Origin of the sequence: uncultured Paracoccus sp., from assembly GCF_937873615.1 — a bacterium.
Classification (GTDB): Bacteria; Pseudomonadota; Alphaproteobacteria; order Rhodobacterales; family Rhodobacteraceae; genus Paracoccus.
Genome location: NZ_CALMYP010000024.1, coordinates 1 through 55,499, shown reverse-complemented (window position 1 = coordinate 55,499; position 55,499 = coordinate 1). Strand labels below are relative to the sequence as shown.

Genomic DNA, 55,499 nt, shown 5'->3' with positions numbered 1-55,499 from the left:
CGATGGAGGCGGTCTATGCCCGCCTGATCGCCGCCCATCGCGCCGGCGGGGTCAGCTTCGCCCGGGCACGCTCGTTCAATCTCGACGAATATGTCGAGCTGTCGCCGGACCACCCCCGCTCCTACTGGCGCTACATGCGCGAGCAACTGTTCGACCATGTCGATTTCGCCCCCGGTGCGACCCACCTGCCGCGCGGCGACGCCGCCGACCCCGAGGCCGAGGCCGAGGCTTACGAACAGGCGATCCGCGAGGCCGGCGATATCGGTCTGCAACTGCTGGGCCTGGGCGCGAACGGGCATATCGGCTTCAACGAACCGACCTCCAGCCTTGCCTCGCTGACGCGGATCAAGACGCTCACCCGCTCGACCCGAGAGGCCAATGCCCGCTATTTCGACGACCCGGCCGAGGTTCCCCGGCTGGCCATCACCATGGGCATCGGCACCATCCTGCGCGCCGATCAGATCGTGCTGCTGGCCTATGGCTCCGCCAAGGCCGAGGCCGCTGCGGCGATGATCGAGGGGCCGCTTTCGGCCTCTTGCCCGGCATCCGCCCTGCAGATGCACCGCAAGGCGGTGATCGTGCTCGATCAGGCGGCGGCCTCTGGCTTGAAGCTCCGCGATTATTATGACGAGGTGCATCCCGAGGGGCGCGAGGCGGCGATCTGAGCGCGTTCAGGTGACAAGTGAAGGGTGCCGGATGATCCTGTGTTTCGATATCGGCGGCAGCGCCATCAAGATCGGCCATGCCTATGCCGTGGACGATCTGCGCCCGCAGGGCCGCGTGCCGACGCCCGGCCATGATTTTGCGGCCTTTACCGAGGCCCTGCGCGCCGCCATCGCGTCCGCGCCCGAGCCGCCGGCGCGGCTGGCCTTTTCCATCGCCGGCGCCGTCGATCCGGCAACCGGGCACGCCACCGTCGCCAATATTCCCTGCCTCGGCGGGCGGCCCTTGGCCCACGATCTCAGCGCGGCACTTGGTCTGCCGGTCGATCTCGGCAACGATGCCGATTGCTTCGCCTTGGCCGAGGCCGCCATCGGCGCGGGCCGGGGGCACGAGGTAGTGCTGGGCGTGATCCTCGGCACCGGGATCGGCGGCGGGCTGGTGGTGCGCGGACGGCTGATCAACGCGGCGGGCGGCGTGGCCGGCGAATGGGGTCACGGCGCCGTCGCGCAGCGCGTCGTCGGCGACCCGCCCGTGGTGCTGCCGGCCTTTCCCTGCGGCTGCGGCAGTTCCGGCTGCCTCGACGCGGTCTGCGGCGCGCGCGGGTTGGAACGGCTGCACAGCTATCTTCACCCCGGCGCGGTGCTGGACTGCCCGGCCATCGTCGCCGGATGGGAGGCGGACAGGGCCGAGGAAAGCCGCAGCATCGCCCTCTGGCTGGAGATACTGACCGGCCCGCTGACCATGGTCCAGAACATGATCGGCGCCGGGATCATCGCCGTGGGTGGCGGTTTGGCCAATTCGCGCCCGCTGGTCGCGGCGCTCGATCTTGCGGTTCGCGACAAGGTGCTGTGGAAGCGCGATCAGCCGTTGATCGTGCCCGCCGAATGCCGGATCGAGCCGGGTCTGGTCGGTGCCGCCATCCTCGGGCTGAACAGCCTGCGCGACGGGGGCTGATCGCCCGCGCCGGGAAAATTCCCGCCCCCTGTTGACCGACGTCAAAGCCCGCCGTGCCGAGTTCGGGCAGGAAGATGCGCAGGTAATCCAGCAAGATGGGGCTGCCAGACGGCATGTCGACCCGCGCAAGATATTTCCGCAACCGCTTGAATACCGGCGCGACCTTTCGCACCGGGCTGCGGCGCGCAGGCCTTGCCGGCGCGGCCCTGGCTCTGGCGGCGCTTTCCGCGCTTGTCGCCCCGCTTGCCGCGCAGGCCATCACCGATTCCCGCGCCGATGAGCTGCGCCACCTGGTCCGTCAGGATTGCGGATCGTGCCACGGGCTCAGGCTGACCGGCGGCCTCGGCGCGCCGATCACCGCCGAGGCGCTGGAAGGCCGCGATCCCGACGATCTCGCGCTGCTGATCCTCGACGGGATGCCGGGCACCGCCATGCCCGGCTGGCGCCCGCTGCTTGAGGAAAACGAGGCGCGCTGGATCGCCGAATATCTTCTGAAAGGGGACCAGCCATGATCCTTCGCGCCCTCGCCGCAGCCCTTCTTCTTGCCATGGCCCTGCCATCCGGGGCCGAGGAGTTGCGCGGCACCGGCGATCTCGGGCTGGTGGTCGAACGCGAGGCCGGCTCGCTTCTGGTCGTCGACCGTTCCGAACGCGCCGCCCTTGGCCGGATCGAGGGGCTGGGCGATCTGTCCCATGCCAGCCTCGTCTATGCCCCGGACGAGCGTTTCGCCTATGTCTTCGGTCGCGACGGCGGGCTGACCAAGGTCGATATCCTGACCCGAAGCGTGGTCAAGCGCGTGGTGCAGGGCGGCAATTCCATCGGCGGCGCGATTTCCGACGATGGCAGGCTGGTTGCGGTGTCGAATTACGAACCCGGCGGGGTCAAGGTCTTCGATGCCGAGACGCTGGATCTGGTTGCCGATATCCCGATGAACTCCAAGACCGTGGGCATCGCCGATGTGCCGGGCCGCCGTTTCGCCGTCGCCACCTGGGACACGGGCGAGGTCTGGTTGCTGGACTTCTCAGCCGGCGACACTGACCCGGCCATCACCCGGCTGGAAGGGATCGGGGCCAATCCCTATGACGCGCTGCTGACCGGCGACGGGCGCACCTATATCGTCGGGCTTTTCGGCGAGAAGGGGCTGACCGCCATCGACCTGTGGAAGGACCCGCCCGAGGTCACGCATTTCCTGCCGGATTACGGCAAGGACCAGCCCGACCTGCCGGTCTACAAGATGCCGCATCTGCAGGGCTGGACGCTGGCCGACGGGGTTTTCGCGCTGCCGGCGGTGGGTCTGCACCAGCTGCTCTGGGTCGATGCCGGAAACCTGCACGAGATCGGGCGCACCGATCTTCTGGGCCAGCCGGTCTTTGCCGTGGCACGCCCCGACAAGCGCGAGATCTGGGTGAATTTCGCCCCGCCCGACAATGGCTCGGTCCAGGTGGTCGATGCGCTGACCCATGAGGTCACCGATACCCTGACCCCCGGCAAGGGCGTGCTGCACATGGAATTCGCCCCGCGCGGCACCGAGGTCTGGCTGTCGGTGCGTGACGAGAACCGCATCGAGATCCGCGATGCCCATACGCGCGAGGTGCTGGGCGAAATCCCGGCGCAGGCACCTTCGGGCATCTTCTTCACCGACCGCGCACATCGGACAGGGCTGTAATCATGATGGATATTGACCTGCATCTGCTCGACGATTTCCAGCGCGACCTGCCGCTGGTGCCGCAACCCTTCGCCGCCATGGGCGCGCGGCTGGGCGTGACCGAGGCCGAGGTGATCGCCCGGCTGCGCCACCTGCATCAGGCCGGCCGCATCGCCCGCGTCGGCGCCACCTGCCGGCCGAATACGGCCGGGGCCTCGACGCTGGCGGCGCTCAGCGCCCCCGAGGGCCGGATCGAGGAGGTGGCCGCCATCGTCGGCGCCGAGCCGGGCGTGAACCATTCCTATCTGCGCGAGAATGCCTGGAATATCTGGTTCGTGGCCACCGCGCCGGATCAGGCCGCGCTGGCCGAAAGCCTGTCGCGGATCGAGGCGGCCTCGGGGCTGAACGTGCTGTCCCTGCCGCTGGTGCGCGCCTTCAATATCGACCTCGGCTTCCCGCTGGAGGGGCCGCGGCGCAGCATGGGCCTCGACCGGCCCGCCGATGAAGGCGCGATCCGCCCCGGGGACCGCGAGATCATGCAGGCGCTGTCCTCGGGTCTGGCGCTGGTGCCGCATCCCTTCGCCGCGCTGGCCCGCGATCTGGGTCGGGACGAGGCCGCGATCATCGCCCGCATCGAAGCCCTGTCGCAAGCCCGCATCCTGACCCGCGTCGGCGTGATCGTGCGCCACCGCGCCCTTGGCTGGCGCGAGAATGCCATGGTCACCTGGCGCCTGCCCGAAGCTGAAATCGAAGACGCGGGCCGCGCCCTTGCCGGCCTGCCCGGCGTGACCCTGTGCTATCAGCGCCGCACCGTGCCGGGCCTCTGGGACTGGCCGCTTTTCTGCATGATCCACGCCCGCAGCCGCGAGGAGGCGCTGGCCACCCTCGATTGCGCAAGGGCCTTGCCGCAATTGCACGAGGTGCCGCATCAGGTCCTGTTCTCGACCCGCTGCTTCCGCCAACGCGGCGCGTTGATCGCCGATGCCCCGCCCCCCCGCAAGGGGAGGGCCGCGTGATGCGCCGTCAGGTTCTTCCCGAAGACGCGCTCGACGCCACCGACCGCGCCATCCTGAACGCGTTGCAGGACGGCTTTCCGCTGGTCCCCGAACCGTTCGAGGAGGCCGGGCGCGCGCTTGGCATCCCGGGCGAGGACCTGGTCTCGCGCCTGACCCATCTGCGCCATATCGGTGCCATCACCCGTTTCGGCCCCTTCTATGACGCGGCGGCCATGGGCGGGGCCTTCTGCCTGTGCGCGCTCTCGGCGCCCGAGGCGCTGTTCGACGGTGTCGCCGCCCTGGTGAACGCCCATCCCGAGGTCGCGCATAATTACCGCCGCGATCACGAGTTGAACATGTGGTTCGTGCTGGCCACCGACCGGCCCGAGGCCATCGGCGAGACCTGCGAGAGGATCGAGGCTGAGACCGGGCTGAAGGTCTGGCAATTCCCCAAACTCGAAGAATTCTTCATCGGCTTCCGGGTGCCCGCATGAGCATGATCGACAGCATCGACCGCCGCGTCATCGCCGCCACCCAGGCCGGGTTGCCGCTGACCGACCGCCCCTATGCGCAGGTCGCCGAAACCCTGGGGCTGAGCGAGCAGGAGGTGATCGACCGCCTCGCCGCGATGCAGGAACGCGGTATCATACGGCGCATCGCACTGGCCCCGAACCACTACGCACTTGGCATGGTCGCCAACGGGATGAGCGTCTGGGACGTGGATGATGCCCGCGCCTCGGATTTCGGTCGCCGCATCGGGGCGCTCGATTTCGTGACCCATTGCTACCTGCGCCCGCGCGCGCCGGTCTGGCGCTATAACCTGTTCGCGATGCTGCACGGCACCTCGCGGCAGGAGGTCGAGGAGAAGCGCGCCATCATCCGCAAGATGCTTGGCGATGCCTGCACCGCCTGCGATATCCTCTATTCCACCCGGATCCTGAAAAAGACCGGCCTGCGCCTGCAGAACGGCTGAAAGGAAGCTCCATGTTCCGCCTGACCCAATACATGCACCAGCTTGTCACGCCGACGCCGGCCCGCCGCCGCTCGGGGCCGGTCAAGCCGGTGGTGATCTGGAACCTGACGCGCAGCTGCAACCTGAAATGCCGCCATTGCTATACCGTTTCCGCCGACCGCCCCTTTCCGGGCGAGCTGACGCATGAACAGGCGATGGGTGTGCTGCACGACCTGTCGGATTTCCGGATCCCGGCGCTGATCCTCTCGGGCGGAGAGCCGATGTCGCGCTTCGATTTCTGGGAGCTGGCCGAGGAAGCCCGGCGGCTGAATTTCCGCCACCTGTCGCTGTCCACGAATGGCACCAAGATCAATGCCGGCAATATCGACCGGCTGGCCGATCTGGGCTTCGACTATGTGGGCATCTCGCTCGATGGCATCGGTGAGGTCAATGACTGGTTCCGCGGCGTCGAAGGTGCCTTCGATCAGGCGCTGGAAGGGGTGCGGGCCTGCAAGGCGCGTGGCGTCAAGGTCGGGCTGCGCTTCACCATCACCGATGGCAATGCCCATCACCTGCCGGCGATGCTGGACCTGTGCCAGAACGAGGGCGTGGACAAGTTCTATCTCTCGCACCTCGTCTATGCCGGGCGCGGCGACAAGCACCGGGGCGAGGATGCAGAGCACGACCATACCCGCCGCGCCATGGACCTGCTGATCGAGCGTGCCTGGGCCGCCGTTCAGGCCGGCGCGCCTTTCGAGGTCGTGACCGGCAATAACGATGCCGACGCGGTCTATTTCCTGAACTGGGCGGCGCGGAACTTCCCCGCCGATGCGGTCGCCAACCTGCGCGAACATCTGGAGGCCTGGGGCGGCAATTCCTCGGGGCTCGGCGTCGGCAATATCGACCCGCAGGGCAAGGTCCATCCCGATACCTACTGGTCCGATTACACCGTCGGTTCGGTGAAGGAGCAGCCCTTCTCTGCGATCTGGACCGGGGATGACCCGATCCTGAAAACGCTGCGCACCCGCCCGCGCCCGCTGACCGGGCGTTGCGGGGCCTGCGCCCATCAGGCGGTCTGCGGCGGCAATACCCGCATCCGCGCCCTGCAACTGACCGGCGACCCCTGGGCCGAAGATCCCGCCTGCTATCTGTCCGCGCGCGAAATCGGGATCGGCGATGCCGATGCCGCCCGCCTCTCTGTCACGCCTTTCCGGGGAAAAAGCCATGATCCGGCGCATCGTTTCGTCTAGTCTTCTCGCGTTGCTGCCGCTGGCCGCCGGGGCCGATCCCGCCACCGATTTCGCCGATCACTGCGCCGCCTGCCATGGCGAGGATCGCCTTGGCGGCACCGGCCCGGCGCTGATTCCCGAAACGCTGGGGCGGGTGAAGGGCCTCGATGCGGTGATTTCGCAGGGCCGTCCCTCGACCCAGATGGCCGGGTTCGCGGACCAGTTGAGCGAGGATCAGATTGCCGGGCTGGTCGAATATGTGACCGCGCCGCTCGGCTTCCATCCCGAATGGACGCCCGAACAGATGGCCGAAAGCCGGCAGATGAACCCGGATTACCAGCCCGCCGAGGCGCCGGTCTTCAGCGCGGATCCGCTGAACATCACCCTTGTCGTGGAAACCGGCGATCACCATGTCAGCGTGCTCGACGGCGACACGTTCGAGGTGCTGGACCGCTTCGCCACCCCCTTCGCCGTCCATGGCGGGCCGAAATTCAGCCCCGACGGGCGCTATGTCTTCATCATGTCCCGCGACGGCTGGGTGCAGAAATACGACATCTGGTCGCTGCAGGAAGTGGGCCGCATCCGCGCCGCGCTGAACAGCCGCAATATCGCCATGAGCCATGACGGCAAATGGCTCGCGGTGGCGAATTACCTGCCGGCGAGCCTGACCATCCTGTCGACCGACGACCTCTCGCCCGAGAAGATCATTCCGGTCGTGGCCCGCGACGGCAGCGAAAGCCGGGTCTCGGCGGTCTATCAGGCACCGGATCGCAAGTCCTTCGTGCTGGCGCTCAAGGACGCCCCCGAGATCTGGGAGATCGCCACCGACCCCGAGGCCGGCCCCTTCCATGACGGTTTCGTGCACAGCTATGAAAAGGACATGGAAGAAGCGCTCGGCGCCGAGGAAGGGCTTTTCGCCCGCCGCCGCATCCTGACCGATGAACCGCTGGACGATTTCTTCTTCACCCCCGATTACCGCAACCTGATCGGCACCAATCGAGAGGGCGACAAGGGCGTGGTCGTCAACCTCGATGTCGGTCGCGAGATCGCCGAACTGCCGCTGCCGGGGATGCCGCATCTGGGCTCGGGCATCACCTGGGAACGCGACGGCCACCGGGTCATGGCCACCCCGCATCTGAACGAGGGCGTGATCTCGGTCATCGACATGGACGACTGGTCGCTGGTCAAGCAGATCCAGACCGACGGGCCGGGCTTCTTCCTGCGCAGCCATTCGGCCAGCCCCTACCTCTGGGCCGATGTCTTCTTCGGGCCGCACAAGGACGAGATGCTGGTGATCGACAAGCAATCGCTTGAGATCGTCAAGGTGCTGACACCTTTCCCCGGCAAGACCTTCGCCCATACCGAATTCACCCGCGACGGCAGCCATGTGCTGGCCTCGCTGTGGGAGGATGACGGTGCCGTTGTGATCTATGACGCGAAGACGCTGGAGGAGGTGAAGCGCCTGCCGATGCGCAAGCCCTCGGGCAAGTATAACGTCTGGAACAAGATCAGTTTCGAGGACGGCACCAGCCATTAAGGCGCATCTGACAGATGCTGCTCCATTGGCACTAAGCGGTAAGCGCCTGCCCGGGTGGGCGCGAACGCGCCCGCCTTGGGGCGGGCAGGCGCGTGGCTGTCACTGGCGTGACAGCCGGGCTTGGCGGAAGCGAAACGCCAACCACCCGAAGAAGACAGTGGAAAGCCGCCCCGGCTTGCTCTAGCGGTTCGGCAAGGACAGAACGGGCAGGGCGCGATGGCGAAACGGGTGGCGGTGATCGGGGCGGGCGTGATCGGGGCGACGGTGGCCGCGCGCCTGCTTCAGGACGGCCATCAGGTCACGCTGATCGAACCCGAAAGCCCCGGCGGCCCCCATGCCGCCAGCCACGGCAATGGCGGTTTCCTCAGCCCGGCCTCGATCATTCCGATGTCGGCGCCGGGGCTCTGGCGCAAGGTGCCCGGCATGTTGCGCGACCCCGAAGGCGCGCTGACCATCCGCTGGCGTCACCTGCCGCGCCTGTCGCCCTGGCTGTGGCGCTTCCTGATGGCCGGTGCCACCCCGGCCCGGGTCGAGGCCACGGCCAAGGCCCTGCAACCGCTTCTGGCCGATACCGCCGCCCGCCACATGGCCCTTGCCGCCCGCATCGGCCGGCCCGAGTTGATCCGGCAGGACGGGCTGGTCTATGCCTTCCGCGACCGTGCCGCCTATGAGGGCGAGGCGTTTTCCTGGGACCTCCGCCACCGCCTCGGCCTGAGGACCGCAACGCTGGAGGCCGCGCGCCTGCGCCAGATCCTGCCCGGCCTCTCGCCGGATTACCGCTTCGGGGTCATGGTGCTCGACGGCGGGCATTGCACCGATCCGGGCGGCTATGTCGCGGCGATCTGCGATTGGGCGAAGGGGCAGGGGGTCCGGCTGCACCGCGCCCGCGCCACCGGCTTCGAGATCGAAGCCGACCGGCTGCGCGCCGTGCGGACCGATCAGGGGCCCGTCGCCTGCGATGCCGCCGTGATCGCCTGCGGCATCCGCGCCGCAGCATTGGCCCGTGCCGCCGGCGACCGGGTGCCGCTGGAAAGCGAGCGCGGCTATTTCGTCCAGATCGCCGATGCCGAAGGCGGGCCGGCGATCCCGGTCATGCCGCAGGACGGGCGCATGGCCAACCTGCCGACCCTGACCGAGCTGCGCGCCTCGGGCCAGGTCGAACTGGCCTCGCTCGACGCGTCCGCCGACTGGCGCCGCGCCGATATCCTGCTGGGGCATCTGCAACGGACATGGCCGGGGCTGAACCCCGCGCCCGACAGGATCACCCGCTGGCTCGGTCATCGCCCCTCGACCCCGGACGGGCGGCCGGTGATCGGGCGCGCCTCGGCCTCTGCCGATATCCTTCATGCCTTCGGGCACGGCCATATCGGTCTGGCCTCGGCCCCGGCCACGGCCGGGCTGGTCGCGGATCTGCTGGCCGGGCGTATCGAGGCCCCGCCCGCCTTCGCCGCGACCCGGTTCCGGCGCGCGCGCTAAAGACTGGAACCGGCGCCGGAAAGGGTGCTAGAAATTCCGCTAACCCCTTTCGGGGTCAAAGAAGAAAACCAACCAACAGGAAGCTCACCGATGAACATCTCGATTCCCGCCCTCGTTGCCGCTGCCGTCGCGGCTGGCGCCGCCAGTGCCGAAAACTGGGATATGCCCGTGGCCTATCCTTCGGACAATTACCACACCGAGAACGCCGTGGCCTTCGCCGAGGATGTGAAGGCCTGCTCGAACGGTGCATTGGAAATCACCGTCCATCCCGGCGGCTCGCTGTTCAAGGGCGACGAGATCAAGCGCGCCGTCCAGACCGGCGACGCCCAGATCGGCGAACGCCTGCTGTCCGCCCATGCCAATGAAAACGCCATCTTCGGCTATGATTCGGTGCCCTTCCTTGCCAGTTCCTTCGAGGCATCCGAAAAGCTGCGCGCGGCGGCAGAGCCGGTTCTGGCCAAGGTCCTGGCCGATCAGGGGGCGACGCTGCTTTATTCCGTGCCGTGGCCGGCGCAGGGGATGTATTTCGACAAGGAAGTGAACGGCGTGGCCGACATGGCCGGGATCAAGTTCCGCGCCTATAACTCCTCGACCGCCCGCGTGGCCGAACTGGCCGGCATGGTCCCGACCCAGGTCGAGGCGGCCGAGCTGAAACAGGCGCTGGCAACCGGCGTCGTGGCTTCGATGATCTCCTCGGGCTCGACCGGCGTCGATGAAAAGGCCTGGGAAGACATGAGCCATTTCTACGACGTGAAGGCCTGGCTGCCGCGCAATACCGTCTTCGCCAATACCGCCGCACTGGAGGCCCTTCCGGCCGAGGTGCAGGATTGCGTCAAGACTGCTGCCGCCACCGCCCAGACCCGCGGCTCGGAACGGGCTGCCGCCCTCAGCGACGGTTTCCTGAAGACGTTGGCCGATAACGGCATGAGCGTGGCCGAACCGTCCGAGCAACTGGCCGCCGATCTTGCCGTGATCGGCGAGCAGATGACCAATGAATGGCTGGAAGCCACCGGCGATGACGGCAAGGCCATCATCGACGCCTTCAAGGCCGAATGATCCCGGTCCCCCGGCATTTTCGCTGACAACGCCTTCCGGCCGGCGCGCATCGAGTTGCGCGCCGGCCCTTCTGCTGAACGGGGATACCGATGCGACGCGCGCTTGACGCCCTTTATTCCGCCACCGGCATTCTGGCCGCGACCTCGCTTCTGGCGATCCTCGGGCTGGTGATCGCGCAGATGGTGGCCAGGTGGTCGGGCGGGCTTCTGCCTGGCGGGGCCACCTATGCCGGCTATGCCATGGCCTCGGCCTCGTTCTTCGGGCTTGCCTATACCTTCGTGCATAACGAGCATATCCGCGTCGGCCTGCTCATCGACCGTGCCGGCAATTCGCGCCGTGCGGTCGAGATCTGGTGCTATGGCATCGGCAGCCTGGTGATGCTGTTCTTCGCCTGGAACGCCATCCAGACCCCGATCACCAGTTACCGCTTCGGCGATGTCTCGCAGGGGCAGGACGCCACGCCCTTGTGGATCCCGCAGCTTTCCATGGCCATCGGCACCAGCGTCATGGCGCTGGCGATGCTGGACAACCTGATAAGGGTGCTGCTGACCGACAGCCTCGGCGTCGATCCGCCGCGCGTGCCGGTGGAAACCGACCGGCTGGGCGCGCGCAAATGGCGCTTCGTCTTTCTTGGCGCCTGCCTGCTGGTCGTCTACGGCGCGTTGCAGATGATGACCGGCTTCGACCGCGACGCCACCGGGCTGAAGATCGGCATCTTCCTGTTCGTGATGTTCTTCCTGCTCGGCACCGGGCTCTGGGTCGGGCTGGCGCTGATGGGCGTGGCCTATATGGGCATGATCGGCTTCACCTCGCGCAATCCGGGCAGTTCCATGGCGATCACCGTCTGGACCAGTTCGTCAAGCTGGACCCTGACCTCGCTGCCGCTGTTCATCTGGATGGGAGAGATCCTGTTCCGCACCCGCCTGTCCGAGGACATGTTCAAGGGCCTCGCCCCCTGGTTGCGCGGGTTGCCGGGCGGGCTTCTGCACACCAATGTCGTCGGCTGCACGGTCTTCGCCGCCGTGTCGGGATCGTCGGCGGCGACGCTGACCACGGTCGGCAAGATGTCCATCCCGGAACTGCGCAAGCGCGGCTATCCCGAATTCATGATCATCGGCACGCTGGCCGGGGCGGCCACGCTCGGCCTGATGATCCCGCCCTCGCTGACGCTGATCGTCTATGGCGTGACGGTGAAGGAAAGCATCACCAGCCTGTTCATGGCCGGCGTGTTGCCGGGCCTCGTGCTGGCGGGGATGTTCATGCTCTATATCGTCGGCTGGTCCTTCGCCCGCCCCGATCAGCGCCCGGAGCGAGAGCCGCGCCTCGGCTTCATCGGCGCGCTGAAGAATTCGGTCCTGCTGATCCCGGTGATCCTGCAGATCGTGACCGTCATCGGTTCCATGTATGTCGGCCTCGCCACCGCGACCGAGGCCGCCGCCTTCGGCGTCGTCGGCGCATTGGTGCTGGCGCTGGCGCAGCGCTCGCTGACCTGGGAAAGTTTCAGCCAGAGCCTTCTGGGCGCCGCCCGCACCTCGGCCATGATCGCGCTGATCCTCATGGGCGCGAGCTTCCTGACCCTGTCGATGGGCTTTACCGGCGTGCCCCGCACGCTCGCCGCCTGGATCGGCGGGATGGAGCTGTCGCCGGTCGCGCTGATCGTGGCGCTGACGGTGTTCTATATCGTCATCGGCATGTTCCTCGACGGGATTTCCGCCGTGGTGCTGACCATGGCGATCATCGACCCGATGGTGCGCGGTGCCGGCATCGACATGATCTGGTTCGGCATCTTCGTCGTCGTCGTGGTCGAGATGGCGCAGATCACCCCGCCGGTGGGCTTCAACCTGTTCGTGCTGCAGGGCATGACCAAACATGACATGGGCTATATCGCCCGCACGGCGCTGCCCATGTTCCTGATCATGGTGCTGATGGTGGCGGTGCTGGTGGCCTTCCCGCAACTGGCAACCTGGCTGCCCGAGGCGATGAAGCAGGCCCCGAATTGACACCGATCCGGGCGCTCGAATGGGCGGGGCGACATGCGCGGCTGATCCTGCTGGCGGGGCTTCTGATCGTGCCGTTCCTGCCGATCCGTCACGCCTTCTTCCTGCCGGTGCTGCCGGTCCTGATCGCGCTGCTGATCGGGCTGGCGCTCTGCCGGCTGGATCTGGCCTCGATCCTCTCCGATCTGGCCGATCCGCGCTTCCTGCCGGCGCTGCTGGCGGGCATCGCGCTTTTCCAGGTCGGGGCGGCGGTGCTGCTGACCGGGCTTGGCACCTTGTGCGGGGCAAGGGCGGCGATGCTGCTGATCCTTGCCGCCTTCGCCGCCGCCCCGGTGCTGAACTCGGCCCCGAATATCGCCCTGATGCTGGGCTATGACGCAAGGCTGGCGCTCTACTGGATGCTGCTCAGCAACATGATTGCGCCGCTGACGGTGCCACTGGCGCTGGCGGCCTCGGGCATCGACCTGCCGGTCGAGCCGGCCCGCATCGCGCTGAAGGTCTTCGCCATCCTCGCCGGGGGTATCGCCATCGGCGTGATCCTGCGCCGCACCCTCGGCCCGGCCCGGATTGCGGCCGAGGGCAAGGCCCTCGACGGGGTCGCGGCGCTGGTGATGATGGCCTTCCTGTTTCCGCTCATGGACGGGGTGCGCGCGCGCGCGGCCAGCCAGCCCGGCCTGACGCTTGGCCTCGCGGTGCTGGCGCTGGCGCTGAACCTTGGTGCCAACCTGGCCCTGCGGGCGCTGGCGGCGCGCGCCTTTGCCCGACCGAAGGCGCGCACCATGGGCCTCGTCTTCGGCAATCGCAATATCTCGCTGATGCTCGCGGCCCTGCCGCCCGAGCCGAGCTTCAGCCTGTTCGTGGCCATGGCGCAGATCCCGATCTATGCCTCGCCCCTGATCCTGCGCGCCCTTGACGGAAACGAGCCATGACCGGCTTTATCGGCATCCTGTCGCTCGACAGCCGCTTCCCCCGCATCCGGGGCGATGCCGGCAATCCTGACAGCTATGATCTGCCGGCGCGGGTCCGCGTGATCGAAGGCGCCGACAGCCCGAAGATCGTGCAGGATGGCCGCCCCGCCCCCGAACTTGCCGCCCGCTTCATCGCAGCCGCCCGCGAACTGGAAGCCGAGGGCGCGATCTTCATCACCTCGACCTGCGGCTTTCTGGTGTCGATGCAGCACGAGATCGCCCGCGCCGTCCGGGTGCCGGTCATGCTCTCGGCGCTCAGCCTGCTGCCGCTGCTGCGCCTTGCCGACCGCAAGGCCGTCTTCGGCATCCTCACCGCTTCGGCGGCGAGCCTTGGGCCGGGGGCGCTGAAGGCGGCGGGGGTGAAGCCCGAAGATGTCCGCATCCGCGGCCTCGACCATGTCCCGATCTTCGGTGGAACCTTCCTTGCCGCCAAGGAAGCCCAGCCCGACCGCTTCGACCGCGCCGCCATGGAAGCCGCCGTCATCGAAGCCGCCCGAGGCCTGATCGAAGCCCATCCCGAGGTCACGCTGATCCTGCTGGAATGCGGCAACCTGCCGCCCTATGCGGCGGCAATCGCGCAGGCGACGGGCCGGCCGGTGCAATCCATCCTCGACGGGGTGCGGCTGTTCACCTGATCCTCCGGCGTGATCGCGCTTGACCCGGCGGCGGATCGGGGGTCGACTGGTCGGGGACGTCAATGGGATTCAAGGAGATGGGACGATGAGTTTGTTGGATAATATCCGCCGCAGCGGCACGCTCGCGCTGGCACTCGCCACGGTTTCGGCATTTCCCTCGACCGCGCAGGAGGCCGCGATCTATTCCGGCATGGACCGCGTGCACCCGGTCTGGGCCGAAAACGGCATGGTCTCGGCGCAGGAACGTGTCGCCGCCGAAGTCGGGCGCGACATCCTCGCCGCCGGTGGCAATGCCGTCGATGCGGGCGTTGCCGTCGCCTTCGCCCTCGCCGTGACCCTGCCGCGCGCCGGCAATCTCGGCGGTGGCGGCTTCATGCTGGTCCATGACGCCGAAACCGGCGAAACCCACGCCATCGACTATCGCGAGATGGCCCCCGCCGGGGCGACCCGCGACATGTTCCTGGGCGCCGATGGCAATGCCGACAGCGAGCTGTCGCGCTATTCCGGCGCGGCCTCGGGCGTGCCCGGCACCGTCGCCGGCATGAAAATGGTGCTGGACGAATACGGCTCCATGCCCTGGGCCGAAGTCATCGCCCCCGCCATCAAGCTGGCCGAGGAAGGCATCACCGTCACCCCCGATCTTTCCGACAGTCTGGAGGCGATGAAGGACCGGCTGACGAAATACCCGTCCGCCGCCGCGATCTTCTACAAGGAAGGCGGCGAATTTTACCGCCCCGGCGACACGCTGGTGCAGGCCGATCTGGCCGCCACGCTGAAAGCCGTGGCCGAACAGGGCCCGGACGGCTTCTACAAGGGCCCGGTGGCCGAAGCCATCGCGTCCTCAGTCACCGCCGCCGGTGGCAATATGACGGTCGAGGATATGGCCAATTACAAGGCCGTCTCGCGCGAACCGATCAAGGGCACCTATCGCGGTTACGAGATCGTCTCGATGCCACCGCCCTCCTCGGGCGGGGTGCACCTGATCCAGATCCTGAACGCGCTGGAAGGCTATCCCATCGGTGCATTGGGCGAAAACTCGGCTGAGACCATCCACCTCATGGCCGAGGCGATGAAGCTGGCCTATGCCGACCGTTCGGAATATCTGGGCGATCCCGATTTTGTAGATGTTCCAATCAAGGCACTGACCAGCAAGGAATATGCCGCCGATATGCGCGCCAAGATCAGCCAGGCCTTTGCGACCCCGTCCGAGCAGATCAAGCCTGCCGATCTTGCCCCCTACGAATCCGATCAGACCACGCATTTCTCGATCATCGACAAGGAAGGCAACGCAGTTTCAAACACCTACACGATCAACTTCAGCTATGGCTCGGGGCTGGTCGCGGATGGGACCGGCGTGTTGATGAATAACGAGATGGACGATTTTTCCGCCAAGCCCGGCGTCCCCAACGCTTACGGGTTGATCGGCGGCGACGCCAACGCGGTCGAGGCCGGCAAGCGCCCGCTCTCCTCGATGACGCCGACCATCGTCAACAAGGACGGGCAGGTCTGGCTGGTCACCGGCTCTCCGGGCGGGGCGCGCATCATCACCACGGTGTTGCAGGTCATCATGAACATGGTCGACCATCAGATGAACGTGGCCGAGGCCTCGACCTCGCCGCGCATCCACCACCAATGGCTGCCCGACGAGTTGCGCATCGAGGAGGGCATCAGCCTCGACACCCAACGCGCTTTGCAGGCCAAGGGTCATGTGATCTCGCTGCAAGAGGTCATGGGTTCGACCCAATCGGTGATGAAGGACCCCGAGACGGGCTACCTGCTGGGCGCTTCCGATCCGCGCCGCGCCGGGGCGGCGACCGTCGGATATTGATCCGGCGCGACCTCGCGGAAATGCAAAGGGCCGGGATCTTCCCGGCCCTTTTTATGTATGCACGCGATATGTACGGCTTGTGTACGCCCTGTGTACGGGTTGCCGCCGCCTATCGAGAGCGGATCATGCCCATGATCTCGCGCGCCTTGCCGACGACCGGGGCAGAGATCGCCTCGGCCCGGACCGCCCCCGCGCCCAGGATCCGATCAATCTCGGCAGGGTCGGCCAGGTATTCCGTCATCCGCGTCGAGATCGGCGCAAGCACCGAAACCGCGACATCTGCCAGCGCCGGTTTGAAGGCCCCGAAGCCCTGGCCCTCGAACTGCGTCAACACCTGATCTGGTGTTTCACCGGCAAGTGCCGCGTAGATATTGACCAGATTGCGTGCCTCGGGCCGGTCCTTCAGCCCCTCCATACTGCCGGGCAGCGGCTCGGCATCGGTGCGCGCCTTGCGGAATTTCTGCGCGATGGTGTCGGCGTCGTCGGTCAGGTTGATGCGGCTGGCATCGCTCGGATCCGATTTCGACATCTTCTTCGACCCGTCCCGCAGCGACATGACCCGGGTCGCGGCACCTTCGATCACAGGCTCGGGAAGTGGAAAGAAATCAACGCCATAGTCGTGATTGAACTTCGCCGCAATGTCCCGCGTCAACTCCACATGCTGCTTCTGATCCTCGCCCACCGGCACATGCGTGGCGTGATAGGCAAGGATGTCCGCCGCCATCAGCGCCGGATAGGCGTAAAGCCCGAGGCTCGCCTTTTCGCTGTTCTTGCCGGCCTTGTCCTTGAACTGGGTCATGCGGTTCATCCAGCCAAGCCGCGCCACGCAGTTCAGCAGCCAGGCCAGCTCCGCATGGGCGGGCACCTGGCTCTGGTTGAAGAGGATCGAGCGCGCCGGGTCGATCCCTGCCGCCATGAAGGCCGCCGCTGCTTCCCGGGTCTGCTGGCGCAGGGCTTCGGGCTCCTGCCAGACGGTGATCGCATGCAGGTCGACAAGGCAATAGACGGTCTCGATCCCCTCGTTCTGGCGTTCGACGAAACGCTTGAGCGCGCCGAGATAATTGCCGAGCGTCAGGTGCCCCGAGGGCTGGATACCGGAAAAGATGCGTTGGGTCTTGGCTTCGGTCATGACAGGCCTGCTTGGAAAATCCGTGCTGGTGGCTTAACCCTGCCGACAACCGGGCGCAACCGCCCAGAGCAGGAGGAAGATATGCGCCCCGGATATGACGAATCGCCCATCAATGCGTTGCCGCCGGTGATCTGGCTGCTGGTTCTGCCGATGATCGCCTCGGAAATCGTGTTCGGGCTGGGCCAGATCGGGCTGATCGGCGGCGCGCAGGGGATCGGGCTCAGGCTGAACGCGCTGGAGATGACGGCCTATTACCCGCAACTGCCGCTGCGCATGTGGGAGGCGCGGATTTTCAGCGCCAGGGCGGCGGCGCGGGTGCTGACCTATCCGTTCATCCACGGCTCTGTCACCCATGCGCTTTTCGTCATCGTCTTCACCCTGGCGCTTGGCAAGATGGTGGCCGAGCAGTTCCGCCCCTGGGCCGTCATCGCGCTGTTCTTCGGCGCGGCCGTGGGCGGGGCGGCGGTCTATACGCTGTTCTTCGCCATCAGCGGCCTGCCGGTCGAGCCGCTGATCGGCGGCTATCCGGCGGTTTACGGGCTGGTCGGCGCCTTCACCTTCCTGCTTTGGGTGCGGCTGGGGATCGAACACGCCAACCGTATGCGCGCCTTCACCCTGATCGGGATGCTGCTGGCCTTCCAGCTGGTCTTCGGGCTGCTGTTCGGCAATGCCGGCTATAGCTGGATCGCCGAAATCGCCGGCTTCGTCTTCGGCTTCCTGCTGTGCTTCGTGCTGGTGCCCGGGGGCTGGGCACGGGCCATGGCCGCGCTGCGCCGGCGTTAATCGGCCCAGGCCGGCTTGCGCTTTTCCAGGAAGGCGCTGATGCCCTCCTCGGTTTCGGCCAGCATCATATTGGCGCACATCGTGTCGCCCGCCACCTCATAGGCCTCGGGCGTGTCATGGGACAGCTGCTCATAGAAGCCGCGCTTGCCCATGGCGATGGCGGCGGGCAGCTTGGCGGCGATCTGCTGGGCAAGCGCCATGGTCTCGGCTTCCAGCTTCTCGGGCGCGGCCACGCGGTTGATCAGGCCCAGCCGCTCGGCCTCGATCGCGGTGATGAAGTCGCCGGTCACCAGCATCTCAAAGGCGGCTTTGCGCGGGATCGCGCGCGACAGCGCCACGGCAGGGGTCGAGCAGAACAGGCCGACATCGATTCCGTTCACCCCGAATTTCGCCGTCTTCGCGGCCACGCCCAGATCGCAGGCCGCGACCAGCTGGCAACCGGCGGCGGTGGCGATGCCCTGCACCTCGGCAATGACCGGCTGGGGCAGGGAGGTGATAAGCTGCATCAACTGCCCGCAACCCTCGAACAGCGCGGTGAAGCCGGCCCGGCCCCGGTCGCGATTGGCGCGGGCGGCCTGCATCTGGCGCAGGTCGTGCCCGGCGCAGAAGGCCTTGCCATTGGCGGCCAGGATGATGGCGCGGACATGTTCCTCGGCGCTGACCGAGGCGAGGGTGGTATAAAGCGTCGCGATCATCTCGGCCGACAGGGCGTTGAAATTCTTCGGGCTGTTCAGCACCAATCGTGCCACGCCGCCCGTGTCGTTGCGTAAGATCAGGTCCGACATCGTTGCTTTCCTCCCTCGGCTCGACGCAGCATAGGCACAAAGACGGACGAGGGGAAAGACATGGGTTTGCAAATGGATGCGGCGGCGCTGAACGCCTTCCTGGCCGAGGATTTCGCGCAGGTCGCGCCGGATTTCACCATATTGGAGGCCAGCGAGGATCGTCTGGTCGCCGGGCTGCGCGTGCGCGAGGCGCATCTGCGGCCGGGCGGCACCGTCTCGGGGCCGTCGATGTTCGCGCTTGCCGATCTGGCGATCTATTGCGCGATCCTGTCGCGGATCGGGAAAGTGCCGCTGGCGGTGACGACGAATGCCTCGATCGACTTCCTGCGCAAGCCTGCCGCCGGGCAGGACATGCGGGCCGAATGCCGGGTGCTGAAGCTGGGCCGCAACCTGGCCATCGCCGATACGCTGATCTTCTCGGACGGGGTCGAGGAACCGGTCGCCCGCGCCTCGATGACCTATGCGATTCCGCCAAAAAGCCTGTGAGACGGCGGTTTAGAGCGCGGTAAATAGATACCTATTTTGTATGACGTTGTTTTTGCTGTGAAATATGGGGCTATAACGGCTTGACCTGCGGGGCGGGATCGCGGATACACCGCCATCTCGAATTTGAACCCCCAAAAGGGCAGCGACATGAAGACCTATACCGCAAAACCGGCGGAGATCGAGAAGAAGTGGATCCTGATCGACGCCGAGGGCGTCGTTCTGGGCCGTCTCGCCTCGATCGTTGCGATGCGCCTGCGTGGCAAGCACAAGCCGACCTATACCCCGCACATGGACATGGGCGACAACGTCATCATCATCAACGCCGACAAGGTGCAGATGACCGGCGCCAAGCGCGATGACAAGAAATACTACTGGCATACCGGCCACCCGGGCGGCATCAAGCACCGCACGGCCCGCCAGATCCTGGAAGGCGCCCATCCCGAGCGCGTCGTGACCAAGGCGGTCGAGCGCATGATCTCGCGCAACAAGCTGGGCAAGCAGCAGATGTCGAATCTGCGCGTCTATGCCGGCACCGAGCATCCGCATGAAGCTCAGCAGCCCGAAGTCCTCGACGTCAAGGCGTTGAACAAGAAGAACACCCGGAGCGCGTAATCATGGCCGAAGACATCAAATCCCTCGACCAGCTGAAAGAGGCGGTCACGGAAACCGCAGCGCCCGCCGCTGCCGCCGCTGAAACCGTCGCAACCCCGGCCGCCCCGCGTGAGCCGGTGCGCGATCAGCACGGCCGCGCCTATGCCACCGGCAAGCGCAAGGATGCCGTCGCCCGCGTCTGGGTGAAGGCCGGCTCCGGCAAGATCACCGTCAACGGCAAGCCGATGAACGAGTATTTCGCCCGTCCGGTGCTGCAGATGATCCTGCGCCAGCCCTTCGACGTGGCCGGCGTTGCCGGTCAGTATGACGTTGTCGCGACCGTGACCGGCGGCGGCCTTTCGGGTCAGGCCGGTGCGGTCAAGCACGGCATCTCGAAAGCGCTGCAACTGCATGAACCCAGCCTGCGCGCCGCGCTGAAGGCCGCCGGCTTCCTGACCCGCGACAGCCGCGTCGTGGAACGGAAGAAATACGGCAAGGCCAAGGCCCGCCGCAGCTTCCAGTTCTCGAAGCGCTGATCCTTCAGGGGATCTACAGAATCAGGCGCGGCCCCTCGGGGTCGCGCCTTTTTCGTTGCAGAAGTCAGTCTGTAACTCCTGCAAGTCGCGCTGCGGCGCGGGTGCCGCAACCAGGGCAGCTCAGCGTATCGCCCCACCGGTAACCGCGCCCCTCGCCATCGGTCCAGCTTCCGGGGATCAGGTCTGTGGCCCCGCCGCTGGCGCCGCATTTATCGCAAGTAAAGCCCAGAATATGGCCGCCGAAGATCCGATCCATCAGCTGGTGAAAATCGTTGCTGTAATAGCGCAGGGATGACGGGCCGAGCTGGGCATAACGGGCGAACCCCCGAAGCCCACGATATGCGCGATACAAGTCGCGGTAGTGCCTGTACGCCTCGGCCTTCTGCGAAACGCCGTCAAGCGGGTAGTCGTAGCGCAGGCAGATCTCAAGTTCCTTTTCGGCAAGCTGCCGCAGCCATTGCGGCAGGTCCCGCAAATATAGCGAGATCCAGACAGAGGGGTGTTCCGTGTCAGACGGCGCATGAAAGGCTCGCGAACTCAGACTGACCAGCCATGTGCGGGTCAACAGCCTGGCGGGAGGCCCTATCTTCGGTGGCGCGGGCTTCATGGGGTTTCCTTTGCGGCGCCGGTGCTGGCCGCCAGGCGTGCGCGCCGCCCCTCGGCACGGAAACCATAAAAATTTGCGGCAAGGATCATCGCAGCGCCGACCAGCAGCCAGGGGCTGACCACCTCGCTATAGACGTAATAGCCGACAAGCGCGATCAGCGGGACGCGCAGAAAGTCGATGGGGATGGCGACCGAGGCATCCAGATGCCGGAAGGCGCGGGCCATGGTGTAATGCGCACTTAGCCCCGTCAGCCCGGCCAGCACCATCCAGGGCAGATTGCCGGGCACCACCGGTCGCCAGTCGAAAACCGCCAGAGCCAGCCCCATCGGCAGTTGCATCACGATCATCCAGGCGACGATGACGCCGGCCGAGCAGCTGCGCGTCAGCAGCTTCACCAGCACCGCCGACATGCCATAGCCCGCCGCCGCGATCAGTACGACGAACGAGGCCGGGTCCATCACCTCGACCCCCGGTCGCAGGATGACCAGCACCCCCAGAAAGCTGAGCCCGACGGCGATCAGCCGCGGCCGGGTGATCCGCTCTCCCAGAATCAGCAGGGCGAAGACCGCGACCCAGACCGGCATGGTGAATTCCAGCGCGAAGACCTCGGCCAGCGGCAGCAACGCCACGCCGAGCGTCCAGCAATATTGCGCCCCGAAATGCACCGCGTTGCGCAGCAGGTTCAGTTTGAGGCTGCGCATCAGCCGCATCTCGGGCCAGAGCCGGGGCAAAAGCGCTGCGACGACCACCAGTCCGACGACGGATCGGAAGAACAGGATCTGGAAGGTCGAGAGATTCGCCGACAACTCGCGCGAGGCAATGGCCATCCCGATGAACGAGGCCAGACTGCCGCACATCCACATCACGCCCTTGGCAATGCCGTCGCCTGTCTGTGCCGATTGGCTCATCCCGATCTCCGTAGGTCCCCGGATATATGCTGTTGCATATGTGAACCCGGTTTGGAATCGCGAAAGCGTTGGACTGGGTCGGGCTTGGGTGGCGGCGCCTCAATTCTGCATCGCCCGATGATGGGATTTCAGCGAGCAATATCCAGATATTCGTGAACCCTGCCTTGCCAGTCGCGGATCTTCCAGCGGCCCGGTCCGTCGCGACGGACGGCATCCGATTCCAGCGCCACCTTGCCATATCCGCCCGGCAGGTCGAGGACATAGCGCGGAATGGCCACGCCGGACAGGTGGCCGGCAAGCGCGCGCATGATCGCCAGCCCCTCGTCGATGGTGGTGCGGAAATGACTGGTGCCGCGGGCGAGGTCGCAGTGATGCAGGTAATAGGGCGTCACCCGGAGCGCGGTCAGCGCGCGAAACAGCCGGGCGAGGGTCTCGGCATCGTCATTCACGCCGCGCAGCAGCACGGTTTGCGACAGGAGCGCGACACCGGCATCTGCAAGGGCTGCGATGGCCGCGCGGCCCTTGGGCGTGAGTTCGTCCGGGTGGTTGGTGTGGATGACCAGAAACAATGCCTTGCGGCGCTTCAAATGCGGCAGAAGTGATGCGATCCGTTCCGGTGCGACCACGGGGACGCGGCTGTGGATGCGGATGATCTCGACATGCGGAATCGCGTCGAGCCGACCCATGATCTCGGACAGCCGGCGCGGCGACAGCGTCAGCGGGTCGCCGCCGGTCAGGATGATCTCGCGCAGGGCAGGGGTGGCGGCGATGTGATCCAGTGCTGCGTGAAGCTGGTCCGGGGGCAGGGGGCCGGCACCGCCGACGGCCTCGCGCCTGAAGCAGAATCGGCAATAGACATCGCAGGTCTGGGTGACATGCAGGATGGCCCGGTCGGGATAGCGATGGGTCAGGCCGGCGACGGGGCTATGGGCATGATCGCCGATCGGATCGGCCAGTTCCTCGTCGCGGATGGTCAGTTCGCGCCGGTCGGGAACGAATTGCGCGGCGATGCCGGGCGTGTGCTGCTGCATGGCCGGTGTCACCCGGATGCGGAAGGCACGCGCCACGCGGTCCAGATCGTCGAGATTGGCTGCATCGACATGCCCCCCGGACGCCAATCCCTCGACGGTGGTTATTGCATCGGCTTTCGTCGTCATGAACGGGGGTGCGCGGCCTAGTTGATCGCCGCTTGCAGCGGATAATAGCCATCGCGGAATTCACCGAACAACCCGGTCAGTTCGGGATGCTCGACCGGCTCGCCCGACATATCGGGCAGAAGGTTCTGCTCCGAGACATAGGCAACGTAATAGGTCGCCTCGGTTTCGGCATAGAGGTGATAAAACGGCTGGTCGCGATTGGGGCGATGATCCTCAGGGATGGATTCGAACCACTCCTCGGTATTGGAAAACTGGGGATCTATATCGAAGACGACGCCGCGAAACGGGTGCTGGCGGTGCCGAACGACTTGTCCGATCATGTATTTTGCCGTGCGAGCTTCCATCCGGCGCCTCTTTCCCAATGGTCTAGGTTTACGCGTTTCGGGCAATACTGTCCATGAACAGGTTTGACCGAATGATGACAATGCAAGTGATGCCTTCAGTCATTCTCGACCATTCGGTCATGTCTGGGCGCTCTGCTTAGGTATTATTGTGGTCTCGGGCAGTTCTGACTTCTCGGCGGGGGGCATCTCGCTCTGCTCCTCCAACACCGGGGGTGGCCCACCGGCGAGGAAATTGCCAAGCCGCTCGAGCCCCGGAATATGGTCGGCCAGCACCTTCAGCACCACCAGTATCGGCACGGCCACGACCATGCCCAGGACCGACCACAGCCAGGCCCAGAGCGCCACCGTCACGAAGACGACGACCGTGTTCAACTGCAACCGGCGCGAGACGAAGTAGGGCGTCACCAATTGCCCCTCGATCGCGGTCAGCGCCAGATAGCTGCAGGCGGCGAAGATTGGCGTGGCGAGGTCGTCGAAGCTGACCAGCCCAACCAGAAAACAGGCCGCGACCCCGGTGACCGCACCGAGATAGGGGATGAAGTTCAGGACGAAGGCCGCAACGCCCCAAAGCAGCGGTTGCGGCATGCCCCAGAGCCACATCGTCCCCCCGATGCAGACCGCCAGCCCGGCATTGATCAGCGTGATTGCCCCGAGATAGGAGCCGAGCGCGGCTTCGATCTCGCGCATGGCCATATAGGCGGCGCGCTTTTCGCTGAGCGTGTCGAAACTCTGCACGACTTTGAGGTAGAGCAGGTCGCCCGAGGCCAGGAGGAAGAACAACAGGAACAGCGTGAAGACGATCTGTCCGATGATCGACGGGCCCGAGGCCATGATCGCTTCCAGCGCCGAGGTTCGCTCAGTCTCGACGCTTACCTTGACCTCCTGCGGCTGGTCCGCGGCGGGTGCGGTGATCTCGGCATCCATGACAGGGCGGTCGACCGTAGGGTTGCCGGTATCGTCAGCCTTCTCAAGCGAGGGACTTGCGGTATCTTCCTGTGTTTCGCCGCCGCCCGCCGTCGCCTTTTCGATGCGGGCCGCGGCCTCCTCCAGAGGGCGGAAGTTCTCGCGCATGGTCTGGAAACGGTCCTCAAGCCTTTGGGTGATGCGCGGGCTGTTTTCGGCGATGTCGCTGATCGGGCCGGATATGGCATAGCCAAGCCCGCCGACCAGTAGCACCATGCCAAGGGTGATGATGGCGGCAGAGATGCCGGCGCTGACTCCGATCCGCCCCATCATGCGGCGGAAGGGCACGAAGACGAAGAACAACAGCGCGCCAAGCGTCACCGGCATCAGGAAAGCGGCGGCAGAAGTGATGAAGTAGAAAAGCAGGATCAGAAAGATGCCGATCACCGCCCAGGTCGGCGCGCCGCGCCTCTCGGCGGTGTCATGGGCGATGCGGGGAAAACGATGCTTGGCCGAATAGCTGGGCTGTTGCGGCATTCAGGGTCAACCTTTGTTCGCGACTGGTTTCGCCCAACGCAGAAGGTGGCGCGAAAGGTCCATGCCTCTTTTCGGAGACATGGATCCCATTTTCGATGCCTCGGCAGGGCGATCAGATCGGATGATCGCCGGTCGCGTCGATGACCCGGGTCGGCAGGCCCATTTCGCCCAGAAGCTCCAGGAAGGGGCGGGCCGGCAGATCCTCGACATTGACCATGCGTTTCACATCCCAGATGCCGCGCGCGATCAGGATGGCGGCGGCGACCGGGGGCACGCCGGCGGTATAGCTGATGCCCTGGCTGCCGACCTCCTCATAGGCCTGTTTGTGATCGGCGACGTTGTAGATGAAAACCTCGCCGTCTTCGCCATTGCGGCGGCCCTTGACCAGATCGCCGATGCAGGTCTTGCCGGTATAGTCGGGTGCCAGGCTGGCCGGGTCGGGCAGCACCGCTTTCACGAGTTTCAGCGGCACGACCTCTTGCCCCTCGGCGGTGGTGACCGGCTGTTCGGACAGCAGCCCCAGCGATTTCAGCACGGTGAAGACATTGATGTAATGCGCGCCGAACCCCATCCAGAACCGGACATCCGCGAAAGGATAGCGGGCCGAGAGCGAATGCACCTCGTCATGGCCCGAGAGATAGGCGGTCTGCTTGCCGACCACGGGCAGGTCCCAGTCGCGACCGACCTCGAACATGGCGTTCTCGGTCCATTTGCCGTCCTGCCAGGCATAGACGGTGCCGGTGAACTCGCGGAAATTGATCTCGGGGTCGAAATTCGTCGCGAAGTAACGGCCATGGCTGCCGGCATTGATATCGACGATGTCGATGGAGCTCAGCTCGTCGAAATATTCATCCTCGGCCAGCCGGGCATAGGCATTGACCACGCCCGGATCGAAGCCCGCGCCAAGGATCGCGGTCATGCCGGCTTTCTCGACCGCGTCGCGCCGCTTCCATTCGTAATTGCCATACCAGGGCGGGATCTCGCAGATCTTCGCCGGATCCTCGTGAATCGCGGTGTCGATATAGGCGCATCTGGTGTCGATGCAGGCCCGCAGCACGGTCATGTTGATGAAGGCCGAACCGACATTGATGCAGATCGCCGCGTCGATCTTCTGGATCAGTTCCGCCACGGCGGCGCTGTCCATGGCGTCGACCGCGTGGCTGGTGAAATCCATCTCGTGGCCCTTGCCGCGCAGGCTGTCGATGATCGCATCGGCCTTGGACTGTGTGCGCGAGGCGATATGCAGCGCGCCGAATTCGCCGGCCCATTGCGCAATCTTATGCGCGGTGACCTGGGCGACGCCGCCGGCGCCGATGATGAGAACGTTCTTGGTCAACATTTCCCCCTTCGGTGTCAGGACAGGCTGTCCCGATAGTCGTCGTAAGTGAATTCGCGGATCGGACGGATCCTCCCGTCCACCTCGCGGATGGCGATGGCCGGCATGTTCACGCCATTGAACCAGTTCTTCTTGACCATCGTGTAACCGGCGGCATCGCTGATGCTGATCCGGTCGCCGATCTGCAAGGGCCGATCGAAGCGCGCATCGCCGAAGATATCGCCCGCCAGACAGGTCTTGCCGGCGATCTGATAGGCGTGATCGCCCGATTGCGGCAGCTTCGCGGTCTCGCGATAGATCAGCAGGTCCAGCATATGCGCCTCGATGCTGCTGTCGACCACGGCGATCTTCTTGCCATTGTCGATGATGTCGAGAACGCTCACCTCCAGCGAGGCGGTGCCGGTGATGCTGGCCTCGCCTGGCTCCAGATAGACCTGCACGCCCAGCCGGTCGCTGAATGCCTTCAGCCGGTCGGCGAGCCGGTCCAGCGGATAGCCCTCGCCGGTGAAATGGATGCCGCCGCCAAGCGAGACCCAGTCGAGCCGCTTGAGGAAGGCACCGAATTCGGCCTCGATCCGGTCGAGCTGGGTCGAGAAAAGGTCGAAATCCCGGTTCTCGCAATTGTAATGGATCATCACCCCGCTGATCCGACCCGCCGCCGCCTCCAGCCGGGCGGGGTCCCATTCACCAAGCCGCGAAAACGGCCGCGCCGGATCGGCCAGATCAAAGCCCGAGGTCGAGAAGCGCGGGTTCAGCCTGAGTCCGCGTTCGATATGGCTGGCCTTGTCGGCGAAACGGTCGAGCTGGCCGAGCGAGTTGAAGATTATCTTGTCGGCGTAACCGATGGCTTCGTCGATCTCGTGATCGGCCCAGGCGACGGAATAGGCATGGGTTTCCTTGCCGAATTTCTCGCGCCCCAGGCGCAATTCATAGAGCGAGGAGGAGGTGGTCCCATCCATGGCATCGCGCATCTGGTCGAAGACCGACCAAGTGGCGAAGCATTTCAGGGCCAGCAGGGCCTTGGCGCCGGACGCTTCTCGCAGGCGGGCGACGGTCTCCATATTGCGGCGCAGCGCCGCGATATCCATCAGGTAGAAGGGCGTTTGCAGCGACATCATTCCCCCGCAGGCCGGTCAAGGGCGCCGATATAATCTGCCCGCTTCGGTTTCGCAAGGAATGCTGGTGTCAGGGTTAAAGGTGAATCTGCGGGTCGGGTGTGGCGAGCGGCACTGTGAAGGCAACGTAGTTCTGCTCGTCCTCACGGAAATAGGCCAGCGATTGCGTCAGGTGGCCGATCAGGAACCAGCCGAAGCCGCCTTCCGGATAGCCCGAAGGTTCAGGCGGTTGGGAGTTCAGGCAGATCGTTGGCAATAACCGGCCATTGTCGCTGACCGAGCAGGAGAGGCCGTCGCTTCTGGCGACGACACTCAGATGCACAAGTGGCATCGGTCCGTCGCGATTTGGACGACCGTGCTGGGCGATGTTGTTCAGCAACTCGGCCAATACCAGTTCGGCCCGTCCCATCAGGTCGTTGCTGATATGGCCGTGCAGGCGTTCGCGAAGCGCAATCAGCGTATCGCGCACGGTACCCGGCAAGGCCCGAAAGCTGCGGGTGAAGATCACCAGCGGCGGGGTGCCTGCCCGAGACCCGTCAGTGCCCCGTCGTCTTTTGTCCCTCATCGGCCGACATCTCCTGCATTGGGGATGGCAACGTCGAAGATCTGATCCATCCGTGTCAGCCGGAACACGCGTTCGACATTCGGGGTAAGGCCGCAGAGTGTCATGCGCCGCCCTTCCGGCAGGGCCTTCTTCAGCGCGATGACCGCGCCGAGGCCCGAACTGTCCAGAAACTCGACCGCAGAGAGGTCGAGCACCAGATCGGGGCCATCTGCAACGATATGCGGGCGCACCGTATCCTTGAATTCGCCAGCAATCGCGGCGTCCAGGCGTCGTTCACCCATTCTGACAAGAATATGGTCGGTTTGATCTTCGATGGTGACGTTCATTCTATCCTCGCCCTTCTGCGCCTGTTCTGGAACACTAGCGCGAATTGCTTGCCATATGGTGAACGGCCACAGGATCCGAAAGGTCAGTCATGCGGTGCCTCAGGGCCGAGTCCGCCCCAACCCGAAACATCGAGACCCCGGCAGGGCGCTTTGGCGCAAGCCTTTCCGACGGCCTGCTTCGTGCCAGTGGCATCCCCTATGCATCCAGCAATCGTTGGGAAATGCCGCAGCAACTGCCCTTTCTCGACATGATGGCAACCATGCCTGCGCGGGCCTGCCCGCAGCTGCCGATCCCGCGTCTGGACATGACGTTACCCTCGGCCTTTCGGGGGTTGGAATTTAGTGAAAACTGTCTCGATCTGTCCATCACGGCACCCGAAGGCTGCCACGGCTTGCCCGTGGTCGTCTGGCTGCATGGCGGCAGCTACGAATCGGGTGCTGCCGACATGGCGGTGTTCGATCCCTCGGTGCTGGTGGCGGAGGAGCGGGTCGTCTTCGTCTCGGTGAGCTATCGGCTGGGTATTTTCGGCTGGCTGTCGGGGGACGGGCGGCCCGCCAATCTGGGCGCGTTCGACGTGATTGCCGCGCTGCGCTGGATCGCGCGCAATATCGAGGGTTTTGGCGGCGATCCGGGGCGGGTCACGCTGTTCGGGCAATCCTCGGGCGGCGATCTGGCAGCGCGGCTGATGGTCTGTGACGCGGCGCGGGGCCTGTTTCATCGGGTCATCGTCCAAAGCGCGCCGCTGGATCTGCCGTTGCGGGCCGGGCGGATGCGGCGGGTCATGCGTCGCGCGGCTGCGGGGCTGGACCGCGACGCAGCAGATGCCGATCTGTTGGCACGCCAGCAGCAGATCCGGCGCGCCGCGCGACGATTCGGGCTGGCTGGGCAGATGCCTTTCGGGGTCGAGTTCGGCGCAGCACCGTTTCCGCCCGAGGAAACGCTTGCCGAAAAGCACGCGGCTTCTGCCCCCGAGGTCAATGTCCTGATCGGCCATATGCGCGACGAGGCGGGACTGTTCCTGCCGCCGCCCGAACGAAGGCTTGGCAGGCTGATGGAGCCCTTGCGGCGCGTGGCGGTGCGCCGGCTGACGCGCCGGCTTTATGCCGAGCCGGCCCGGCGCTTCGCCGACCGGCACGCGGGGGCAGGCGGCCAGGTCGCGCGCTTTGTCATCGACTGGGGGCATGGGGCGTTTGGCGCGGCACATCTGGCCGATCTGCCGCTGATCCTGCCCGGGCCGGACTGGCTGGGCACGCCGCTTCTGCCGCCCGAAATGACGCTGGAGGAGCTGATCGCGGCGGGCCAGCCCCTGCGCGCGCTTTGGGCCGGCTTCGCGCGGGACGGGCGCATCGGGGAAGATGTGCCGGGGATCGTCCGTATCCTTGATCGGTCCTGACACGAAAAAACCCGCGCCGGGGCGCGGGTCATTCCTTGACGGTCCTGTCGGATCGGGATCAGGCGGCTGCCTTGGCCTTCTCGACAATGGCGCCGAAAGCTTCGGGCTCATGCACCGCGAGATCGGCCAGAACCTTGCGGTCGACCTCGATCCCGGCCTTCGACAGCGCGTTGATGAAACGCGAATAGGTCATGTCGGCATCGATCGCGCGCACGGCGGCATTGATGCGCTGGATCCAGAGCGCGCGGAAGTTGCGCTTGCGGGCCTTGCGGTCGCGGGTGGCATACTGGTTCGCCTTGTCGACGGCCTGGGTGGCGGTGCGGAAGTTGCGCGAACGGTTGCCGTAATAGCCCTTGGCAGCGTCAAGGACCTTCTTGTGGCGGGCGTGGGTGACCTTGCCGGATTTAACTCGTGCCATGTGTCAGTCCTCGGATCAGCGGTTATAGGGCATGTATTTCTTGACGATCTTGGCATCGGCGTCGCAGAGGACATCGGTGCCGCGGGCGTCGCGAATGAACTTGGTCGTGCGCTTGATCATGCCGTGGCGCTTGCCGGCCTGGGCGGATTTGACCTTGCCCGAAGCCGTGAACGAGAACCGCTTCTTGGCGGCTGCCTTGGTCTTCATCTTCGGCATTTTACTCTCCTTGTCAGAGGTTTACGCGCGACTCGGCAATGCCATATCGGCCGGCCGCGCGGGATTGAAGGCGTTCCTATACGCAGGGACGCCCATGAATGCAAGACGCGTCAGGGAAAAAGCCCTGCCCAGGCTGCCTGCAATTGTGCCGGCCCGACACTGCCCGGCTCTTTCCAGGCGGCGAAAACGAGCACAAGAATGCCCGCTGTCAGCAGGATCGCAGCCCCACGCGGGGCGCGGGTCTGCAAAAGCGCGATAATCGCTGCAAGGACCGACAACAGGCACAGCCCGGTCCCGAGAAGCAGAAGATAATCGGTCATGTCTCAAGCCCCGTCATGAAGTTCCTACAAGGGCTTATTCCGGGTCGGCGCGATAAATCAAGCGTTCATCACAGGTGGCGACGCGTAGGATATTGGTTGTCCCGGTGGTGTTGAAGGGCACGCCTGCGGTGATCACGATCTGCTGGGTCTCATCCGCGAAGCCGAAATCGCGGGCGGCGCGGGCGGCGCCGATCACCGCCTCGCGGAAGCGCGACAGCGGGTCGGTGACCACGCAATGCGTCCCCCAGGTCAGGCAGAGCCGGCGCAGCACACGGGTGATCGGCGACATGGCGATGATCGGGGTGCGCGGGCGTTCGCGCGCCACCAGGCTGACCGTGGTGCCGGACTGGGTATGGGCGCAGATCGCCTTGATATCCGTGGTTTCGGCGATCTCGCGCGCTGCGGCGACGATACCGTCGGCCACGGTCTTGCGGTCGGCCTTGCGCGATGCCTCGATCACCTCGCGATAGGTGGGGTCGCTTTCGACCGAGCGGGCGACATGGTCCATGGTCTGCACCGCCTCGACCGGGTATTGCCCGGCCGCCGATTCGGCCGAGAGCATCACCGCATCGGCGCCTTCATAAATCGCATTGGCGACATCGGAGACCTCGGCCCGGGTCGGCACCGGGCTTTCGATCATCGATTCGAGCATCTGCGTCGCCACGATCACCGGCTTGGCGGCGGTGCGGCAGGCGCGGACCAGACGTTTCTGGATCGGCGGTACCGATTGCACCGGCAGTTCCACGCCAAGATCGCCGCGCGCCACCATGATCCCGTCGGACACCGCCAGAATTTCCTGGAAGGCGCGGACGGCGGCGGGTTTCTCGATCTTGGCCAGCACCGCGGCGCGGCCCTTGGCCAGTTCGCGGGCTTCCTTCATATCCTCGGGGCGCTGCACGAAGGACAGCGCCAGCCAGTCGACGCCCAGCTGGCAGGCGAATTCCAGATCCTCGCGGTCCTTGTCCGACAGCGCCGCCAGCGGCAGCACCACGTCGGGCACGTTCACGCCCTTGCGGTCGGAAATCGTGCCGCCGACGATGACGGTGCAATCGGCATGGTCGGCACCGCAGGCGTCGACCCGCAGCCGGATCTTGCCGTCATTGACCAGCAGGCTCGCGCCGGGTTCCAGTGCCGCGAAGATCTCGGGATGGGGAAGCTGCACCCGCGCGGAATCGCCGGGCTTGTCCTCCAGATCGAAGCGGAAGCGGTCGCCCTCTTCCAGGTCATGCGCGCCGGCGGTGAACTGGCCCACGCGCAGCTTCGGCCCCTGCAGATCGCCGAGAACCGCGATCGGGCGGCCGGTATCGGCCTCGACCTTGCGGATGATGTCATAGCGCGCCTTGTGATCCTCATGGCTGCCATGGCTCATGTTCAGGCGGAACACGTCGGCACCGGCATCGAACAGGGCGCGGATGGTATCATAGTCGGAGGACGCTGGCCCCAGCGTCGCCACGATCTTCACATTACGGTGGCGTCTCATTCTGTTCCCTCCGACTGGGTCGTTCATGTTTCCGCTATCATGGCGGAAAGACACAGCCGCGACAACTGGCAGAGCGTGAAGAATTGACGTAAGTGGCGCGAATGAAAGATGACAGCCAGATCCGCGAAGATGCCTGTTGGACCGAGGGCGAGGCCCGCGACAGCCGCTGGCTGATAACCTGCGACCACGCGACGAATCGTGTGCCGGATTGGGTCGGCGGCGGCGATCTGGGGATCGCGGCATCCGACATGGCCCGCCACATCGCCTATGATGTGGGCGCGGCGGGGGTTGCGAAGGCGCTTGGCGCGCTGATCGGCGCGCCGGTTGTGGGCTCGGATTTCTCGCGGCTGGTGATCGACCCGAACCGGGGCGAGGACGATCCGACCCTGCTGATGCGGCTTTACGACGGCACCGTCATTCCGGCCAATCGCGATGCCGATCAGGCCGAGCGCGAGCGGCGGCTGGACCGGTTGCACCGCCCCTATCACGCCGCGCTGGAACGGCTGGCGGGCACCCGCCCCGACCGTGCCATCTGTGCCATCCACAGCTTCACGCCGCAGCTTCGCGGTCGGCTGGCGCGGCCCTGGGCGGTTGGCGTTCTCTATTCCCATAAGGACGAGCGTCTCGCACCCCTGCTGATCGAGCGTTGCCGCCAGCAAGGCTGGGTGACCGGCGACAACCAGCCCTATTCGGGCCATCTCGACGGCGATTCCATCGACCGTCACGCCCTGGCGCAGGGCCGTCCCAATATCCTGATCGAGGTCCGCAACGATCTGATCGGGGATGAACCCGGTCAGGCCGAATGGGCCGAAAAGCTGGCTATGGTCATGGATGGCCTGCTGGAGGAGGCCGGGCTTTAATCCCGGTCCGGCGCGCCGAGCGGGAAATAGTGGCGATAGCGCCGCGCCTCGTCCACCGCCCGCGCGAAGGAGGGCCGCGCCAGCAGACGGCTGCGATAGGCGCGCAGATTGGGATATTCTGCCCCGATCTCATGCACCCAATCGGCATAGAACAGCGCCGGTGCCGCCGCGCAATCGGCCATGGTGAAATCCGCGCCGGTGGCCCATTCGCGGCCCTGAAGCTCGGCCTCCAGCCAGCCATAGGCGCGGGTCAGCTTTTCGGCGGCGGTCTTCATGCCGTCATCCTTCGCGATACCATTGATGCCGAGCGCGCCATCCACCGCATATTGCGCCGCATTCATCACATGCAGATCGAAGACGCGATCCATGAACCGCACCGGCAGCGCCGCCCGCGGGTCCTGCGGCAGCAGGTCCACCGGGCCGGGATGGTTGAGGCCCAGATATTCGATGATGATGCTGGTCTCGACCACCTGCGTCTCGCCATCGACCAGCAGCGGGAATTTCCGCATGGGCCAGCGGCGCAGCCATTCCGCCCAGTTCCCGGTCTGATCGGGTTCCAGCAGCCGGAACTCGAACGGCGTCGCGTTCTCGTAAAGCGCGATCAGCACCTTCTGGGTATAGGAGGAAAACGGGTGTCCGTAGAGGATCAGGGTCATGGCCCACCTTCGATGGTCGCTGTGCCGGGCCAAGCTTGCGCTGCTTTGATCGTCTCGGCAAGCGGTCAGCCGCGCTTGAACGGTCCCCAATCGCGCAGGGCGTCGATTTCCTCGCCCACCGCCTCGCGTTCGCGGTCGAGGTAATCGGCGATGGCGCGGCGAAAGCCGGGATCGGCGACCCAGTGCAGCGAGTGGGTTTCTGTCGGCAGGTAGCCGCGGGCCAGTTTATGTTCGCCCTGTGCGCCGGCCTCGACCCGCGACAGGCCATTGGCAATCGCGAAGTCGATGGCCTGATGATAGCACAGTTCGAAATGCAGGAAGGGGTGGTCCTCGATGGCACCCCAGTAGCGGCCGAAGATGGCGTCGGGGCCGAGAAGGTTCAGGGCGCCTGCGATGGGGCGAGTGTCGCGTTCGGCCAGCACCAGCAGGCAATCGTCGCGCATGGTGTCGTGAAGCCGGTCGAAGAAGGCGCGGGTCAGGTAAGGGCGGCCCCATTTGCGCGCGCCGGTATCCTGATAGAAGGTCCAGAAGGCGTCCCAATGCTCGGGCCGGATGTCATCGCCGCGCAATTGGCGGATGGTGCCGCCGAAGGCCTGTGCGCGCTCGCGTTCCTTGCGCAGCGCCTTGCGCTTGCGTGAGGAGAGGCGTGAGAGGAAATCGGCATAGTCGGCGTAGCCGTCATTCAGCCAGTGGAATTGCTGGGTCGCGCGCGGCATGAAGCCGGCCTCGGCACCCAGATCGGCCTCGGTTTCCGTGCAGAAGGTGACATGCGCGCCGGAAAGCCCGTTCTGCTGGCAAAGCTGCACCATGGCGTTCAGCAAGCCGCGCTGCACGGCGGGATCGTCCGCGATCAGGCGCGCCCCGGTGACCGGGGTGAAGGGCACGGCGCATTGCAGTTTAGGGTAATATTGCCCGCCGGCCCGCTCATAGGCGTCGGCCCAGGCGTGATCGAAGATATATTCGCCCTGGCTGTGCAGCTTGACATAGGCCGGCGCGACGCCGTGGAGCGCGTCGCCATTGCGCGCTGCCAGATGGGCCGGAATCCAGCCTGTGCCCCGGCCGACCGACCCCGATGCCTCCAGCGCCGCAAGGAAACGATGCGTGGTGAAGGGATTGCGTCCCGCGCCGGTCGCGTCCCAACCGGCGGCGGGGATCTCGGCGATGGACTGGTGGACGGTGACGGTCAGCGCCATCAGAACAGGCTCAGGACCAGGGGGGCGAGGATGGCGGTCAGCACCGCGTTCAGCCCCATGCCGATGCCGGCGAAGGCGCCTGCGGTTTCATTGACCTGAAAGGCCCGCGCGGTGCCGATCCCATGCGCCGCCACGCCCACCGCGAAGCCGCGCGCCCGCCAGTCGGTGACGCGCAGCGCGTTCAGCAGCGGCGTGGCGATCACTGCGCCGAAAATGCCGGTCAGCAGCACCAGGACGGCGGCCAGCGTGGGTTGGCCGCCAAGGCTTTCGGCGATGCCGATGGCGACCGGCGCGGTGGTCGATTTCGGTGCCAGCGAGGCCATCAGCGACCTGTCCAGCCCGAAGGCCCGCCCGATCAGCAGGGCCGAGACCACCGCCGTCAGCGAGCCGACGAACAGTGCCGCGATCACCGGCAGCGCCGCCCGCCTGATCCGGCGCAGGTTGTCGTAAAGCGGCAGGCCAAGGCAGACCGTCGCCGGGCCGAGCATGAAATGCACGAATTGTGCGCCCTCGAAATAGGTCTGATAGGCGGTGCCGCTGATCCCCAGCACGACCGCGAGGATCACCACCGCGATCAGCACCGGATTGGCGATGCTGCGCCGCCCCGAGGCGCGGAAGATCGTGTCGCCCGCCCAATAGGCCGCCAGCGTCGCGGTCAGCCACAAAAGCGGCTGGCTGGCGAGATAGGACCAGATCAGCGCCGCGTCATTCATCCCCGGCCCCCGTCATCCGTGCCACCGCCGCGAAGGTCAGCGCGCCCGCTGCAATTGCCAGCACGGTCGAGCCGACAAGCGCCAGTGCCAGCCCGATCCCGTGTTGCGCCAGTGTCGGAAGATGGGCGATCACGCCCACGCCCGCCGGCACGAAGAACAGCGACAGATGCCCCAGCAGACCCTGTGCAACCCCGCGCAACTTCTCGGCCAGTTCGGGGCGGAGGACGCAGCACAGGACAAGCAGCACCAATCCTACGACCGGGCCGGGCAGCGGCAGGCCAAGCCCGCGCGAAGCGACCTCGCCGATCAGTTGGAAAGACAGGATGATGGTCAGGGCTGGGATCATGGCGGCAAATTTAGGCGCGATTGCAGACAGTGGCTAGAGGGCGGCGCACCATCATATCTTGATATACCCGCAAAAACTTGTGGATAAGCCGCTCATCGCCCCAATATCTTGCGGTTTTGGTTGACTCACGGCCATGCGGCCCGGACAATCGCAGGAAACAGAAGCGGCATAGAAACGATTCCGGGGCAGCGCGCGTGAAATTCGACCGACTACGGCTCAACGGCTTCAAATCCTTCGTCGACCCCACGGATCTGATCATCCGCGAGGGGCTGACCGGCGTGGTTGGCCCGAATGGCTGCGGCAAGTCCAACCTGCTGGAGGCGCTGCGTTGGGTCATGGGCGAGAACCGTCCGACCGCCATGCGGGGCGAGGGGATGGAGGACGTGATCTTCGCCGGCACCTCGCGGCGCGGTGCGCGCGCCCATGCCGAGGTGACGCTGACCATCGACAACCGCGAACGGCTGGCGCCGGCGGCGGTGAACGATACCGACGGGATCGACATCGTGCGCCGGATCACCCGCGATGCCGGCTCGGCCTACAAGATCAACGGCAAGGAGGCGCGGGCGCGTGACGTGCAGATGCTGTTCGCGGATGCCTCGACCGGGGCGCATTCGCCGGCACTGGTGCGGCAGGGGCAGATTGCCGAACTGATCAACGCCAAGCCCAAGGCGCGGCGGCGGATTCTGGAAGAGGCGGCGGGGATTTCCGGCCTTTATGCCCGCCGGCACGAGGCCGAGTTGAAGCTGAACGGGGCCGAGAACAACCTGACCCGTGTCGATGACACGCTGGATCAGCTGGCGACGCAGGCGGCATCGCTGGCGCGGCAGGCGCGGGCGGCGGCGAAATATCGCGAGATCGGCGCGGCCCTGCGTCAGGCCGAAGGCGTGCTGCTTTACCGCCGTTGGGCCGAGGCCGATCAGGCCCGTGAAGCCGCAGCCCTTGCCCTGCGCGAAGCGGTGGCTTCGGCGGTCGAGGCCGAGGCGGTGGCAAAACGCGCGCTTGCTGGGCGTGAAGGCGCGGAAGCAGTGCTGCCGCCCTTGCGCGAGGAAGAACAGGTCGCGGCGGCGGTGCTGTCGCGCGCCGTGGTCGACCGCGAGGCCCTGGACGAGGCCGAGGCCCGGGCTGAGGCCTCGATCACCGCCCTGCGTGGCCGGATCGCGCAACTGGTCAAGGATATCGACCGCGAGGGGCAGTTGAACCGGGACGCCGCCGAGGTGGTGGAACGGCTGGCCTGGGAAAAGCGCGAACTCGACAAGGCCGGGCAGGGGCAGGGCGACAAGCAGGATGCTGCCGCCCAGGCCGCAGACGAAGCCGCCGAGGCGCTGCGTGAGGTCGAGGCGAAGCTGGCCGAGTTGACCGACGAATCGGCGCGACTGACCGCGCAGGCCCATTCGGCGGAACGGCTGGTCGCCGACCTGACCGCGATGCGCGACCGGGCCGAGCGTGCGGCGGGCGAATCTGACGCCGCCGCCACCCGCGCCGATGCGACCGGGGCCGAGGCCGAAGCGGCGCTGAAACAGGCCGAGGCCGCGCAGCAGGCGGCGGCTGCCGCTGCCGAGGCCGCCGAAAACGGGCTGGCCGGGGCGGAAGCCGCCCGTGCTGAGGCCGAGGCCGCCGAATCTGCTGCCCGTGCTGCCCGTGCCGAGGTCGAGGGCGAGGCCGGGGCGTTGAAGGCCGAGATGGCGGCGCTGGAAAAGCTGGTGGCGCGCGGGGCTGGCGACGGCTCGGCGCTGCTCGATCAGGTCCGCGTGGCCAAGGGATATGAGACTGCGCTCGGTGCGGCGCTTGGCGACGATCTGACGGTCGGGCTGGCAACGGGCGGCTCTGGCTGGGCGGAACTGCCGGATTACGACGACGCCGCGCCGCTGCCTGACGGGGCCGAGAGGCTGGCCGGGCAGGTCAGGGGACCGGCGCTGCTGGCGCGTCGGCTGGCGCAGATCGGCATCGCAGCGGATGCGGCGGCGGCCGAGGCGATGCAGCCGGCGCTGCGGCCCGGGCAATGTTTGGTGACCCGCGATGGCGGGCTCTGGCGTTGGGACGGGATGCGGGTGATGCCGGGCGAAGCCTCATCCTCGGCGGCGCGGCATCTGGAACAGGTGAACCGGCTGAGCGAAATGCGCGGCGTGGCCGAAGAAGCCGCCGCCCGCGCCGAGACCGCGATTGCCGCCCATGATCTTGCCCGGTTGGCGCTGACCGAATCCGGCAATGCCGAAAAAGCGGCCCGCGAGGCCCGGCGCGAGGCCGAACGGGCGCTGTCGGATGCGGCCCGTGCCGCGACCCGAGCGGAAAGCGATCTCTCCATGGCCCGCGCCCGTTCCGAATCGGCGCGGGGCGAATTGAAGCGTCACCGCGAGGATGCCGGCGATGCCCGCGCCCGCCTGGCCGAGGCGCAGCGCCAGCTGGATGCGTTGCCCGACCGCGCGGCGGCGGCGGCGGCGGTCGAGGCGGCGAAGACCGGGGTCGAGGCGGCGCGGATCGCCACCATGACCCGGCGCGGCGCGCTGGATGAGCTGAAGCGCGAGGCCAATGCCCGCACCCGGCGCCTGCAGGAAATCGCCAAGGAAGAATCGGGCTGGAAGCTGCGGCTGGAACAGGCCGGGACCCGCGCGGCGGAGTTGAATGGCCGGCGCGAGGCGGCCGAGGCCGAACTGGCCGAGGCCGAGCGACAGCCGGACCTGCTGGCCGAGAAGCGCGGCAGCCTCGCCGCTGCCGAAGAAGCCGCGACGGCCCGTCTGGCCAGGGCGCGCGAAGCGCTTGCCGGTGCCGAAGACCGGCTGCGCGATGCCGCCATGACCGAGCGCGACGCCGAACGCCACGCCTCGGAATCGCGCGAGGCTCGTGCCGCCCGCGAGGCCCGCGCCGAGGCTGCCCGCGACACCGAAGCCGCTGCCCGTACCCGCATCTTCGAGGAGGTCGAGACCACCCCTCAGGCGCTGCTGGAAAGTCTGGGCGAGGCCGATACCGACATGGCCGCCGCCGCTTTGGAGGACAAGATCGCCCGGCTGCGCGCCGGTCGTGACGCGCTCGGCCCGGTGAACCTGCGCGCCGACGAGGACAAGCGCGAGTTGGAGGAGGAACGCGGCAAGCTGGCCGGCGAAAAGACCGATCTGGAAGAGGCGATCCGCAAGCTGCGCGCCGGTATCGCCAGCCTGAACAAGGAAGGCCGCGAACGCCTGCTGGCCGCTTTCGACACGGTGAACGGCAATTTCACCACGCTGTTCACCCATCTTTTCGGCGGCGGAGAGGCCAAGCTGGTGCTGGTCGAATCCGACGATCCGCTGGAAGCCGGCCTTGAAATCATGTGCCAGCCGCCGGGCAAGAAGCTCTCGACCCTCAGCCTTTTGTCGGGGGGCGAACAGACCCTGACCGCCATGGCGCTGATCTTCGCGGTCTTTCTGGCCAATCCGGCGCCGATCTGCGTGCTGGACGAGGTCGACGCGCCCTTGGACGATGCCAATGTCGGCCGCTTCTGCGACCTGATGGACGAGATGACCCGCCGCACCGCGACCCGCTTTCTGGTCATCACCCACCACGCCGTCACCATGTCGCGCATGGACCGGCTGTTCGGCGTGACCATGGTCGAACAGGGCGTCAGCCAGTTGGTCAGCGTCGATCTGCAACGCGCCGAGCAACTGGTCGCCTGACCCGAACCGACCCGATAAAGCCGTCTGCGCAGGACCGCAGGCGGCTTTTTGCATGGCCCGCCGCCCTTGCGGCACTGCAGCATCGGGCATAGGTCGGCGGGGTGAATTTACGAGGTATTTAAATGAAACTGAATGTCATCATCACCAGCACCCGCCCCGGCCGTAACGGTGAACCCGTGGGCGAGTGGTTCTTCAACCACGCCAAGGTCAATCCCGGCGGTTTCGACGAGGTGATCCTGTCGGACCTGCAGGAAATCGACCTGCCGCTTCTGGACGAGCCGCATCACCCGCGCGCGCAGAAATACACCAAGGAACATACGAAGAAATGGGCCGGGATCGTGGACGGCTCGGACGCCTTCGCCTTCGTGCTGCCGGAATACAACTATGCCCCGCCGCCGGCCTTCTTCAACGCCATCGACTATCTGGCGCTGGAATGGAACTACAAGCCGGCAAGCTTCGTCTCTTATGGCGGGGTTTCGGGCGGGATGCGTTCCAGCCAGGGTGCGAAGGAAATCCTGACCACCGTCAAGGTCATGCCGGTCCCCGAACAGGTCACGGTGCCGATGGTCTTCGATCACCTGAAGGATGGCCGCTTCGACGCGCCGAAGATCGTTCAGGACAGCGCCGATGTGATGATCGCCGAACTGGCGAAATGGGCGGCGGCGCTGAAACCGCTGCGCGGCTGATCCACGCGCCCGAACGGCCCAGATTAGGCTTCCACTCATGGGCCGATCCGTCCTAGGATCGGCCCGAATTCATGACGGAGCTGCCCCATGTCCCATGATGCCCGCTTGGCCGAGCTGAAGATTGTCCTGCCCGAGGCGCTCGCCCCGGTCGCCAATTACGTGCCCTACCAGCTGTCGGGTAATCTGCTTTTCATCTCGGGCCAGATCTCGAATGGCGCCGATGGGCTGATCCGTGGCAAGCTCGGCGACGATATGGATGTCGCGGCGGGCGCGGCTGCGGCGCGGACCTGCGGGTTGGGGCTGCTGGCGCAGGCGCGGGCGGCGCTCGGCTCGCTCGACCGGGTTGCGCGCGTGGTCAAGCTGACCGCCTTCGTCAATTCCACCCCCGATTTCGGCGATCAGCCCGAGGTGGTGAACGGCTGTTCCGACCTGATGGTCGAGGTGTTCGGCGATGCCGGACGCCATGCCCGCGCCGCCGTCTCGGCCCCGGCTTTGCCGCGCGGTGTCGCGGTCGAGATCGAAGCGATCTTCGAGGTGGCGTGATGGCCCTGCACCCGGATTTCACCCGCATCCCGATCGCCCATCGCGGGCTGCATTCCGAGGGCGTGCCGGAAAATTCCCTGGCGTCCTTCCGCGCCGCCATCGAAGCGGGCTACGGGATCGAGCTGGACATCCAGCCCGCCGCCGATGGCACGCCGATGGTCTTTCACGATTACGACCTGACCCGGATGTGCGACGACGAGGGCTATATCAGCGACATGGATCTGGACGATCTGGCCAAGGAAAGGCTGGCCGGCACCGACGAGCCGATCCCGACGCTGGCCGAAACCCTGCGCGAGATCGCCGGGCAGGTGCCGCTGCTGATCGAGATCAAGGATCAGGATGGCCGGCTTGGCACCGGCATCGGAGAGGTGCACAAGCGCGTCGCCGCATTGCTGGAAGCCTATGAGGGGCCGGTTGCGGTAATGTCCTTCAACCCGAATACCGTCGCGGCCTTCGGCGAGGCGGCCCCGGATGTCACGCGCGGGCTGACCACCTGCGCCTTCGGCAAGGGCGACTGGCCGATGCTGGACGATGCCGCGCGGGCGAAGCTGGGGGCGCTGTCGGATTACGACCGTGTCGGGGCCGAGTTCATCTCTCACGACCGGGCGGACCTGACCAATCCGGCGGTGGCGGCGCTGAAGGCGCGGGGCGTGCCGGTGCAGTGCTGGACCGTCCGCAGCGCGGAAGCGGCAGTCGAGGCCCGGCATGTCGCCGATGGCATCACCTTCGAGAATTTCAGGCCCTGATGTCTTCGGTCACGGCACTTTACGATGCCCGCGTTGCGGCAGGGCTACTCAAGGATGACGCCGCGCAGCGTGATGTGCTGCCGGAACTGGACCGGGTTGCGGTCGCATTGGTGCAGGACGACCAGCCGGCCCCGCGCGCGGGCTGGCGCGGCTGGTTCGGCGGCGGGGGCGCACCCGCGCCGCAGGCACCGCGCGGGCTTTACCTGTGGGGCGGGGTCGGGCGCGGCAAGTCCATGCTCATGGACCTGCTGACCGAGGCCGCCCCGATCAGCGCCAAGCGGCGGGTGCATTTCCACGAATTCATGCAGGAAATCCAGGCCGGCCTGAACGAGGCCCGCAAGCGCGGCGAACAGGACGCGATCCGCCCGGTGGCCGAAGCGGTTGCCGAACAGGCGCGACTTCTCTGCTTCGACGAGATGCAGATCACCGATATCGCCGATGCGATGATCGTCGGGCGGCTGTTCGAAGGGCTGTTCGCGCGCGGGGTCTGCATCGTCACTACCTCGAACCGCCCGCCCGAGGATCTCTACAAGAACGGCCTCAACCGCCAGCTTTTCCTGCCCTTCATCGACCTGCTGCGCGAGAAGATGGAGGTGCTGCCCCTCGACAGCCCGCGCGATCACCGGCAGGGCCGGGCGGCGGGCGATCCGGTCTGGTTCAGCCCGCTGAACCGCGAAACCCATGCCGAAATGGCGGCGATCTGGAAGGATCTGACCGGCGGCGCGCCGACCCCGCCGCTGATCCTCGATGTCTATGGCCGCAAGGTCGAGATCCCGCAGCATCAGGGAAAGTTGGCGCGGGCGCGTTTCTGGGACCTCTGTTCGCGCGCGCTCGGTGCGGCGGATTATCTGGCCCTGGCGGCTGCGGTGGAGCTGCTGCTGATCGACGACATTCCGCAGCTTTCTTCGTCGAATTTCAATGAGGCCAAGCGTTTCGTGACCCTGATCGACGCGCTTTACGAGGCGAAGGTGCGCGTCATCGCCTCGGCTGCGGCGGAACCGGAAAGCCTCTATATCGAGGGCGAGGGCAGTTTCGAATTCGAACGCACCGCCTCGCGCTTGCGCGAGATGCAGGATGCGCATTGGGGGCAGGAAGCCTAGCCGTTCTCGCGCAAGACCTGCCCGGCAAGATAAAGCGAGCCGCAGATCAGCAGCCTTGCGCCGGGATGGGCGGCGGCCAGTCTTGCGACGGCTTCGGTCGTGGTCGCGGCCTCGGTCGCGGAAAGCCCGACGGCTTCGGCGGATTTGCGGGTTTCCTCGGCGGGCAGGGTGTTCGCCTCGCCCGGGATCGAGACGGCGGTCAGCGATTGCGCGACCTGCGCCAGCGGGCGCAGATAGCCCGCGACATCCTTGGTGTTCAGCATCCCGCAGATCAGATGCGTGGGCTTGCGGGCCATGCCGGCCAGCGTGGCCGCGATGGCCTGACCGCCGGCGGGGTTATGCCCCCCATCCAGCCACAATTCGCAGCCATGCGCATGGGCCAGATCGACAAGCGGGCCGTGTTTCAGGCGCTGCATCCGTGCCGGCCATTCGGCACGGGTGACTGCCGCCAGTGCCTCGGGCGCGCCGAAGCCCATCGCGCGCAGCGCCGCGATGGCGGTGCCGGCATTGTCGATCTGGTGGGGGCCCGGCAGATTCGGGCGCGGCAGGTCGATGAGGCCGTTCTCGTCCTGAAAGATCATGCCCTCGCCTTCGGTTGCGACCTGCCATTGCTGGCCGCAGGCGATGACCGGGGCGCCAAGCCGTGCGGCGCGATCCTCGATCACCGTCAGCGCTTCCTCGGGCTGGCGCGAAACGATCACCGGAACCCGGCGTTTCAGGATGCCGGCCTTCTCGCCGGCGATCTCGGGCAGGGTCTCGCCCAGATATTGGGTATGGTCGATGCTGATCGGGGTGATGATCGTCAGCGCCGGCGCGCTCACCACATTGGTCGCGTCCAGCCGCCCGCCGAGGCCCACCTCCAGCAGCGTATAATCGGCGGGGCTGCGGGCGAAGGCCAGGAATGCGGCGGCGGTGGTCAGTTCGAAAAAGGTGATCGGGCGACCGGCATTCACCCCCTCGATCTCGGTCAGGATGGCGGACAGCGCGTCTTCGGGGATCAGCGTGCTGCCAAGCCGGATGCGCTCGTGAAAGCGCGCGAGATGCGGCGATGTATAGGCATGGACGCGCTTGCCCGCCGCTTCCAGCCCGGCGCGGATCATCGCCTGGGTCGAGCCCTTGCCATTGGTGCCGGCGATATGGATCACCGGCGGCAATTGGCCCTGCGGATTGCCGAGTTCGTCCAGCAGGCGCAGCATCCGGTCCAGCGACAGGTCGATGATCTTCGGATGCAGGCCCATCACCCGCGCAAGGATGGTGTCGGAATGGTCCATCTCGGACTCCCCCTCAAGGACGGGCTGCGGGTGGTCAGGCCTTCGGTTCGACCGGAGCCGCTGCGGCTTCGGCCGGGGCAGGGGCCGCGGCAATGGCCAGGGTCGAGGTCGCCGCCCCCGGTGCCGGCAATTCGCCCATCACCGCCGGCGGCAGGCCGCCCATCATGCGCAGGATCACGATCAGTTCCTCGCGCAGGTCGCCGCGCTTGGTGACGCGGTCGAGCATCCCGTGTTCCAGCAGATATTCGGCGCGCTGGAAGCCCTCGGGCAGTTTTTCGCGGATGGTCTGTTCGATCACGCGCGGACCGGCAAAGCAGATCAGCGCATTGGGCTCGGCAATCTGGACATCGCCCAGCATGGCATAGGAGGCGGTGACGCCGCCGGTCGTCGGATGGGTCAGCACGACGATATAGGGCAGGCCGGCTTCCTTCAGCATCTCGATGGCGACGGTGGTGCGCGGCATCTGCATCAGCGACAGGATGCCTTCCTGCATCCGGGCGCCGCCTGCGGCGGAAAACAGCACCAGCGGGCGCTTCAATTCGACCGCGCGTTCGGCGGCGGCGATGATCGCATTGCCGACATACATGCCCATGGAGCCGGCCATGAAGCTGAAATCCTGCGCCGCCGCCACGATGGGGGTGCGCCCGATCTCGCCCTCGGCGACCAGCATCGCCTCTTTCTCGCCGGTGGCGAGGCGCGCGGCCTTCATCCGGTCGGGATATTTCTTCTGGTCGCGGAATTGCAGCGGGTCGGCGATGGGCTCGGGGACGGCCACGTCCTTGAAAATGCCGTTATCGAACAGCGAGGCGAAGCGGTCGCGCGGCGTGATCGGCAGGTGATGGCCGCAATTCATGCAGACCTGCAGGTTCTCGGCCAGTTCGCGATGGAACAGCATGGTGCCGCATTCGGGGCATTTCGTCCAAAGGTTTTCAGGCACTTCGCGCCGCGAAAACAGCGAATTGATGCGCGGACGGACGTAATTGGTGATCCAGTTCATATGCCTTGGCTCCTGACCCGGTGGGCGCGCCCAGAGATAGGCGCTGCGGCCCCGAAATGCAATTGCATGCGCCCCCGATGCAGGCTTTGATGGCGGTCATGTGGACGACATTCATTCTGGCGCTGAGCTATGTCCTGGCCTGGGCGGTCGTGCTGCGGGTGCTGACGCGCCAGCGGATGGAATCCTCGACCCGCATCGCCTGGATCATGATCGTCTCGACACTGCCGGTCGTCGGCATCATCGCCTATCTGCTGTTCGGAGAGGTGCGAATCGCCCATGCCGAGCGTCAGCGCGCCCGCGACATCCGCGATCACCTGTCCGGCATATGGGAACCCAGCCCCGATGCGGTGACCGATCCGCCCGACTGGCTGGCCGGGATCAGTTCGACCGTGCGGGCGGTGGGGGGGATGATGCCGCTTTCGGGCAATCGCCTGGCGCTGCTGGCCGAGGCCGATGACGGTTTCGATGCCATGATCCACGCCATCGACGCGGCCGAGGATCATGTCCATGTGCTGTTCTATATCTGGCTGGACGATACCAGCGGCCGGCGCGTGGCCACGGCGCTTTGCGCGGCGGCGCGGCGCGGGGTGGCCTGCCGGGTGATCGTCGATGCCATCGGGTCGCGGAAGTTCACCCGGACGACGGCATGGCGCGAGATGCTGGACAGCGGGGTCGAGCTTGACGTGGCCATGCCGGCGGGCTTTTCGCCGATGCGCGCGCTCAGCCGGCGGCTGGATCTGCGCAATCACCGCAAGATCGTGCTGATCGACAACCGGATCGGCTTTACCGGCAGCCGCAATGCCGCCGACATGGCCTTTTCGATGAAGCCGAAATATGCGCCCTGGGTCGATGTCTGGCTGTCCGTGGAAGGCCCGGTCGTGCGGCAGATGCAGGGCGTCTTCCTGGCCGACTGGATGAGCTATACCGGACAGGATCTGGGGGCCGAGATGCTGGCCACGGTGCCGGCGGCGGATCGGCCCGGGCTGGTGGCGCAGGTGCTGGCGACCGGCCCCGACCGGCGCGAGGGCAGCGTGCAGGATTGCATCCTGGCCATGCTGGCCATCGCCCGTCATCGGGTGACGATCACGACGCCCTATTATGTGCCGACAGCGGCCTTGGACGCGGCCATTCAGGCCTGCGCACGGCGCGGGGTCGAGGTGACGCTGATCCTGCCGGCGCGCAACGATTCGCTGCTGGTGCGCGGCGCCTCCGAAGGGTTCTATTACGGTTTGCTGCGCTCCGGCGTGCAGATTCGCCTGTTCGAGGGCGGGCTGCTTCACGCCAAGCTGGTCACCGTCGATGGGCGCATCACCATGCTGGGCAGCGGCAATCTCGACCGCCGCAGTTTCGAGCTGAATTACGAGATGAACCTTGTCGTCTCGGGTGGAAACTTTGCGGAAATCGTGGACGAACGGCAGGACAGCTATGTCGGGCGGTCGCGCGAATTGAGCCTCAGCGAAGTCCAGTCATGGTCCTTCTGGCGCCGGATCCGCAACAACCTTCTGGCCCTGGCGGCGCCCCTGTTGTGAGGGGTGGGACGCGGTTGACCCGGCGCTGCAACGACGATTCAGGCGAGGTCCCTGCCGAGGAGTTGGACGCGTTATCCCCCAATGAAGGCTTGCCGCAGGCCATTGGCTTGTTTATTCCGTGGCAGGTCGAGATATTTGGTTGACAGGATCGGGTTTGCCCTTACGTCCGCGCATTTGGTTGGATCGCATGGCACGGCAGCGCGTTGCCGCGATCTGGGCTGCGATGCGCCGCGACATCCAGAATCTGCGCCCGGCACGGCTGCGCAATCTGCGCGCCGAAGCCAGGCAGTTGCAGCGCGAACTCGACCAGTTTCTGTTGATCTCGACCGACCGTGTTCTTGCCAGCCGTGCCGCATTGTCTGCGCTGCCCCTGCCTGCTGGCACCGATTGGCGGTGGCGACCCGAACTGCTTGACGCGGCGCTTCGTCAGCCGGGAATGGTCGCGCCACAAAGTGGCGGCAAGCTGACCGACGGCACCGCCCTCTGGCACGATTGCACCGATTGCACACTGATCCTGCACCAGATTCGCAATGTCGATGTGACCGATCTGGCGGCTTTCGGGCTGCGGCTGGAGACCTTCGGCTTTTCTGGAAGCTTCCTTTCGCTGTCCATCGATCTCGCGCCCGAGGTTCTGGACGGGCTGACCCACAATCACATCATTCGTCTGGCACTCGTTCTGCAGGTCGAGGCCAGCCAGAATATCTATGCCCGGCTGAATATCGGAAATGGCCCGAATACCGAAGAACTGCTTCGCCATCTGGGCGAAATAGCGCCGGGCCGGACCTGTTCGAAGGTCGTGGAATTCGACCTCGCCCTGACCCAGATGAACGAAAAGCGGCTGGACAAGATCTGGCTGGACCTGATCTTCGAAAAGCCGGCCATGAATGCCGTGACCGTCCGCGAAATGATCTTCTCGCGGCATTTGCGGGCGAATGTATAGGTGAGCCATGTCTGACTTCGAAAATCTCGGTTTGAAGGCGGGCACCTGGTCGGGGCTTCTGCACCGCGCTGCCGCCCCGGCACAGGCCGGGCTGGTCCATAACGGCGAACGCGTTGCCGAGGCCCGGATCGCGGCGGCGGGCGAAGGCATCTGGCGCATCGACGTGGATCTGCCGGCCGAGCGTCTGGGCGACGGCGTGACCAGCTTCCTGCTGTTCGAGGAGGTCGCGGGCGATGAAGCGCCGGTCGGGCGGGGCCAGCCTCTGGCCAGCCTCTCGGTCTCTGCCGGGCGGGCGCTGCAGCGCGACCTGCTGGCCGAGCTGGACCTCGTCCGGGCCGAGCTTGAACTGCTGAAGCGCGAATTCCGCCGTTTCGGGCGGGGCTGAGGCTCAGGCCTCGAAATAGCGATAGCCGGCGACGGGCGCAAAACCCAGCTTGCGATAAAGCGCGATGGCACCGGCATTTCCGGCTGTGACCGCCAGCAGCATCGTATCGGCTCCCCGCGCCTCGGCCCAGAATGCGGCCTCGCGCAGGGTCCAGGTGGCCAACCCCTCGCGGCGCATCGACGGCAGCACCTCAAGCGCGTGCAGCACCGCAATTCCCTGCACCTCGGCCACAAAGGCCACGGCAGCGGCGCGGTCCTTGATCCGCCCCAGAAGCGCCGCCTTCGGTGCCGCAACCCGCGCCATCACCGCCTGCCGGGCCGGGCCGATGCCCTGTTCCTCCCACAATTCGCGCTGGATGGCGAGCGGCGGCCAGAGCGCGAAGCTGGTGACCGGCGGCACATCGATATCGGTCAGCGCCGCGACCGGCGCGGTCATCATCACCGTCGGCGTATGGTCGCGGAAACCACGGGCGGACAGGGCTTCGGCCAGACGGGGCTCGCTGTCCGAAACCCGGAAGATCGGCGACTGATCCCACATCTTCTGAACGTCCACGGCCCGGTCGATCCCCGCCGCCGTCCAATCCGGCCCCGTCGCCCGGGCCGAGCCGACGCGCTTGCCGCCGCCAAGACCGCGACCGATGCGAAAGCCCCCGGCCTCGGCATATTCTGCGGCCGGCCAACTGCCCTCGAAGGCGGCCTCGATCTCGGGGCCGGGCCGGCTCACATCCCGATCCGCTGCTTCAACTCGGCCATGGCCGAGGCCACGCGGCCCCCGTCGAGGCCCCGGATCACCAGCACCGTGCCGTAGGTCCCGTCCCGATGCCAGGGATAGGAGCCGAGCGAGAGATCCCCATAGCTGTCCGCCACCGCCTTCAGATCGTCGGCCACGTCCGATTCGCCGCGATGCACATCGAGCGATTCGCTGACCGGTATCCGGCCCGTTGGCAATTCCGGCAGGATCGCCTCGACCATGACCCGGAAGACCTCGGGCACGCCGGCCATCACATAGGTATTGCCGATATGAAAGCCGGGGGCGGCGCTGAAACTGTTCGGGATCAGCTTTGCCGTCAGCGGGATACGGGCCATGCGCAGCCGGTTGCCGCTGACCTCGACCCCGCGGGCCTCCCAGCGGGCGCGCATCACGGCCAGAGCCTCGTCATTCATCTCGATCCCGACACCGAAAGCCTCGGCCACCGCATCGGCGGTCACGTCGTCATGGGTGGGGCCGATCCCGCCCGAGGTGAACAGCAGGTCGTAGCGCCCGCCAAGCGAGCCATCGAGCGCCCGGATCGCCTCGACGATCAACGGCTGCTCGTCGGCGACGACGCGGATTTCCTTCAGGTCGATGCCGACCGCGTTCAGCACGCCGGACAGGTGATGGGCATTGCCCTCGCGGGTGCGGCCCGAAAGGATTTCGTCGCCGATGACCAGAATCGCGGCGGTCTTGTTGTCGGATTGCATCTGTGTCTCCGTTTTCGGGCGAGACTACGCGCGCCACGGGGCTGGAACAAGCCGCCCGCCGTGGTTATGTGACGGTGAAGGAAAGGTAGGATCATGAACGACGGCACGGTCACGCGGGAAGGTATCCGCATTCATCAGCCCGGCGATTTCGCGGGTATGCAGAAGGCCGGCGCGCTTGCCGCGCTGATCCTCGACGAGGTGGCCGCCCTGGTCCAGCCCGGCGCGACGACCGGCGAGATCGACGATTTCATCCGGAACCGGGTCGAGGCTGCGGGCGCGACCTCGGCCACCATCGGCTATCGCGGCTATCAACATGCCAGTTGCATCAGCGTGAATCATGTCGTCTGCCACGGCATTCCCGGCGACAAGCTGCTGAAAGACGGCGATATCCTGAATATCGACGTGACCGTGATCGTCGATGGCTGGTTCGGCGACAGCAGCCGGATGTATGTCGCCGGCAAGCCCTCGGTAAAGGCGAAGCGGCTGATCCAGGTCACCCATGACGCGCTGATGAAGGGGATCGAGGCCGTGCGCCCCGGTGCCACCTTCGGCGATATCGGCTGGGCGATCCAGGAATATGCCGAGGGGCAGCGCATGTCGGTGGTGCGCGATTTCTGCGGCCACGGCCTTGGCCGGGTCTTTCACGCCCCGCCCAACGTGCTGCATTTCGGTCGCCCCGGCAAAGGCCCGGTGATCGAGGAAGGCATGTTCTTCACCATCGAACCGATGATCAATCTCGGCCGGCCCGAGACCAAGGTTCTGGCCGATGACTGGACGGCAGTGACCCGCGACAAATCGCTGTCGGCGCAGTTCGAACACTCGATCGGCGTCACCGCCACCGGGGCCGAGATTTTCACCCTCTCGCCCGGCGGCAGGTTCTTCCCGGATATGGATTGACGCTGTTTCTGGGGCTGGACGGCGGCGGCAGCGGTTGCCGCGCGGTGCTGGCCGACGATCAGGGCCATGTGCTTGGCCGGGGCGAGGGCGGTCCCTGCAATATCATGTCCGACCCCGAAGGTGCCGTCGCGGCGCTGAGTGCCTGCGCGAGCCAGGCCCTTGGCGGTCACGATCCGGCACAGGTCAGCGCGGTGCTGGGGCTGGCGGGGGCGAATACCTCCGGTGCCGCCGAATGGTTGCCGGCATTGCTGCCCTTCGCTCGGACCCGGGTCCTCCAGGATGCCCAGACCGCCGCTGCCGGTGCGCTCGGTCCACGGGACGGGATCGTGGCGGCGATGGGCACGGGTTCGGTCTTCATCCGGCAGGTGCAGGGCAAGGTCGCGACGCTTGGCGGCTGGGGGCCGGTGCTGGGCGATGAAGGCTCGGGCAACTGGCTGGGCAGACGTTTTCTTGCCGATGTGCTGCGCGCCCATGACGGGCTGTCGGTGGCCACGCCCCTGACCCATGCGACCCTTGCCCGGCATGGCGGGCCGGCCGGGATCGTGGCCTTCGCCCGTCGGGCCACCGGGGCCGAATTCGGTGCCGAGATCCGCCATATCATGGCTGCGCGCGAAGACCCTGCCGCCGAAAGGCTGCTGGCAGAGGCGGCCCGGACGGTGGCGGCCTCGATCTCGCGCTTGCGCGGCGATGCGGATCTGCCTGTGGTCTTTACCGGCGGTCTCGGCCCGCTTTATGCCGGGCTTCTGGCCGGGCATTGGCCGATCCTCGACCCTCTGGGCGGGCCGCTCGACGGGGCTTTGGCACTGGCGCGGGCGGGCGGAAGGCCCGGCGCCGATTGAAATCCGAACCGCTTCCGCTTTGCGTCGAATCGGTATTGCGGGTCAGGCGTTGATCGCGGCGAGAAGGCCGGAACCGCTCCGATACGCGCGGTGGCCATCGGGGCGCGTTGGGGGCCGGGGTCTGGCCCCGGGGCTGGAACCCCTTGCATCTCTGTCATTTTCCGCCCGCATCAACGCCTGTTGACCGGCATTTGCATCGGCGGTCCCTGACCGGGGGTTGACCTGCCGGTTTTGCAGGCAGAGAAGCCGCCGCATGAAGCTGTCGGATTTCGATTTTCACCTGCCGGAAGGCCTGATCGCGACGCGACCCGCGCGGCCGCGCAGCGCCGCGCGCCTGCTTCTGGCACAGGGGCAGACGATCGCGGACCGGCATGTCTTCGATCTGCCCGACATCCTGCGCCCCGGCGATCTGCTGGTGCTCAATGACACCAAGGTGATCCCGGCGCGGCTGAGCGGTCAGCGCCTGCGCCAGACCCTGCAGGGCGAGGTGACGGCGAAGGTCGAGATCACGCTGCTCGAACCCGTGGCAACCGGCTGGCGGGCGCTGGCGAAGCCGCTGCGCAAGCTGAAACCGGGCGAGGTGATCCGCTTCGGCAAGACGCTCTCGGCCCGGGTGGCCGAGATGGGCGAGACCGATCTGATTCTGGATTTCGATGCGGCGGGCAATGCGCTGGATGCGGCGCTCGATCAGGTCGGCGCCATGCCCCTGCCGCCCTATATCGCGGCTTTGCGCGCCCCCGACGCCGCCGACCGCAGCGATTACCAGACCGTCTGGGCGAAGAATTCGGGCGCTGTCGCGGCCCCGACCGCCAGCCTGCATTTCGATCAATCCCTGCTGGCCGAACTGGACGCGCGCGGCATCCGCTTTGCCCATGTCACCCTGCATGTCGGTGCCGGCACCTTCCTGCCGGTCAAGGTCGAGGATGTGACCACCCACAGGATGCATGCCGAATGGGGCGAGGTCACGCCCGAGGCGGCGGCCCTTATCAACCAGACCAAAGCGCAAGGCGGGCGGGTGATCCCGGTCGGCACCACCGCGCTGCGCCTTATCGAATCGGCTGCAACCGATGACGGCCGCGTCGCCCCCTTCGCCGCCGCCACCGACATCTTCATCTATCCCGGCTTTCGCTTCCGCGTCACCGATGCGCTGATGACCAATTTCCACCTGCCGAAATCCACCCTGCTGATGCTGGTCTCGGCGCTGATGGGGCAGGATGCGATCCGCGAGATCTATCGTCACGCGGTTGACACGGGTTATCGCTTCTTCTCCTACGGAGATGCCTCGCTTCTGATCCCCGAGAGGTCCGCATGATTTCCGTTCTTCGCACCACCTGGCCGCTTCTGCTCGGCATCATGCTGCTTCTGGTTGGCAACGGGATGCAGGGCACGCTTCTGGGGATCCGCGGCGGCTATGAGCAGATATCGACCGACCATATGGCCGTGGTCATGTCCGGCTATTTCGCGGGCTTCCTGCTCGGCAGCCGGATGGTGCCGGGGATGATCCAGCGGGTCGGGCATGTGCGGGTCTTCGCCGCGCTCGGCTCGCTTATCTCGGCGGTGCTGATCCTTTACGCCGCCGTGCCGAACTGGATCGTCTGGTCGCTGCTGCGTGTGCTGATCGGGTTTTCCTTCTCGGGCGTCTATATCACCGCCGAAAGCTGGCTGAACGCCTCGACCACCAACGAGAATCGCGGTCAGGCCATGTCCGCCTATATGATCGTGCAGATGATCGGGCTGGTCAGCGCGCAGTTCCTGATCAATTTCGGCGATCCGGGCGGCTTCATGCTGTTCATTGTGCCTTCGGTGCTGGTCTCGCTGGCCTTTACCCCGATCCTGCTGTCGGCCCAGCCCGCGCCGGCCTTCGGGGCGCTGAAACGGATGAGCTTCAAGCGGCTTTATCAGGTCTCGCCGCTTGGCTGTATCGGGATCTTCGTCATGGGCGGGGTGTTCTCGGCCATGCTCGGCATGACCTCGGTCTGGGGCACGGTCAAGGGGATGAGCGTGCGCGACATCTCGGCCATCGTCGCGGCGGTCTATCTGGGCGGGCTGGTGGCGCAATTCCCCATCGGCTGGCTGTCAGACCGCATGGACCGGCGCCTGCTGATCCTGCAATTGCTGGTCCTCGGCGTATTGGCCATCGCCCTGCAACTGTTGCTCGATCCCGGCATCTGGGGCACGCTGATCGTGGCCGGCATCGCCGGCGGCGTGGCCAACCCGGTCTATGCGCTGCTGCTGGCCCATACCAACGACTACCTCGATGCCGACGACATGGCGGCGGCCTCGGCGGGGCTGCTGTTCCTCAACGGGCTCGGCGCGGTCGGCGGCCCGCTGATCGTCGGGCGGATGATGTCGGTGATCGGGCCGAACGGCTTCTGGATCTATATCCTGCTGCTGATGGCGGCACTGGCTGCCTATACCGCCTGGCGGATGACGCAGCGCGTGGCCCTGACCCCGGAGGAGACAGGCAGCTTCGCCGTCATCGCCCCCGCCGCGACCACGGTCGCGGTCGAGGTGGCGCTGGAAAACGCGCAGGACGACCCCCCCCCGGTCGAGGATCAGGAAGACATCGCCCCGGCAGATTACGAGGTCGCACCTGCCGAAGCCGGCGAAGAACACCCCTCCTGACGATAGCGGCTTGCACCTGCGCGCCGCTGCTGCAACCATACCCGTAGAAGAGGGGAGGGCAGCCAATGGTGCCGGATGACGTGATCTCGTTCTGGTTGGATGAGGTTGGCGAAAAGGGCTGGTATCAGCCCGGCCCGACGCTTGACGATGACATCCGCACGCGTTTCCGCCCCGCCTGGGAAAAGATCGACGCTCTGGCGGGCGATTGGCCAAAGGGGCGCGACGCCTCGCTGGCGCTGCTGATCCTGGCCGATCAGTTCCCGCGCAATATGTTCCGGGGCGATGCCCGCAGCTTTGCCACCGACAAGCTGGCCCGCCGCATCGCCGATGCCGCTATCGCCGAGGGGCACGACCTTGCCACCCCAGAGCCGCAGCGGCAGTTCTTCTATCTGCCTTTCGAACATTCCGAGGAGATGGGCGATCAGAATCGCGCCGTCACCCTGTTCGAGGACCGCATGCCCGGCGAGAACCTGCGCCATGCGCGGCTGCATCGCGAGGTGATCCGCCGTTTCGGTCGCTTTCCGTGGCGAAACGACCCGCTCGGCCGCGAGACGACACCGCAGGAACGTATGTTCCTCGATCAGGGCGGCTATGCGGCCCTGGTCAAGGGCAGCCTGTCGCTTGCTGACCCCGGGTAATTGGTTTAACGCTGAACTATCTTAGCCGAGGAGGTTTTCATGGCGCAGAATTTCGACGTGATCGTGATCGGTGCAGGCCCCGGCGGCTATGTCGCGGCGATCCGCGCGGCACAGCTTGGCCTCAAGGTGGCTTGCGTGGAACGCGAACACCTTGGTGGCATCTGCCTGAACTGGGGATGCATTCCGACCAAGGCGCTGCTGCGCTCGTCCGAGGTCTTTCACCTGATGCATCGCGCCAAGGAATTCGGCCTGTCGGTCGAAAAACCGGGCTATGACATCGACAAGGTGGTCGAACGCTCGCGCGGGGTGGCCAAGCAGCTTTCGGCCGGGGTCGGCCATCTGCTGAAGAAGAACAAGGTCACGGTGATCATGGGTGCGGCGACGATCACCGCGCCGGGCAAGGTCTCGGTCAAGACCGACAAAGGCACGGAAGAACTGACCGCCAAGTCGGTCATCCTCGCCACCGGGGCGCGGGCGCGCAACCTGCCGGGGCTGGAAGCCGACGGCAAGCGGGTCTGGAGCTATAAGCACGCGCTGAAACCGCCGCATATGCCGAAGAAGCTGCTGGTCATCGGCTCGGGCGCCATCGGCATCGAATTTGCCAGCTTCTTCAACACGCTCGGCGTCGATACGACCGTGGTCGAGGTGATGGACCGGGTCCTGCCGGTCGAGGATGCCGAAATCTCGGCCCTGGCCAAGAAGCAGTTCGAGAAACAGGGCATGAAGATCATGGAAAAGGCGACGGTGAAGTCGCTGGATCGCAAGGCCGACAAGGTCATCGCCGAGATCGAATCGGGCGGCAAGACCGAGAAGGTCGAATTCGACACCGTGATCTCGGCTGTCGGCATCGTCGGCAATGTCGAGGATCTGGGCCTCGAAAAACTGAGCGTGAAGATCGACCGCACCCATGTCGTGACCGACGAATTCTGCCGCACCGGGGTTGAAGGGCTTTATGCCATCGGCGACGTGGCCGGCGCGCCCTGGCTGGCGCATAAGGCCAGCCATGAAGGCGTGATGGTCGCGGAACTGATCGCCGGCGGCCATCCGCACGCGATCAAGCCGAACTCCATCGCCGGCTGCACCTATTGCCACCCGCAGGTCGCCTCTGTCGGGCTGACCGAGGCCAAGGCCAAGGAAGCCGGTTACGAGGTCAAGGTCGGCCGCTTCCCCTTCATCGGCAATGGCAAGGCGATTGCGCTTGGCGAGCCTGACGGGCTGGTCAAGACCGTCTTCGACGCCAAGACCGGCGAACTTCTGGGCGCCCATATGATCGGCGCCGAGGTGACCGAACTGATTCAGGGCTATGTCGTCGGCCGCACGCTGGAAACCACCGAGGCCGAGCTGATGGAAACCGTCTTCCCGCATCCGACCCTGTCGGAAATGATGCACGAATCGGTCCTGTCCGCCTACGGTCGCGCCATCCATTTCTGATCGCGCGCTCTCACGAAAAAACGCCCCGGCCAGCCCGGGGCGTTTCTCATTTCCGGCCCCGGATTCTTCGGCGCTGGACTTGTCTCGAAAAGGTGCCGGTTTCTTTGCTCTTTCATGCGGCCTTTTTCT

Annotated in this window: 58 protein-coding genes and 1 pseudogene (1 of these 59 running past the window's edge); 36 read left to right on the top strand and 23 right to left on the bottom strand. The window is 66.1% G+C overall.

Translation table 11 applies throughout. The annotated features are described in order from the left end of the window. The 16 genes and pseudogenes from nagB to ggt form a co-directional block, all read left to right on the top strand. Positions 1–665: the 3' portion of a glucosamine-6-phosphate deaminase gene (gene nagB / locus Q0330_RS07635; RefSeq protein ID WP_299476830.1), read on the top strand. Its footprint begins 115 nt before the window's first position; the window shows 665 of its 780 coding nt (coding positions 116–780); its start codon lies off the left edge, out of view; the stop codon is at positions 663–665. A 31-nt stretch (positions 666–696) separates the two neighbouring features. After that, entirely contained in the window at positions 697–1,617 is a 921-nt protein-coding gene (locus Q0330_RS07630) for an ROK family protein (RefSeq protein ID WP_299476828.1), read from the top strand. Between the two features lie 212 nt (positions 1,618–1,829). Then, entirely contained in the window at positions 1,830–2,129 is a 300-nt protein-coding gene (locus Q0330_RS07625) for a cytochrome c (RefSeq protein WP_299476950.1), read from the top strand. Continuing rightward, positions 2,126–3,283, top strand: coding sequence for a cytochrome D1 domain-containing protein (locus Q0330_RS07620; RefSeq protein ID WP_299476824.1), 1,158 nt, complete (start codon positions 2,126–2,128; stop codon positions 3,281–3,283). Before Q0330_RS07625 ends, Q0330_RS07620 begins: the two co-directional genes overlap by 4 nt. Before the next feature lie 2 nt (positions 3,284–3,285). After that, positions 3,286–4,278: an AsnC family transcriptional regulator gene (locus Q0330_RS07615; RefSeq protein WP_299476821.1), complete on the top strand. Its 993-nt coding sequence runs from the start codon at positions 3,286–3,288 to the stop codon at positions 4,276–4,278. Continuing rightward, positions 4,278–4,751 carry an Lrp/AsnC family transcriptional regulator gene (locus Q0330_RS07610; protein WP_299476818.1) on the top strand — a complete coding sequence of 158 codons (474 nt, stop codon included), beginning with the start codon at positions 4,278–4,280 and terminating at the stop codon, positions 4,749–4,751. Before Q0330_RS07615 ends, Q0330_RS07610 begins: the two co-directional genes overlap by 1 nt. Before the next feature lie 2 nt (positions 4,752–4,753). Continuing rightward, positions 4,754–5,230, top strand: a complete 477-nt coding sequence (locus tag Q0330_RS07605; protein WP_299476947.1) for an AsnC family transcriptional regulator — start codon at positions 4,754–4,756, stop codon at positions 5,228–5,230. A gap of 11 nt (positions 5,231–5,241) precedes the next feature. Beyond that, positions 5,242–6,459 carry a heme d1 biosynthesis radical SAM protein NirJ gene (nirJ, locus tag Q0330_RS07600; RefSeq protein ID WP_299476815.1) on the top strand — a complete coding sequence of 406 codons (1,218 nt, stop codon included), beginning with the start codon at positions 5,242–5,244 and terminating at the stop codon, positions 6,457–6,459. Continuing rightward, complete coding sequence (locus Q0330_RS07595) at positions 6,434–7,975, top strand: cytochrome D1 domain-containing protein (RefSeq protein ID WP_299476813.1); 1,542 nt, start codon at positions 6,434–6,436, stop codon at positions 7,973–7,975. The genes nirJ and Q0330_RS07595 overlap by 26 nt, the downstream gene beginning before the upstream one ends. A 216-nt stretch (positions 7,976–8,191) precedes the next feature. Beyond that, the gene (locus Q0330_RS07590) at positions 8,192–9,451 is read left to right on the top strand and encodes an FAD-dependent oxidoreductase (RefSeq protein ID WP_299476810.1); all 1,260 of its coding nucleotides are present in this window, start codon (positions 8,192–8,194) and stop codon (positions 9,449–9,451) included. A 90-nt stretch (positions 9,452–9,541) separates the two neighbouring features. After that, complete coding sequence (locus Q0330_RS07585) at positions 9,542–10,507, top strand: TRAP transporter substrate-binding protein (protein WP_299476807.1); 966 nt, start codon at positions 9,542–9,544, stop codon at positions 10,505–10,507. 89 nt (positions 10,508–10,596) lie between these two features. Continuing rightward, positions 10,597–11,040 (top strand): annotated as a pseudogene (locus tag Q0330_RS07580) (TRAP transporter small permease); the annotation flags it as partial. 138 nt (positions 11,041–11,178) lie between these two features. Beyond that, positions 11,179–12,507 (top strand): TRAP transporter large permease subunit, encoded by a 1,329-nt coding sequence (locus Q0330_RS07575; RefSeq protein ID WP_299476944.1) that lies wholly within the window; start codon positions 11,179–11,181, stop codon positions 12,505–12,507. Continuing rightward, positions 12,504–13,433, top strand: a complete 930-nt coding sequence (locus tag Q0330_RS07570) for a hypothetical protein (protein WP_299476804.1) — start codon at positions 12,504–12,506, stop codon at positions 13,431–13,433. The genes Q0330_RS07575 and Q0330_RS07570 overlap by 4 nt, the downstream gene beginning before the upstream one ends. Then, complete coding sequence (locus tag Q0330_RS07565; protein WP_299476802.1) at positions 13,430–14,107, top strand: aspartate/glutamate racemase family protein; 678 nt, start codon at positions 13,430–13,432, stop codon at positions 14,105–14,107. The genes Q0330_RS07570 and Q0330_RS07565 overlap by 4 nt, the downstream gene beginning before the upstream one ends. A gap of 85 nt (positions 14,108–14,192) precedes the next feature. Beyond that, the gene (gene ggt / locus Q0330_RS07560) at positions 14,193–15,935 is read left to right on the top strand and encodes a gamma-glutamyltransferase (RefSeq protein ID WP_299476799.1); all 1,743 of its coding nucleotides are present in this window, start codon (positions 14,193–14,195) and stop codon (positions 15,933–15,935) included. A gap of 109 nt (positions 15,936–16,044) precedes the next feature. Here the strand turns inward: ggt and trpS are convergent, their stop codons facing one another. Next, a complete protein-coding gene (trpS, locus tag Q0330_RS07555) occupies positions 16,045–17,064 on the bottom strand; it encodes a tryptophan--tRNA ligase (RefSeq protein ID WP_299476797.1) in 1,020 nt (339 codons plus the stop codon). A gap of 81 nt (positions 17,065–17,145) precedes the next feature. Between trpS and Q0330_RS07550 the strand changes: the two genes are divergently transcribed. Beyond that, the gene (locus Q0330_RS07550) at positions 17,146–17,847 is read left to right on the top strand and encodes a rhomboid family intramembrane serine protease (RefSeq protein WP_299476794.1); all 702 of its coding nucleotides are present in this window, start codon (positions 17,146–17,148) and stop codon (positions 17,845–17,847) included. Here Q0330_RS07550 and Q0330_RS07545 read toward each other — a convergent pair. Further along, positions 17,844–18,632 carry an enoyl-CoA hydratase gene (locus Q0330_RS07545; protein ID WP_299476791.1) on the bottom strand — a complete coding sequence of 263 codons (789 nt, stop codon included), beginning with the start codon at positions 18,630–18,632 and terminating at the stop codon, positions 17,844–17,846. The two genes, Q0330_RS07550 and Q0330_RS07545, sit on opposite strands and share 4 nt — an antisense overlap. Before the next feature lie 60 nt (positions 18,633–18,692). On the opposite strand from Q0330_RS07545, the gene Q0330_RS07540 reads away from it, so the two are divergent. From Q0330_RS07540 to rpsI, 3 genes are all read left to right on the top strand, one after another. Then, positions 18,693–19,118 carry a PaaI family thioesterase gene (locus Q0330_RS07540; RefSeq protein ID WP_299476788.1) on the top strand — a complete coding sequence of 142 codons (426 nt, stop codon included), beginning with the start codon at positions 18,693–18,695 and terminating at the stop codon, positions 19,116–19,118. A 147-nt stretch (positions 19,119–19,265) separates the two neighbouring features. Further along, positions 19,266–19,730 carry a 50S ribosomal protein L13 gene (rplM, locus tag Q0330_RS07535; RefSeq protein ID WP_299476786.1) on the top strand — a complete coding sequence of 155 codons (465 nt, stop codon included), beginning with the start codon at positions 19,266–19,268 and terminating at the stop codon, positions 19,728–19,730. A gap of 2 nt (positions 19,731–19,732) precedes the next feature. Continuing rightward, positions 19,733–20,245: a 30S ribosomal protein S9 gene (gene rpsI / locus Q0330_RS07530; protein WP_299476783.1), complete on the top strand. Its 513-nt coding sequence runs from the start codon at positions 19,733–19,735 to the stop codon at positions 20,243–20,245. A 64-nt stretch (positions 20,246–20,309) separates the two neighbouring features. Here rpsI and Q0330_RS07525 read toward each other — a convergent pair whose 3' ends face one another. From Q0330_RS07525 to Q0330_RS07485, 9 genes are all read right to left on the bottom strand, one after another. Beyond that, the gene (locus tag Q0330_RS07525; RefSeq protein WP_299476780.1) at positions 20,310–20,852 is read right to left on the bottom strand and encodes a hypothetical protein; all 543 of its coding nucleotides are present in this window, start codon (positions 20,850–20,852) and stop codon (positions 20,310–20,312) included. Then, a complete protein-coding gene (locus Q0330_RS07520; protein WP_299476778.1) occupies positions 20,849–21,760 on the bottom strand; it encodes a DMT family transporter in 912 nt (303 codons plus the stop codon). The genes Q0330_RS07525 and Q0330_RS07520 overlap by 4 nt, the downstream gene beginning before the upstream one ends. Positions 21,761–21,888: 128 nt before the next feature. After that, entirely contained in the window at positions 21,889–22,917 is a 1,029-nt protein-coding gene (locus tag Q0330_RS07515) for a lysine-2,3-aminomutase-like protein (RefSeq protein ID WP_299476775.1), read from the bottom strand. A 17-nt stretch (positions 22,918–22,934) separates the two neighbouring features. Further along, the gene (gene hspQ / locus Q0330_RS07510; RefSeq protein ID WP_299476772.1) at positions 22,935–23,261 is read right to left on the bottom strand and encodes a heat shock protein HspQ; all 327 of its coding nucleotides are present in this window, start codon (positions 23,259–23,261) and stop codon (positions 22,935–22,937) included. Positions 23,262–23,378: 117 nt separating this feature from the next. After that, on the bottom strand, positions 23,379–24,701 hold the full coding sequence (locus Q0330_RS07505; RefSeq protein ID WP_299476769.1) for an AI-2E family transporter: 1,323 nt from the start codon (positions 24,699–24,701) through the stop codon (positions 23,379–23,381). Between the two features lie 112 nt (positions 24,702–24,813). Next, positions 24,814–26,037 carry a saccharopine dehydrogenase family protein gene (locus Q0330_RS07500; RefSeq protein ID WP_299476766.1) on the bottom strand — a complete coding sequence of 408 codons (1,224 nt, stop codon included), beginning with the start codon at positions 26,035–26,037 and terminating at the stop codon, positions 24,814–24,816. 17 nt (positions 26,038–26,054) lie between these two features. Next, complete coding sequence (locus Q0330_RS07495) at positions 26,055–27,155, bottom strand: carboxynorspermidine decarboxylase (RefSeq protein ID WP_299476764.1); 1,101 nt, start codon at positions 27,153–27,155, stop codon at positions 26,055–26,057. Between the two features lie 73 nt (positions 27,156–27,228). Then, positions 27,229–27,660 (bottom strand): ATP-binding protein, encoded by a 432-nt coding sequence (locus tag Q0330_RS07490; RefSeq protein WP_299476761.1) that lies wholly within the window; start codon positions 27,658–27,660, stop codon positions 27,229–27,231. 53 nt (positions 27,661–27,713) lie between these two features. Beyond that, a complete protein-coding gene (locus Q0330_RS07485) occupies positions 27,714–28,043 on the bottom strand; it encodes an STAS domain-containing protein (RefSeq protein ID WP_299476758.1) in 330 nt (109 codons plus the stop codon). A gap of 89 nt (positions 28,044–28,132) precedes the next feature. Here Q0330_RS07485 and Q0330_RS07480 point away from each other — a divergent pair, with 89 nt between their 5' ends. After that, positions 28,133–29,437: a carboxylesterase family protein gene (locus tag Q0330_RS07480; RefSeq protein WP_299476756.1), complete on the top strand. Its 1,305-nt coding sequence runs from the start codon at positions 28,133–28,135 to the stop codon at positions 29,435–29,437. A gap of 58 nt (positions 29,438–29,495) precedes the next feature. On the opposite strand, the gene rplT is transcribed toward Q0330_RS07480, so the two are convergent. The 4 genes from rplT to pyk form a co-directional block, all read right to left on the bottom strand. Continuing rightward, positions 29,496–29,855, bottom strand: a complete 360-nt coding sequence (gene rplT, locus Q0330_RS07475; RefSeq protein ID WP_299476753.1) for a 50S ribosomal protein L20 — start codon at positions 29,853–29,855, stop codon at positions 29,496–29,498. Between the two features lie 15 nt (positions 29,856–29,870). Then, positions 29,871–30,071, bottom strand: a complete 201-nt coding sequence (rpmI, locus tag Q0330_RS07470; RefSeq protein WP_299476751.1) for a 50S ribosomal protein L35 — start codon at positions 30,069–30,071, stop codon at positions 29,871–29,873. Between the two features lie 110 nt (positions 30,072–30,181). After that, positions 30,182–30,391 (bottom strand): hypothetical protein, encoded by a 210-nt coding sequence (locus tag Q0330_RS07465; protein ID WP_299476748.1) that lies wholly within the window; start codon positions 30,389–30,391, stop codon positions 30,182–30,184. 34 nt (positions 30,392–30,425) lie between these two features. Then, on the bottom strand, positions 30,426–31,871 hold the full coding sequence (gene pyk / locus Q0330_RS07460) for a pyruvate kinase (protein WP_299476745.1): 1,446 nt from the start codon (positions 31,869–31,871) through the stop codon (positions 30,426–30,428). Positions 31,872–31,972: 101 nt separating this feature from the next. Here pyk and Q0330_RS07455 point away from each other — a divergent pair, with 101 nt between their 5' ends. Then, positions 31,973–32,731: an N-formylglutamate amidohydrolase gene (locus Q0330_RS07455; protein ID WP_299476742.1), complete on the top strand. Its 759-nt coding sequence runs from the start codon at positions 31,973–31,975 to the stop codon at positions 32,729–32,731. On the opposite strand, the gene Q0330_RS07450 is transcribed toward Q0330_RS07455, so the two are convergent. The 4 genes from Q0330_RS07450 to Q0330_RS07435 all read right to left on the bottom strand — a co-directional run bounded on the left by Q0330_RS07450 (position 32,728) and on the right by Q0330_RS07435 (position 35,639). Next, positions 32,728–33,387: a glutathione S-transferase family protein gene (locus Q0330_RS07450; RefSeq protein WP_299476739.1), complete on the bottom strand. Its 660-nt coding sequence runs from the start codon at positions 33,385–33,387 to the stop codon at positions 32,728–32,730. The two genes, Q0330_RS07455 and Q0330_RS07450, sit on opposite strands and share 4 nt — an antisense overlap. 65 nt (positions 33,388–33,452) lie before the next feature. Further along, positions 33,453–34,580: a GNAT family N-acetyltransferase gene (locus tag Q0330_RS07445; protein WP_299476736.1), complete on the bottom strand. Its 1,128-nt coding sequence runs from the start codon at positions 34,578–34,580 to the stop codon at positions 33,453–33,455. After that, a complete protein-coding gene (locus tag Q0330_RS07440; protein WP_299476734.1) occupies positions 34,580–35,293 on the bottom strand; it encodes an LrgB family protein in 714 nt (237 codons plus the stop codon). The genes Q0330_RS07445 and Q0330_RS07440 overlap by 1 nt, the downstream gene beginning before the upstream one ends. Beyond that, positions 35,286–35,639 carry a CidA/LrgA family protein gene (locus tag Q0330_RS07435; RefSeq protein ID WP_299476730.1) on the bottom strand — a complete coding sequence of 118 codons (354 nt, stop codon included), beginning with the start codon at positions 35,637–35,639 and terminating at the stop codon, positions 35,286–35,288. The genes Q0330_RS07440 and Q0330_RS07435 overlap by 8 nt, the downstream gene beginning before the upstream one ends. 194 nt (positions 35,640–35,833) lie before the next feature. Between Q0330_RS07435 and Q0330_RS07430 the strand changes: the two genes are divergently transcribed. From Q0330_RS07430 to zapE, 5 genes are all read left to right on the top strand, one after another. Then, the gene (locus tag Q0330_RS07430) at positions 35,834–39,283 is read left to right on the top strand and encodes an AAA family ATPase (protein WP_299476727.1); all 3,450 of its coding nucleotides are present in this window, start codon (positions 35,834–35,836) and stop codon (positions 39,281–39,283) included. Positions 39,284–39,405: 122 nt separating this feature from the next. Continuing rightward, complete coding sequence (locus Q0330_RS07425) at positions 39,406–39,969, top strand: NAD(P)H-dependent oxidoreductase (RefSeq protein ID WP_299476724.1); 564 nt, start codon at positions 39,406–39,408, stop codon at positions 39,967–39,969. Between the two features lie 87 nt (positions 39,970–40,056). Continuing rightward, positions 40,057–40,512, top strand: a complete 456-nt coding sequence (locus tag Q0330_RS07420; RefSeq protein ID WP_299476722.1) for a RidA family protein — start codon at positions 40,057–40,059, stop codon at positions 40,510–40,512. Then, positions 40,512–41,258: a glycerophosphodiester phosphodiesterase family protein gene (locus tag Q0330_RS07415; protein ID WP_299476719.1), complete on the top strand. Its 747-nt coding sequence runs from the start codon at positions 40,512–40,514 to the stop codon at positions 41,256–41,258. The genes Q0330_RS07420 and Q0330_RS07415 overlap by 1 nt, the downstream gene beginning before the upstream one ends. Further along, positions 41,258–42,358: a cell division protein ZapE gene (gene zapE / locus Q0330_RS07410; RefSeq protein ID WP_299476716.1), complete on the top strand. Its 1,101-nt coding sequence runs from the start codon at positions 41,258–41,260 to the stop codon at positions 42,356–42,358. The genes Q0330_RS07415 and zapE overlap by 1 nt, the downstream gene beginning before the upstream one ends. Here the strand turns inward: zapE and Q0330_RS07405 are convergent. Continuing rightward, positions 42,355–43,629: a folylpolyglutamate synthase/dihydrofolate synthase family protein gene (locus Q0330_RS07405; protein ID WP_299476714.1), complete on the bottom strand. Its 1,275-nt coding sequence runs from the start codon at positions 43,627–43,629 to the stop codon at positions 42,355–42,357. The two genes, zapE and Q0330_RS07405, sit on opposite strands and share 4 nt — an antisense overlap. Positions 43,630–43,663: 34 nt before the next feature. Continuing rightward, complete coding sequence (gene accD / locus Q0330_RS07400) at positions 43,664–44,626, bottom strand: acetyl-CoA carboxylase, carboxyltransferase subunit beta (RefSeq protein ID WP_299476711.1); 963 nt, start codon at positions 44,624–44,626, stop codon at positions 43,664–43,666. A 98-nt stretch (positions 44,627–44,724) separates the two neighbouring features. On the opposite strand from accD, the gene cls reads away from it, so the two are divergent. The 3 genes from cls to Q0330_RS07385 all read left to right on the top strand — a co-directional run bounded on the left by cls (position 44,725) and on the right by Q0330_RS07385 (position 47,480). Continuing rightward, entirely contained in the window at positions 44,725–46,155 is a 1,431-nt protein-coding gene (gene cls / locus Q0330_RS07395) for a cardiolipin synthase (RefSeq protein ID WP_299476708.1), read from the top strand. A 118-nt stretch (positions 46,156–46,273) separates the two neighbouring features. Then, positions 46,274–47,095 carry a DUF6478 family protein gene (locus Q0330_RS07390; protein ID WP_299476705.1) on the top strand — a complete coding sequence of 274 codons (822 nt, stop codon included), beginning with the start codon at positions 46,274–46,276 and terminating at the stop codon, positions 47,093–47,095. A gap of 7 nt (positions 47,096–47,102) precedes the next feature. Beyond that, positions 47,103–47,480: a hypothetical protein gene (locus tag Q0330_RS07385; protein ID WP_299476703.1), complete on the top strand. Its 378-nt coding sequence runs from the start codon at positions 47,103–47,105 to the stop codon at positions 47,478–47,480. A gap of 3 nt (positions 47,481–47,483) precedes the next feature. On the opposite strand, the gene Q0330_RS07380 is transcribed toward Q0330_RS07385, so the two are convergent. Together Q0330_RS07380 and Q0330_RS07375 are read right to left on the bottom strand one after the other, a co-directional pair. Beyond that, the gene (locus Q0330_RS07380) at positions 47,484–48,203 is read right to left on the bottom strand and encodes a GNAT family N-acetyltransferase (protein ID WP_299476700.1); all 720 of its coding nucleotides are present in this window, start codon (positions 48,201–48,203) and stop codon (positions 47,484–47,486) included. Further along, positions 48,200–48,940 (bottom strand): molybdopterin-binding protein, encoded by a 741-nt coding sequence (locus tag Q0330_RS07375; RefSeq protein ID WP_299476697.1) that lies wholly within the window; start codon positions 48,938–48,940, stop codon positions 48,200–48,202. The genes Q0330_RS07380 and Q0330_RS07375 overlap by 4 nt, the downstream gene beginning before the upstream one ends. 93 nt (positions 48,941–49,033) lie before the next feature. Between Q0330_RS07375 and map the strand changes: the two genes are divergently transcribed. The 6 genes from map to lpdA all read left to right on the top strand — a co-directional run bounded on the left by map (position 49,034) and on the right by lpdA (position 55,370). After that, complete coding sequence (gene map, locus Q0330_RS07370; RefSeq protein ID WP_299476694.1) at positions 49,034–49,837, top strand: type I methionyl aminopeptidase; 804 nt, start codon at positions 49,034–49,036, stop codon at positions 49,835–49,837. After that, the gene (locus tag Q0330_RS07365; protein WP_299476691.1) at positions 49,834–50,676 is read left to right on the top strand and encodes a BadF/BadG/BcrA/BcrD ATPase family protein; all 843 of its coding nucleotides are present in this window, start codon (positions 49,834–49,836) and stop codon (positions 50,674–50,676) included. The genes map and Q0330_RS07365 overlap by 4 nt, the downstream gene beginning before the upstream one ends. Before the next feature lie 253 nt (positions 50,677–50,929). Then, a complete protein-coding gene (gene queA / locus Q0330_RS07360) occupies positions 50,930–51,988 on the top strand; it encodes a tRNA preQ1(34) S-adenosylmethionine ribosyltransferase-isomerase QueA (RefSeq protein WP_299476689.1) in 1,059 nt (352 codons plus the stop codon). Beyond that, the gene (locus Q0330_RS07355; protein WP_299476686.1) at positions 51,985–53,301 is read left to right on the top strand and encodes an MFS transporter; all 1,317 of its coding nucleotides are present in this window, start codon (positions 51,985–51,987) and stop codon (positions 53,299–53,301) included. Before queA ends, Q0330_RS07355 begins: the two co-directional genes overlap by 4 nt. A gap of 65 nt (positions 53,302–53,366) precedes the next feature. Next, a complete protein-coding gene (locus tag Q0330_RS07350) occupies positions 53,367–53,939 on the top strand; it encodes a DUF924 family protein (RefSeq protein ID WP_299476683.1) in 573 nt (190 codons plus the stop codon). Positions 53,940–53,978: 39 nt separating this feature from the next. Further along, the gene (gene lpdA / locus Q0330_RS07345; RefSeq protein ID WP_299476680.1) at positions 53,979–55,370 is read left to right on the top strand and encodes a dihydrolipoyl dehydrogenase; all 1,392 of its coding nucleotides are present in this window, start codon (positions 53,979–53,981) and stop codon (positions 55,368–55,370) included. Positions 55,371–55,499: the final 129 nt, after the last annotated feature.

Bases quoted from the DNA above. Each gene is read 5' to 3' on its own strand.
- Q0330_RS07630 (WP_299476828.1), top strand. From the start codon at position 697: ATGATCCTGTGTTTCGATATCGGCGGCAGCGCCATCAAGATCGGCCAT.
- Q0330_RS07620 (WP_299476824.1), top strand. From the start codon at position 2,126: ATGATCCTTCGCGCCCTCGCCGCAGCCCTTCTTCTTGCCATGGCCCTG.
- Q0330_RS07615 (WP_299476821.1), top strand. From the start codon at position 3,286: ATGATGGATATTGACCTGCATCTGCTCGACGATTTCCAGCGCGACCTG.
- Q0330_RS07610 (WP_299476818.1), top strand. From the start codon at position 4,278: ATGCGCCGTCAGGTTCTTCCCGAAGACGCGCTCGACGCCACCGACCGC.
- Q0330_RS07605 (WP_299476947.1), top strand. From the start codon at position 4,754: ATGATCGACAGCATCGACCGCCGCGTCATCGCCGCCACCCAGGCCGGG.
- nirJ (WP_299476815.1), top strand. From the start codon at position 5,242: ATGTTCCGCCTGACCCAATACATGCACCAGCTTGTCACGCCGACGCCG.
- Q0330_RS07595 (WP_299476813.1), top strand. From the start codon at position 6,434: ATGATCCGGCGCATCGTTTCGTCTAGTCTTCTCGCGTTGCTGCCGCTG.
- Q0330_RS07590 (WP_299476810.1), top strand. From the start codon at position 8,192: ATGGCGAAACGGGTGGCGGTGATCGGGGCGGGCGTGATCGGGGCGACG.
- Q0330_RS07585 (WP_299476807.1), top strand. From the start codon at position 9,542: ATGAACATCTCGATTCCCGCCCTCGTTGCCGCTGCCGTCGCGGCTGGC.
- Q0330_RS07575 (WP_299476944.1), top strand. From the start codon at position 11,179: ATGACCGGCTTCGACCGCGACGCCACCGGGCTGAAGATCGGCATCTTC.
- Q0330_RS07565 (WP_299476802.1), top strand. From the start codon at position 13,430: ATGACCGGCTTTATCGGCATCCTGTCGCTCGACAGCCGCTTCCCCCGC.
- ggt (WP_299476799.1), top strand. From the start codon at position 14,193: ATGAGTTTGTTGGATAATATCCGCCGCAGCGGCACGCTCGCGCTGGCA.
- trpS (WP_299476797.1), bottom strand. From the start codon at position 17,064: ATGACCGAAGCCAAGACCCAACGCATCTTTTCCGGTATCCAGCCCTCG.
- Q0330_RS07550 (WP_299476794.1), top strand. From the start codon at position 17,146: ATGCGCCCCGGATATGACGAATCGCCCATCAATGCGTTGCCGCCGGTG.
- Q0330_RS07545 (WP_299476791.1), bottom strand. From the start codon at position 18,632: ATGTCGGACCTGATCTTACGCAACGACACGGGCGGCGTGGCACGATTG.
- Q0330_RS07540 (WP_299476788.1), top strand. From the start codon at position 18,693: ATGGGTTTGCAAATGGATGCGGCGGCGCTGAACGCCTTCCTGGCCGAG.
- rplM (WP_299476786.1), top strand. From the start codon at position 19,266: ATGAAGACCTATACCGCAAAACCGGCGGAGATCGAGAAGAAGTGGATC.
- rpsI (WP_299476783.1), top strand. From the start codon at position 19,733: ATGGCCGAAGACATCAAATCCCTCGACCAGCTGAAAGAGGCGGTCACG.
- Q0330_RS07525 (WP_299476780.1), bottom strand. From the start codon at position 20,852: ATGAAGCCCGCGCCACCGAAGATAGGGCCTCCCGCCAGGCTGTTGACC.
- Q0330_RS07520 (WP_299476778.1), bottom strand. From the start codon at position 21,760: ATGAGCCAATCGGCACAGACAGGCGACGGCATTGCCAAGGGCGTGATG.
- Q0330_RS07515 (WP_299476775.1), bottom strand. From the start codon at position 22,917: ATGACGACGAAAGCCGATGCAATAACCACCGTCGAGGGATTGGCGTCC.
- hspQ (WP_299476772.1), bottom strand. From the start codon at position 23,261: ATGGAAGCTCGCACGGCAAAATACATGATCGGACAAGTCGTTCGGCAC.
- Q0330_RS07505 (WP_299476769.1), bottom strand. From the start codon at position 24,701: ATGCCGCAACAGCCCAGCTATTCGGCCAAGCATCGTTTTCCCCGCATC.
- Q0330_RS07495 (WP_299476764.1), bottom strand. From the start codon at position 27,155: ATGATGTCGCTGCAAACGCCCTTCTACCTGATGGATATCGCGGCGCTG.
- Q0330_RS07485 (WP_299476758.1), bottom strand. From the start codon at position 28,043: ATGAACGTCACCATCGAAGATCAAACCGACCATATTCTTGTCAGAATG.
- Q0330_RS07480 (WP_299476756.1), top strand. From the start codon at position 28,133: ATGCGGTGCCTCAGGGCCGAGTCCGCCCCAACCCGAAACATCGAGACC.
- rplT (WP_299476753.1), bottom strand. From the start codon at position 29,855: ATGGCACGAGTTAAATCCGGCAAGGTCACCCACGCCCGCCACAAGAAG.
- rpmI (WP_299476751.1), bottom strand. From the start codon at position 30,071: ATGCCGAAGATGAAGACCAAGGCAGCCGCCAAGAAGCGGTTCTCGTTC.
- Q0330_RS07465 (WP_299476748.1), bottom strand. From the start codon at position 30,391: ATGACCGATTATCTTCTGCTTCTCGGGACCGGGCTGTGCCTGTTGTCG.
- pyk (WP_299476745.1), bottom strand. From the start codon at position 31,871: ATGAGACGCCACCGTAATGTGAAGATCGTGGCGACGCTGGGGCCAGCG.
- Q0330_RS07455 (WP_299476742.1), top strand. From the start codon at position 31,973: ATGAAAGATGACAGCCAGATCCGCGAAGATGCCTGTTGGACCGAGGGC.
- Q0330_RS07450 (WP_299476739.1), bottom strand. From the start codon at position 33,387: ATGACCCTGATCCTCTACGGACACCCGTTTTCCTCCTATACCCAGAAG.
- Q0330_RS07445 (WP_299476736.1), bottom strand. From the start codon at position 34,580: ATGGCGCTGACCGTCACCGTCCACCAGTCCATCGCCGAGATCCCCGCC.
- Q0330_RS07440 (WP_299476734.1), bottom strand. From the start codon at position 35,293: ATGAATGACGCGGCGCTGATCTGGTCCTATCTCGCCAGCCAGCCGCTT.
- Q0330_RS07435 (WP_299476730.1), bottom strand. From the start codon at position 35,639: ATGATCCCAGCCCTGACCATCATCCTGTCTTTCCAACTGATCGGCGAG.
- Q0330_RS07425 (WP_299476724.1), top strand. From the start codon at position 39,406: ATGAAACTGAATGTCATCATCACCAGCACCCGCCCCGGCCGTAACGGT.
- Q0330_RS07420 (WP_299476722.1), top strand. From the start codon at position 40,057: ATGTCCCATGATGCCCGCTTGGCCGAGCTGAAGATTGTCCTGCCCGAG.
- Q0330_RS07415 (WP_299476719.1), top strand. From the start codon at position 40,512: ATGGCCCTGCACCCGGATTTCACCCGCATCCCGATCGCCCATCGCGGG.
- zapE (WP_299476716.1), top strand. From the start codon at position 41,258: ATGTCTTCGGTCACGGCACTTTACGATGCCCGCGTTGCGGCAGGGCTA.
- Q0330_RS07405 (WP_299476714.1), bottom strand. From the start codon at position 43,629: ATGGACCATTCCGACACCATCCTTGCGCGGGTGATGGGCCTGCATCCG.
- accD (WP_299476711.1), bottom strand. From the start codon at position 44,626: ATGAACTGGATCACCAATTACGTCCGTCCGCGCATCAATTCGCTGTTT.
- cls (WP_299476708.1), top strand. From the start codon at position 44,725: ATGTGGACGACATTCATTCTGGCGCTGAGCTATGTCCTGGCCTGGGCG.
- Q0330_RS07385 (WP_299476703.1), top strand. From the start codon at position 47,103: ATGTCTGACTTCGAAAATCTCGGTTTGAAGGCGGGCACCTGGTCGGGG.
- Q0330_RS07375 (WP_299476697.1), bottom strand. From the start codon at position 48,940: ATGCAATCCGACAACAAGACCGCCGCGATTCTGGTCATCGGCGACGAA.
- map (WP_299476694.1), top strand. From the start codon at position 49,034: ATGAACGACGGCACGGTCACGCGGGAAGGTATCCGCATTCATCAGCCC.
- queA (WP_299476689.1), top strand. From the start codon at position 50,930: ATGAAGCTGTCGGATTTCGATTTTCACCTGCCGGAAGGCCTGATCGCG.
- Q0330_RS07355 (WP_299476686.1), top strand. From the start codon at position 51,985: ATGATTTCCGTTCTTCGCACCACCTGGCCGCTTCTGCTCGGCATCATG.
- Q0330_RS07350 (WP_299476683.1), top strand. From the start codon at position 53,367: ATGGTGCCGGATGACGTGATCTCGTTCTGGTTGGATGAGGTTGGCGAA.
- lpdA (WP_299476680.1), top strand. From the start codon at position 53,979: ATGGCGCAGAATTTCGACGTGATCGTGATCGGTGCAGGCCCCGGCGGC.